Raw genomic sequence first — 56,892 nt, 5'->3', positions numbered from 1 at the left:
GAACGTTCGGCTGGAATGCTGAAAAATAGGTTACGAATGCCGATTAGGGCCAAATTGCAGGCGAAATGGCTTCAAATCCCGCTTCCGCCATGCCCGGCGAGAGCTTAGAAAGGAAAAACGGACGGAAGCACGAAGCTCCCGCCCGCAAGAAACGCGCAGTGCCAAGGGGTCAGGCGCTGCACGCAACCGTCGAATTCGAACCGGCCGCGACCGGACGCGGCGTGAGAGGCTTGGCGACAGCATTCTTCACCTGAGCCTGTCGAACGCCCTCTTCGCGCCGGAGAGAGGCGACGCCGGCCCGCGCGCTGGAGCGGGCCGCGAGAGCCGCCGAAGGGTCCTTCAGCCAGGATACGGTCAGCGCGCCGTCGATATCGGAGCGGACGAGACCGATATCCTTGAGGCCGCGCTCGTCGAGCTCGGAGAGCCTCAACACCTCTCGGCGGTGAATCAAGGCACGCGTCAGGGCTTTCACGCCAACATAGCCGCCGGCGACAACACGCGTGACGCCGGTGGCGACGAATGAGAGCGACTTCGGAACGAATGTCAGGATCAGCATGGCGACCTCCTTCAGGGGTCTGACGGCAAAACGAGCATTTTCCGCCTCGGCTGGAGCGCACCGACGACACGGACTGGAGAATGCCTGAAGGATAGCTTTGCGCTAGCCATCAGCCAAACGAATGGTTATGATGCTTCACAGCACGGATATTGATGATCCATCGTGGGGGTGCTCCATGGCGCATGTTCTCGACGCCGACCAGCTCAAGACCTTTGTCGCCATTGCCGATACGGGCTCGTTCACTCGCGCGGCGGAGATCGTCTACAAGACGCAATCCGCCGTCTCGATGCAGATGAAGCGCCTTGAGGAACGGGTCGGGCGCCCGCTCTTCGGCCGCGACGGACGCCACGCCAAGCTGACGGAAGATGGTGAGCGCCTGCTGGATTACGCGCGCCGCATCGTGCGCCTCAATCTCGAATGCGTGGCGAGCTTCGCCGATGCAGACCTCAAGGGGCGCATCCGCCTCGGCGTCCCCGACGACTATGCCGACCGCTATCTACCCGAGATCCTGGCTCGCTTTGCTCATTCCAACCCGCGCGCCGAGGTGACCGTCGTCTGCGAGCCGACTCCGATGCTGGCCGAGCGCATCGGCACAGGTGATATCGACCTTGCCATCATCACCCATGTCGAAGGCCGCGGTCAGGGCGAGATCATCCGGATCGAGCCCCTGCTCTGGGTCACCTCTGCGCGCCATACCGTCCATGAGGAGGACCCGCTCCCGCTCGCACTCGGCCGCCCGACCTGCAATTGGCGGCAGGCCGCGGTCGAAGCGCTGGAGAAGAAGGGGCGGCGCTTCCGCGTACTCTATGCCAGCTGGAACTCGACTGCGGTCGGTGCAGCCGTGGTCGCCGGCCTCGCGGTCTCGGTGCTGCCGGAGAGCGCGATCAGGCCCGGTATGCGCATTCTCGGCCCCAGCGAGGGCTACGCAACCCTGCCGTCCTGCAAGATCGGGCTGTTGCGCACGCGCTTCGACCCCTCGGTGCTCTCCAATGCCCTGGCGGAGCACATCATCCAAAGCCTCGACAACCTCGCGAGCTTCAAGACGGCGGCGGAGTAGGACCGTCCGCAGCCTGCCCTGGGCCCGGCTCCCTCGGGAGCCGTGGTTTTCAGGGATTGAGCCCGGTCTGTACCGCTTCGAATACACCGCGTACGAACCGACCTATCTCCTGCCCGCCGACGATCACGGACATCGAGATCAGGCCAGCAACGAGCCCATACTCGATCGCCGTCGCGCCGCGGTTGTCGCGGGCGAAGCCGAGAAGAAAGGTGCGCAATCGTTCCATAGCGGGATGCTCGCTCCGAAGCTTCGGAGAAAGCGTTAACGCGCGACGGCAAATGCCGCGAAACAGCGGACTTCCCTGGGAATTCCGCGGCGGATCGGCCGCTTAGATGAGCAAATCCTTAAAGACCGGCTCGACGCGCTCGTTCCATTCCCCGCGATACCGGTCGGCTAGGTCCTGAGCCAGGCTGCGGCCGCTCTCGGCAATCGCGAGAACAGGATCAAGGAAACGCGTCTCGTCCTCGCCCTTGCCGTTCAGGCGGGCGCGGCGCGCGAGACCAGCGCGCGACAATTCCAGAACCTGTTGCGCAATCTCACGCGCGCTGCGGCCGGCGACTGTGGCAGAGAGCCCCGCCGCAGGCACTGCGTCGCGCAGGCCCTGACGCTCCTCGGTGCTCCAGCCTTTGACCAGGTCCCAGGCGGCGTCGAGCGCGACCTGATCATAGAGCAATCCGACCCAGAAGGCGGGCAACGCGTTCAGCAAGGCGGGCGGCCCGGCATCGGCGCCCCGCATTTCCAGAAAGCGCTTCAGCCGGACCTCGGGGAACAATGTCGACAGGTGGTTGGCCCAATCGGACATGGTCGCGTGTTCGCCCGGAAGCTGCGGCAACCGGCCGGCGAGCAGATCGCGGAAGGAGGCGCCCGTCACGTCGTGGTAGACCGGCCCGCGTTTGACGAAATACATCGGCACGTCGAGCGCCCAGTCGACATAACCCTCGTAGGACATGCCCTCATCGAACACGAAGGGCAGCATGCCCGAACGGGCATTGTCGGTATCGAGCCAGATTTCGGAACGGACCGACTGGAAGCCGTTGAGCTTGCCCTCGGTGAAGGGCGAAGAAGCGAAGAGCGCGGTTGCGATCGGCTGCAGGGCAATCGAAACCCTGAGCTTCTTCACCATGTCCGCCTCGTCGGCGAAATCGAGGTTCACCTGCACGGTGCACGTCCGGAACATCATGTCGAGGCCGCGCGTGCCGACCTTCGGCATGTAGTTGGCCATGATCCGGTAGCGGCCCTTCGGCATGACCGGGGTCTGCTCCCGCGTCCAGAGCGGCGAGTGGCCCAGCGCCAGGAAGCCGATATCGTGAGGCTCGGCGACCGCTTTCACATCGGCAAGATGCGCGGCGAGCTCCGCCGCCGTTTCATGCAGCGTTTCGACCGGCGCGCCGGAGAGTTCGAACTGGCCACCGGGTTCAAGCGAGATCGCCCCGCCACCTTCGGGCCCGGCCAAGCCAATGATATGGCCATCGTCAATGATCGGCTCCCAGCCGAGCCGCTGCTGCATGCCCTCGAGCAGGTGCCGGATACCGCCCGCGGCCCCGCGCCCCTCGTACGGCACGGCGCCGATATCCGCGCGGTAGAACGGGAACTTCTCGTGCTCGGTGCCGATCCGGAAGGCGGAGCGAGGCTTCTCGCCTGCCGCAATCCAGCCGATCAGCTCGGACTTCGACGCGATCGGGGTGGAATCGGACACATCGCGAGCCATGGGCGCTCCGGCAGGACGAAAGGGTGGCCGACATCTCGCACGCACCGGACGGCACGGGCGAGGCAGGCCCAGGAAGCGTCAGACATATGCGACCGCCGAACGGAGGACAACGACCTCCGTCCCGCGTTCGTGGAAGGAGATTGCTTGCGCAAATGCACAACGCACATGCCGGCATCCGGCATCCGCTTGCGTTCAGGCCACACCGCGCAGGGGCTGGCTCATGTCCGGCAGCCGGCTTGCGCCATCGTTTCGCGTCTCTGACGCCAGCCAGTCGATGACGGAGGCCAGCCCTCCCGCGTCGCCCCCGGTGCGCGCGCGGGCCTCCTCGAAGATGGCGAGCTGTCGATCCGCACTGGTGCCCTGAGCCGCAATCGTCCGGCACTCGCCAAGTTCAGCGGTACAGCCGAGCGCCGCGGCATCGTCCGAAAGCTGATCGATCAGTTCGTCAACCAGGCTCGGAACCGAGCGCATCCCCTTGCTTTCCGGGCAGACCAATCCGCCATGGATCCCATAGCGCTGGGCCCGCCAGACATTCTCTGCTGCGATGGCGCGCGCGGCCGCGGTCAGATCAGCGTTGAGCCCGGGGTTCCTGCAGAGGTGGCGAACAAGGCACCGATAGAGCGCGGCGATGGCCAGCGTATCGTCCAGGCGCGTGCAGCTGTCGGCGATGCGCAATTCCAGCGTCGGATGCTTCTCTGAAGGGCGAATCGCCCACCAGATATAGCTGGCATCCTTGATCGCCCCGGCCGCGACCAGGGTATCGACATAGGCGCGGTAGTCGGCGGGTTCGAGGAAGAGCTCCGGCAGGCCGGTGCGCGGTAGTTCCGCGTAGGCGGATAATCTGTAGCCCATCAGGCCGGTGCGCCGCCCCTGCCAAAACGGCGACGACGTCGACAGCGCGAGAAACACCGGGAGGAACGGCATGATCCGCCCCATCAGCCGGATGCGCTGATCTTCGTCCGGCACCTCGACATGGATATGGAGCCCACAGAGCTGGTTCCGGCTGCCGAGCATCTGGAGTTCGCGCATCAGCCTGTCATAGCGAGCCGCCTCGGTGGCGCGCTGGCGCGACCAGGACGCGCTGGGATGCGTGCCGCAGGCGAGCAGGAGCATGTCATGCGCCAGCCCGATGCTCGCAAGGCCGGTCCGCAGCGTCGCCAGCGATTTGCGCGCCTCTCCCATCGTCTCGCAGACCGGTGTCGCCACCTCGATCTGGGACTGCAGCATCTCCCGTTGGACTTCGCTCGGAAACGCATCATGCACGGCATCGAGGAATGCCGGCGAGATCTTCCGGACGATGCCACGTGTCGTGAAATCGGACAGGAAATACTCTTCTTCGATACCGAAGCGGCAGGCTTGGCTCATCTCATCATCCTCGCGGGTCGTCGAATCACGGGAGCAGACCCTCGCGCGCAAAACCGGCCCTGAATGAGCCGGTTCGATGGCACCGCGACGAATGTGGATCTTCCTCCCCAACGACCAACGCGAAATTCGGCGCGTCGTTCCCGCGCGCTCAGCCCGATCTCGAGACCCAGTCGCCCAATGTCGCCTGGACCAGGGCAAGCGCCGCGACCGCCGCCGTATCGGCGCGCAGGATGCGCGGGCCGAGCGAGATACGGATTGTCTTGGGGCGTGACAGCACTCGCCGGCGCTCCTCGTCGTCAAAGCCACCTTCGGGACCAATCAGCAGGGCGACCGGCGCCGGCGGGGCTTCCGCCAGCGCGCTCAGGGGACTCGCCGCGGCCATGTCCTCGTCGCAGAAGATCAGCAGGCGCTCGGGCTCGAGAGCGGCCAGCGCCGCATCGAGCGGCTGCTCGGAACGAATTTCCGGCAAGGCCAGGATGCCGCATTGCTCGGCAGCCTCGATGGCATTGGCCCTGAGGCGTTCGAGGTTCAACCGCGAGACCTGCGTGCGTCGGGTGAGCACCGGCTGCAGCACGCCGGCCCCCATCTCCACGGCCTTCTGAGCCATGTAATCGAGCCGCGCATGTTTCAGCGGCGCAAAGAGATAATGCAGGTCCGGCACGGGGGTCTGGTGCCGCAGCTGCCGCAGCGGGCGCAGGCTCGCCTGCTTCCGCCCTTCCGGAACGATCTCGGCAAGCCATTCGCCGTCGCGCCCGTTGAAGACGAGAACGCCGTCGCCATCGCGCAGGCGCAGGACGTTGAGAAGGTAATTGGCCTGCTCCCGCTCGAGAGGAACGAGCGCATCCTGTGCCAACGTGGAATCGAGATAGAGCCGATGTTTCGGCAGGTCTGGCATCGGCATAGGCGCAAACAGTCTCCCTCTTGCGACAGCAGCCGATCTTGCGATGCCATTGCGGCGGGAAAGTCGCCACATTCTTCGTCTAATCGCAAGAGTCGGTGACAGAATTCAGTTCAATGTCGCCTGACGCTTGGCGAGACCGCCCCTCTGCTGATATGGAGTGCGCGGTTCCAGGAACCCTCATCGATTGGGAGCAGGACTATTATGCGGCGATACGTGGCCTCGGGGTTGATTGCGACGCTCGGCTTGGCAGCGGCGACATTCCTCCACGTCAGCCCGGCGAGCGCTCAGGCCTCGGGCTGCGAACAGCTTCAAAAGCTCCTGCAGGAGCGGCAGTCGATCGTCGCGCGGTTGAACTCCGCGTCCAAGGCCAAGCGCAAGCTGACGCCGGCGGAGGCCTGCGGAACACTCGGCAGCCTCGTCAACAACGGCAACGCCACCCTCAAATTCGCAACCGCCAATCAGGACTGGTGCCAGATTCCGCCGACCTTCGTGGACGGCATGAAGGCCGACAATGAGAAGGCAGCCGGCTTCCGCAATCAGGCCTGCAATGCGGTGAAGCAGCAGGCGGCCATGCAGCGCAAGGCGCAGCAGCAGGCCCAGCAACAGGGCAACAATCCGTTCGGCGGCGGCGATTCTCTGACCGGCGGCCCGATGCGGGTGCCGCAGGGCGCGCTCTGATCTCGCCATGGTCCTGGCCTCGAAGCCAGCCGACATGCCCCTGGTTGATGCGCCCCTTCCCGACGCCCTGAAAGGTCATTGGGTCGATACAAGGGCGCCGGTCTGGCTGCGCCCTTATCTCAAGCTTGCCCGCATCGACCGGCCAATCGGCTGGTGGCTGCTGCTGCTTCCGTGCTGGTGGGCCGCAGGGCTTGCAGCCATCGCGAGCGGCAGCGCGTTTCCCAATCTCTGGCACGGCCTGCTTTTCATGGTTGGCGCCATCGTGATGCGAGCCGCCGGCTCGACCTTCAACGATATCGTCGACCGAAAGCTCGATGCTCAGGTGGCACGAACGCGCGGACGCCCGTTGCCCTCCGGGCAGATCACAACCAGGTCCGCCGCGCTCTTCATGGTCGCGCTGTCATTGGTCGGACTGCTGATCCTCGTCCAATTCAATCGCTTCACGATCGTGCTCGGCATCGCCTCGCTGGCGATCGTCGCGATCTATCCCTTCATGAAGCGCATCACCAACATGCCGCAATTCGTGCTGGGCCTCGCCTTCTCATGGGGCGGGCTCCTGGGCTGGAGCGCCGTGTTCGGGCAGCTCGACCCACCGGCCTACCTGATCTACGCGGCCGCGATCGTCTGGACGATCGGCTACGACACCATCTACGCCATGCAGGATATCGAGGATGATGTCATTGCCGGCATCAAGTCGAGTGCCCGCTATTTCGGGGCCTGGACGCGCGAGGCGGTCGGGTTTTGCTTCACGCTCTCTGTCGCGCTCGCTGGCGTGGCGACCTGGAGCGCGGGCGGTGGCGCCATGGCCTGGATTGGACTTGCGGCCTTCGCCGCGCATCTCGCCTGGCAGGTTTCCCGGATCCAGGGCGCGACCTCTCCGGTCGCGCTGGGCCTGTTCCGCTCCAACCGCAACGCCGGCCTGCTGCTGGCCGGCGGCTACGCACTCGATGCGTTGAGCCGCTCTTTCCTGTGAAATGAAGACCCAAGGCAGCGGCCCGAAGAGCGGTTTGCGTTCTTCGGGGAAAGCCGATGCCGACATGGAAAGATTAGATCATGGACGGGATGCGATATGCGGTCCCCTGATCTAACCGCTCAATCCGTCAGCCGCTCGCCGGAGACGATGACCGGCCGCGCTGGAAGCTGCGCGGTCTTGCGCCGTGTCAGGAAGCGTGGGCGGCGGCCATTGAGAAAGGCGTGCCGACGGCGGATGCGGATCGGCCCCAGTGCCAGCCGGCCGAGCTGAGGAAAGGGCTCGGTGATCACGCCATCGACGGATTCGAGCAACAGCGGCAAACCGCTGCTGCGACCACAGTCGCGCCAGTGTGCCACGGCATCTTCGGCATCGAAGACCGCGACACTGATCGCACGGCCATCGCCGGCCGTCAGAGCGAGTTCCAGACGTTCATCTTCGCCGGACGGATTGGCCAGCCGCAGGGCAATGCCGCGCCAACCGGGGTTTCCGCGCAAGATCCTCACCGAGGCGATGCGCTCGATGCGGGGCGCCTCGACCTGCACCGGCATCGGATTGCGCGCGACTATGCTGCTATGGTTCGGGCAGCCGAGAAGGTTCGGCGCAAAGCCGACCTCCCCGGCAGCCGGCGTGACGCTGGCCATCGGTTTTACGCCTCTCATGTCCCTGCTGCGCGGAGCCCTCTGTGAAGTCCGGGGCTCTCGTGCTTGCAGGGTGGAGAGTGGACCGCAGCCCTATCCGAGCGCTTAAGAGCTTCGGTTAAAGGAATGTGTTGCGGTCATTTGGGCGTCTAAATCGGCCGCTATCCGGCGTGATGCTTGACGGAATCTTTCGCAACTGCGCTGCTTTTTCACCTTGAAACCGCAGCAGGGAGGCTCGATAGGGAGCGCATGACTTCGCAAACGCTGCCTGTCGCCCCGGATCTTCTGCCTCACGTCCGGGAAAGCTGCATCGAGGCGGGTGCGCTGGCACTCGAACTGTTCCGCCCCGGAGCCAAGACCGCGGCCCGGACATGGTCGAAGAGCGGCGGCTCGCCCGTCACCGAAGCCGACATCGCCGTCGACACCTTCCTGCGGATCAGACTCTCGGAATTGCTGCCGGATGCCGCATGGCTATCGGAAGAGACCGCCGACGACGCGCAGCGGCTGTCGCGCCGTCTCGTCTGGGTCGTCGACCCCATCGATGGAACGCGCGCGTTCATGTCGGGCTCGCCGGACTGGGCGGTTTGCGTCGCCCTCCTTGCTGATGGCGCTCCGGTGACCGGCGTCGTGCATGCGCCCGCCTGCGGCGCAACCTATACGGCCCGACGGCACGAGGGGGCCTACTGCAACGACCGGCCGATCGCGACGACCCGCCTGACCAAGCTCGGAGGCGCTCGCATTGCGGGGCCGAAGCCGATGCTCGACGCCCTGGCGCGGATCGAGACGTTCGACGCTGCCGAGAAGATCCCTTCGCTCGCACTCAGGCTGGCACGGATAGCGGACGGCACGATCGATGCCGGGCTGGTCTCCCCTGATGCGCGGGACTGGGACCTTGCCGCCGCGCATCTCGTGCTGGACGAAGCCGGCGGCCAGCTCAGCGACGGGAGCGGCAACCCCGTCGTTTACAACCGCGAGGTACCGATCCACGGCATGCTTGTTGCTAGTGGCGCAAGCCTCGCGGAGCCGCTGCTTGCTGCAATGCAGCGCCTGCGCGAGACCCCGCCGCAGAGCGCATGAAGGCCAGCAGGCTCGGACAAATTCGACCTCGCTCAATCGGCACTCGCACCGCTCGCGCGGATAGCTTATCTGGTGCCGCGGCAGAGCCTCATTCCCGCTGGAGAGACCAATGAACGCGGACACCGACCAGAAGCAGCTTCTTCATCTCGTCTTCGGCGGCGAGCTGAGCTCCCTTGACGGCATCACCTTCAAGGACCTGTCGAAGCTCGACATCGTCGGCATCTACCCGAACTATGCGAGCGCCCATGCGGCCTGGAAGGCCAAGGCACAGGCGACCGTCGACCAGGCCCAGATGCGCTACTTCGTCGTGCACCTGCATCGCCTGCTCGATCCCGAAACCGCGAAGTCCTGAGCTGCGGGACAGGCATTCAGCGGTTCGGAAGCGGAGTTCATGGGCTTTTCCATCCTCAAGACGCGTGTGGCGCAAGAGACGCTCGGCCGGCTGCTGGCCGGCTATCTCAAACTCGTCCGCCGCACCAGCCGAACCGTTGTCGAACCGGCCGACATCTATGATCATATCCGGCCGGAGCTGCCGCTGATCATCGCGATGTGGCACGGCCAGCACATCATGATCCCCTTCGCACGGCCGGATTGGATGCCCGCCTGCTCGCTGGTTTCCCGCCACGGCGATGGCGGATTCAACGCCGTGGCGCTGCGCGAACTCGGCATCGGCGCCATTCGCGGCTCAGGGGCGCTCGGCCGCAAGGTCCGCGAGAAGGGTGGTGCGAGCGCGTTCCTTGCCATGGTTCGACGCCTGGCCGCCGGCGACACCATGGTGCTCACGGCCGACATTCCCAAGCGCGCCCGCGTCGCGGGGCCCGGCATCATCGCGCTGGCCAAGGCATCGGGTCGCCCGGTCCATCCCGTTGCCGTGGTGACGAGCCGGCGCGTCGACTTCAACAGCTGGGACCGCGCCTCGATCGGCCTGCCCTTCGGCCGCTGCGCGATCGTGGTCGGCGATCCGATCCGGATCGCGCGCGATGCCGACGAGGCCACGAGCGAAGCCGCCCGTCTCGCGCTCCAGGCCGGGCTCGACGCGGTCCATGCCCGCGCCTATGAGCTGGTCGGTTCCCGCGACCCCGGCGCGGGGCTCCGCGCTGCAACAGGAGCCAAAGCGGCATGAGCGGCAAGGGCCCCTTCCTCAGAGCCTACCGCATGGCGACTGCGCTGTTCGAGCCGGCCGCTGCAGGCCTGCTGGTCTGGCGCCGTCGCCGCGGCAAGGAAGATCCGACACGCTTCGCCGAGCGCCGCGGCTATCCCGGCGTCCAACGGCCCGACCAGACGCTGATCTGGCTGCATGGCGCCAGCGTCGGCGAGACGGTGACGCTGCTCCCCCTGATCGAGCGCCTGCAGCGGCGCGGGCTGGCCGTTCTCGTGACCTCCGGCACCGTGACCTCGGCGCGCCTGCTTGCAGCGCGTTTGCCAGCCGGCGCCATCCACCAGTACCTGCCGCTTGACGTGCCGCGCTACATGCGCCGCTTCCTGGACTATTGGCAGCCGGCCATGGGCCTGATCTGCGAATCCGAAATCTGGCCCAATATGGTGATCGAGGCACGCAAGCGGGATATTCCGCTCGTGCTGGTCAATGCCCGGATGTCGGAGCGCTCCTTCAAGCGCTGGTACAGGGCGCCCAGAACCTCACGCTACCTGCTCTCCAGCTTCGATTCCTGCCTTGCCCAGTCGCAGGGCGACGGTGAGCGTCTTGCCCAGCTCGGCGCGCCACGTGTTAGCATCGCCGGCAATCTGAAATTCGATGTCGCGGCTCCCCCGGCCGACCCGAACACGCTCGCGATTCTCGATGGGCTGACGGCCGGCCGGCCGATCTGGATCGCCGCCAGCACGCATCCGGGCGAGGAGGAGCAGATCCTGTCGGCCCATCTCGGCATCAAGCCGCATGTGCCGAAGCTACTCACGATCATCGCTCCGCGGCACCCTCAGCGCGGCCAGGAGATCGAGGATCTCGCCCGGGCCAACGGTGTCGCCGTCGCGCGGCGCGCGGCTGGAGAGATGCCGGACCCCGATATCGAGCTCTACATCGCCGACACGGTCAACGAGCTCGGCCTTTTCTATCGGCTCTCGCAAGTGGCCTTCCTTGGCGGTTCGCTCGTGCCGATGATCGGCGGACATAATCCGATCGAGCCCGCCAAGCTCGGCTGCGCCCTGGTGCACGGGCCGTATGTCCACAACAACGCCGAGATCTTCGCCGCTTTCGATCAAGGCGGCGGTGCGCGTGAAGTTCCCGACGTGCAGGCGCTCGCAGGCGCGGTGCATCGCTGGCTCAGCGACCCGGCAGCCGCACGGCAGGCAGCGCGCGCGGCGGGGCAAACCAGCAAACAGCTCGGCGGCGCACTGAGCCGCACGGAACAGGCCATCGAACCGCTCTTGATGCGCGTCGCTCTGGGCCAGCGCGAGATCGACAGCTGATGCGCGCACCGGCGTTCTGGTGGCAGAATCGGCCGAGCCTTCTTGCCCGGCTGCTGCAACCGATCGGCTCTCTCTACGGCGCGCTTACCGCGCGCCGCATGCGCCAGACCGGTACCGATGCAGGCATCCCGGTGATCTGCGTCGGGAATTTCATCGCTGGCGGCGCCGGCAAGACGCCGACGGCGATCGCCCTCGCCGCGCTTGCGACCGCCCGCGGAGAAACGCCCTTCGTCCTGATGCGGGGCTATGGCGGACGGCTCGCCGGGCCTGTCGAAGTGGACAGGCGTCACCATGATGCCAACGGCGTCGGGGATGAGGCCGTGCTGATGGCCTCTGCCGCCCGCACCGTGGTAGCCCGCGATCGGCCGGCCGGAGCTGCCTTCGCGAAAGCGTTCGGCGCAAGCCTGATCATCATGGATGACGGGCTGCAGAACCCCTCGCTCACCAAACAGCTGCGGTTGGCCGTCGTCGATGGCGCGAGCGGGATCGGCAACGGTCTATGCCTGCCAGCCGGCCCGTTGCGGGCGCCGCTGGCTGAGCAGTTGGCGATGACCGATGCGATCCTGGTGATCGGCCCGGGCGAGGCGGGGGCCAGGGTCGCCGCCGCGGCCCAGGAGGCCGGCAAGCCGGTTCTGCGCGGGCGGCTTGCGCTGTCGGCCGGGATTGCCGACAGACTTCGTGGTCAGGCCGTCCTGGCCGTCTCAGGGATCGGGCGGCCGGAGAAATTCAGCGCGACCCTGCGCGAGGCCGGCGCCGAGATTCGCGCCGAACATGCCTTCGGCGATCACCACGCCTACACGGCCGAGGACGTGGCCAAGATCATCCGCGAGGCAGGGGCGCAGGATTGCCTGGTGGCGACCACCGAAAAGGACATGACAAAGCTCGCCGCACTCTGGCCGTTTGCGGAGCAGCACCGCCTGCTGGCGGTCCCGGTCTCGCTCGTCTTCGATGAACCGATCGAGATCACCCACCTGCTCGATGGCGTGAAGGCGGGCTCTCAGGCACGCCCGGCGCGGCGCAGCCGCAACAGCACCGCCTCCGGAGAGACATAGGCTTCCTGCCACTCGACCGACCAGTAACGCAGATCGTCGAGCTTGATCGGGGCGCCGGTCACGGCGCAGCGCACGAAGGCGCCGGGGCGCACCACGCGGAATTCGCCGTGACCATAGTCGACGGCAGCTTCGGGTCCCGGCACGGGAGGACGCTCGCTGATGTTCATCTGTAAGATCGAAAACCGTTGCTCAGGGAATGAATTATCCGATAACTCGGAGCTGTGATAGCGTTCCTGCCGATGATGTCCAGTCTCGTCCGACACGTCATGGCCCTTACAGGCCTCGCGCTGCTTTGGTGCGCGCCCGCGTTTGCGGGCGGCTATGAGCGCGTTCGTATCCCGGTCGAGGAAGGACAGCTGGACGGTGTGCTGTACCGCCCGAACGGTCCAGGGCCATTCCCGGCCGTGGTCGCCCTGCATGGTTGCGGCGGCCTGTGGCGCGACAATGGCAAATTGTCCGCCCGGCATTCGGACTGGGGCGAGCGGCTGGCTGCCGCTGGCTACGTCGTGCTGATGCCGGACAGCTACGGCTCGCGCAGGCTCGGTTCACAATGCGGCGTCAAGGAACTGACGGTTCGGGCGAGCCGTGAGCGCGTCGCCGACGCGGCAGCATCACGGCAATGGCTGCAGGCTCGCGATGATGTGCGCGACAAGGAAATCTCCCTGCTCGGCTGGTCCGGTGGCGGCTCCACCGTCCTGACCGCGATCCGCAAGGACAGGCGCCCGGCCGACGGCCAACCCGATTTCGCACGCGCCATCGCCTTCTATCCGGGCTGCCGCTTCCAATCGGAGTCCGCGAGCTTTTCGGCCAGGCTGCCGACCCTCATCCTGATGGGTGATGCGGACGACTGGACGCCGCCAGCGCCCTGCGACCATCTCGCCAAAGCGGCACGGGCGCGCGGCGAAGCCATCGAACTCGTGCTTTATCCCGGCGCGCTGCATGATTTCGATCACCCTCGCCTCGAGGTGAAGGAGCGCAGCGACGTGGCCTATTCCGCGACCGGAACCGGCAAGGTCACGGTGGGGACACATCCTGAAGCCCGCGATGACGCGATCAAACGCGTCAAGAGCTTCCTGATGGGGCGTTGAGCGACCCCGTACCGCGCTCAGCTAGAAGAGGTCGCCCTGCCCGCTGCGCGGAACGTCCCGGCGCGGCGCACGAGCCGGCCGTGGCGACAGCCCTTCCCCGCCCGCGGTGACGGTGACATCGAAGCTGCCGTCGCTGACCTGAACGCTGAGCGCCAGGCCGGGCTTTGCCTGCTCCACGCCGCGAATGAGCGCTCCCGAACGATCGCGCACCAGCGCATAGCCACGCGCCAGGACAGCCTGGGGGCCGAGCGAGCGGACCAGGCTCCAGGCCGATTCAAGCCTGTCGCGACGGCGCCCCAGACCTTGGACAAAGGCGCGGTTCGCCCTCAGCGACAGCTCGTCGGTGCGCTCATGTGCCCGTTGGAGGCGCAGCCGTTCCGCCCTCAGCAAGGCGTCACGCCCGGCCCGCAAGCGGCTTGAGAGCCCATCAAGCCTTGCCACATAGGTCGCGAGCCGGACCGACGGAGATTGCCGCACGAGCCTCTGCGACAAAGCTGCAAGCCGTTGCTCGTAAGCCCGCGCGTTGCGCGCCAATGCCGGTGCAAGACGCGCCGCGGCCAGATCGAGCCGCTGCCGCGGGCCGGAAAGGACAGCCTCCGGCCCCGGCAAGGCCCGCGCAAGCGCACGCAGATCGCTGCGACGGCGATCCGAGAGACGGCGCATCGCCCCCGCCTGCCGACGGGAGAGATCGGCGATCAGCGCCATCAGATCGGCGCGGACCGGCACGACCTTCTCGGCGGCGCCGGTCGGAGTCGGCGCACGCAGGTCGGCGGCGTGGTCGATCAGGGTCCAGTCGGTTTCGTGGCCGACTGCCGAGACGAGCGGGATCAGCGAGGCGGCAGCGGCGCGCACCACGACCTCCTCGTTGAAGCCCATCAGATCCTCGAGCGAACCGCCACCGCGCGCGACGATGATCACGTCGGGGCGCGGGATTCGTCCGCCTTCCGGCAATGCGTTGAAACCGGCAATGGCGGCCGCCACCTCGGCCGCACTGGTCTCGCCCTGGACGCGGACCGGCCAGACCAGGACATGGCGAGGAAAGCGGTCCTCGAGACGGTGCAGGATGTCGCGGATGACAGCACCGGTCGGCGAGGTCACCACGCCGACGACGCGCGGCAGATAGGGAATGAGCTGCTTGCGCCCCTCGTCGAACAGGCCTTCGGCAGCGAGCCTCTTGCGACGCTCCTCAAGCCACGCCATCAGCGCGCCGACACCGGCCGGCTCGAGCGAATCGATGACGATCTGGTAGCTCGATTTGCCGGGGAAGGTCGTGATCTTGCCGGTGGCGATGACCTCCAGCCCTTCCTGAGGCCGTGTCTTCAACCGCCCGAAGACGCCCTTCCAGATCACCGCGTCGATCTTGGCGTTCTGGTCCTTGAGCGAGAAATAGACATGGCCCGAGGCGACCGGGCCGCGATAGCCCGAAATCTCGCCACGCACCCTGACAAAGCCGAAGGCGTCCTCCAGCGTGCGTTTGAGCGCACCAGACAGGTCGGAAACCGACCATTCCGGCGCATTGGAGGGCTTGGTGTCGGGCGATTCGATATCCATTGCGCGACCATAACGGTCGCAGCGACGGAGCAGAAGCGTTGCCCCGCGCCGCTGCGAAGGCTATTGCGCGCGGAGCAAGCGGAGACGGCGCGATGAACATCCTTCTGATCGGTTCCGGCGGACGCGAACATGCGCTCGCCTGGGCGATATCCGGCTCGCCGCTCTGCGACCGGCTCCTTGTCGCGCCCGGCAATCCTGGCACCGCGCGATGCGGCGAGAACGTCGCGCTCGACATCGCCGATCACGCCGCAGTCGTCGCCTACTGCAAGCGGGAGAAGGTCGACTTCGTCGTGGTCGGGCCGGAAGGGCCGCTCGTCGCCGGCATCGCCGATGATCTCGTCGCGGCCGGCATCAAGACCTTCGGCCCCTCGAAGACGGCAGCCCAGCTCGAGGGCTCGAAAGGCTTCACCAAGGAACTCTGTGCCGAGTTCAACATCCCGACGGCCGCCTTCGGACGCTTCGGAGATGCAGCATCGGCCAAGGCCTATGTCAGGGCTCAGGGCGCGCCGATCGTGATCAAGGCCGACGGACTCGCCGCCGGCAAGGGCGTGGTGATGGCACAGACCCTCGACGAGGCCGATGTCGCCATCGAGATGATGTTCTCGGGCGGCTTCGGCGCAGCAGGCGCCGAGGTGGTGATCGAGGAATGGATGATCGGCGAGGAGGCGAGTTTCTTCGCACTCTGCGACGGCAGCCATGCCCTGCCGCTTGCCTCGGCCCAGGACCATAAGCGCGTCGGCGACGGCGATACCGGCCCGAATACCGGCGGCATGGGCGCCTATTCGCCCGCCCCGGTGATGACCAAGGCCCTGGAAGACCGGGTCATGGCGGAGATCATCGCACCAACGCTCGCCGGAATGCAGAAGCGCGGCGCGCCATTCAAGGGCGTGCTTTTCGCCGGATTGATGATCACGGCGCAGGGGCCGAAGCTGATCGAGTACAATGTCCGCTTCGGCGACCCGGAATGCGAGGTGCTGATGCCGCGCCTGAAGAGCGATATCGTGCCGGCCTTCCTCGCCGCCTGCGACGGTGTGCTCAGCTCGTTCGACCTGCGCTGGCTGGACGAAGCCGCGCTGACCGTCGTTCTGGCGGCGCGGGGTTATCCCGCCACGCCCGAGAAGGGCAGCATCATTCGCGGCATCGAGAAGACCGAGGCTATGGACAATGTCCTCGTCTTCCATGCCGGGACGAAGCAGTCCGGGACCGACATCGTTGCCGATGGTGGTCGCGTGCTCAATGTCGTCGGCCTCGGCAAGACTGTCAGCGAGGCCCAGCAACGCGCCTATGCCGCCGTCGACGCGATCGACTGGCCGGAGGGGTTCTGCCGCCGCGACATCGGATGGCAGGCGGTCAAACGGGAGCAGGAAGGCTGAACATCCGCGCTCGTCGAGGGTTAGGATTTCAGCCAGACTGATATCAGGCCAGCGGTTACGCCAGGAGCGCTCCTCCATGAGCAATCTCGATTCACTCTTTCCCGGCTTCACGGCCCATTGGGTCGACGGGCCTGTCGGCAAGATCTTTGCGCGCTCCGGCGGTGAAGGGCCGCCGCTCGTGCTCATCCACGGTTTCCCGCAGACCCACGCCGAATGGCACAAGATCGCGCCCGAACTGGCGAAGACCCATCGCGTCGTCTGCTTGGACCTGCGCGGCTATGGCTGGTCGGCGGCTCCCCATGGCGATGGCGGCAAGGAGACCTACACCAAGCGCGCCATGGGCGAGGACGTCGTCGCCGTCATGGAAGCGCTCGGCCATATCCGCTTTGCCGTGATCGGCCATGACCGCGGCGCGCGTGTCGCCTATCGCCTCGCCCTCGACCATCCCGGCAGGGTCGAGCGGCTCGCCGTGCTCGACATCCTGCCGACGCTCTCGATGTGGGACGGCATGGACGCCGCCCGCGCCATGCAGGTTTATCACTGGACCTTCCTGGCCCAGCCCGAACCCGTGCCGGAAAACCTGATCAAGGCCAATCCCCAGGCCTGGCTCGATCATACGATCGCGAGCTGGACACGGGCCAAGGCGCTCGACGTATTCAACCCGCTCGCGCTCCGATCCTATGGGGAATCATTCGACGACCCGCATCGCATCCATGCGGCCTGCGAGGACTATCGCGCCGGCGCCACCACGGATCTCGCCCAGGACAGGGCCGATCTCGCGGCGGGAAAGACCATCCTCTGCCCGGTGCTGGCACTCTGGGGCGAAGCCGGAATACCGGCCAAGGGCGAAAGCCCGCTCGCGATCTGGCGCTCGACCTTCGCGCCCAAGGCCGAGGGGAAAGCGATCGTCAGCGGCCATTTCCTGCCGGAGGAAAACCCTGCAGCAACGCTGGAGGCCTTGAAGCCGTTCCTTGCTGGCTCGGTTGCCTGAGCAGGGTTCAGGCCGCAGCATCGCACCATGCCAAGCTCCACGACGCCTGCCGAGCAACGATCCGACAGCGCCGAGCCCAGGCTCGCGCTCGTGCTTGGGGCCGGAGGGGCACGGGGCCTGAGCCATATCGCGGTACTGGAGGCGCTGGACGAACTCGGCGTGAGGCCCGGCCTCATCGTCGGTTGCTCGGTCGGGGCGATCATCGGCGCGGCCTATGCGGCCGGCCTCTCTGGCAGCGAGCTGCGGGAGCATGTGTCACTGACATTCCGTGACCGGGCCAAGGTGATCGCGCGGCTGCTCGACGCCCGCGTCGGCAAATTCACCGATCTCATGCGCGGGCTCGGCAATCCCGTGCTGATCGACGGCGAGCGGCTGCTCGACCTGTTCTGGCCGCAAGCCGTGCCCGACCGGTTCGAGGAGCTCAGATTTCCCTTCGCCGCGATTGCGACCGACTACCATCTCCATGCAGAGGTCTCGTTGACGAGCGGGCCGCTGACGCCGGCCGTCGCCGCCTCGCTGGCTATTCCGGGTCTCGTACGCCCGGTGGTGCTCGGCGGCCGTGTGCTGATCGATGGCGGAGCGATCAACCCCCTGCCCTATGACAGGTTGCTGGCGCCGGGGCGCATCGTCATGGCGGTCGACACCAGCGCACCGGCAACGATCAGCGACACGCGCGTGCCTGAGCCGCTCGAAGCGATGGTCGGCGTATCGCAGATCCTGACGCGCACCATCGTGCAGCGCATGATCGAGCGCCACCCGCCAGATATCCTGATCAGGGCCGGCATCGACGGCTATGGCGGGCTCGACTTCTTCCGAGCGCAAGCCATCCTCGACGCCTCCGAGCCGCTCAAGGACGAGGTCAAGCGAAGGCTGTCTCAGGCACTCCGGCAGGGCTGAGCGCGTCCGGTTCGTCGCAGCGAAAACCCGGCAATACCGAGATCAACGCGTCACGCCCCTCATCGGTCAGGATCACGGCACGACTGTCCTTCTTGCGCAGGACCCAGCCCGTCTCGAAGCAGCGGCATGCGAGGGCTGCGGCTAGGCTTCCCGCCAAATGCGGACGGCGCTCGCTCCAGTCGAGGCATGGGCGCAACGACGCGCGCCGGCTCCTGGCCGCCTGAGCGATGTCGATGCCGAGCGCCGCGAAAACGCCTTCCCCCGACGTCGCCAGGCCGTAGCCGCCATCGGCAACCGTCAGGTGCCCGCCCGCGACCAGCGCATCATGCAGGCCGATGCCGAGGCGCCCGGCGAAATGATCGTAGCAGGTGCGGGCCCGGCTGAGGTCGGCGCCGACCCGGGACGGCAAGCGGCGACTGGAGGGCTGGCTTCCGGCGAGGACCATCAGCCCTTCGAGCGCCGTCGCGACCTCAGGCCCGGCGAGCCTGTAATAGCGGTGGCGCCCCTGGACGGCGACCGCGAGCAGGCCGCCCGCCATCAGGCGGGCGAGATGGCCGCTCGCCGTCTGCGGCGCGACGCCGGCAATATAGGCGAGTTCCTTGGCGGTCAGCGCGCGCCCGTCCATCAGGGCGTGCAGCATGTTGGCGCGGGCTGGATCCCCCATCAGATAGGCGATCTCGGCGAGATAGGGGCCATGCGTGCTCATGCAGCCATCTTGCTCCCTTGCTCAGCCGAGGCAACCTGGAACAGTACGGTCCCCACCGTAGCGTTCGGGCGCGACAGTCCGCATCGACACTGCCACAAACAGCCTCATGGAAAACGCAGATCTCATCCTCTTCATCGCCGCCACCTTTCTTCTGGCCGGCTTCGTCAAGGGCGTCATAGGGCTCGGCCTCCCGACCATCGCAGTCGGCATCCTCGGCGTGGTGATGGCACCGGCGCAGGCCGCGGCGTTGCTCGTCGTGCCCAATATCGTCACCAACAGCTGGCAGGTCGCAACCGGCCCGGGGCTGAAGGCGATCATGATCAGGCTCTGGCCGATGCTTGCCGGCATCTGCGCGGGGACATGGGCGGGCGCCGGGTTGCTGCAACAGAGCAAGGGCGGCTCGGCCACCTTCTGGCTCGGCTGTGCGCTGGTGCTCTATGCACTGGTCGGGCTGAAGGCGGCGAAGCTGCGCGTCCCTTCCAGTGCTGAGGGTTGGCTCGGCCCCGTCATCGGCATCACGACGGGCATCGCCACCGCTGCGACCGGTGTCTTCGTATTGCCGGCCGTGCCCTATCTGCAGGCGCTCGGCCTGGACAAGGACGAGCTGGTGCAGGCGCTGGGCGTCTCCTTCATCATTTCGACGCTGGCCTTGTCGGTCGGCCTGATCGGAGCAGGCGCCCTGGATGTCGGCGTGGCGCAATCCTCGCTGCTGGCGCTGCTGCCTGCGCTTGCCGGCATGTCGGTCGGCCAGGCGATCCGCACGCGCATCTCCGCGGCCACCTTCAAGCTCAGCTTCTTCGCGGGGCTGCTGATGCTGGGATGCTATCTGGTGATCAGGACGCTCGCCTGAACGTCCTGCCAGCACCTTGGGGGTACGGCGCCAATTCGTTTGGGCGCGCCCTCAGCTTGCAATGTCGAGCAGCGCTGAACGGCGCCGTTCGGCGTTCGCCAGATCCGCGATCGGCGACAGGATGCATTTGTCGAACGGCTCCAGCGCCCGCCCCTCGCGGAAACGCGTCGGCCAGTCGGCATGGGTCAGCGCGCCACGCCCGAGCGACACGAAGTCCGCCTCGTCGCCCTCGATCATGGCCGCAGCGCGTTGCGGATCGTGCAGCGACCCATTCGCCAGAACCGGAAGCCGGGCATGCATCCGCGCCAAGGCCGCCAGACTTGGCCCGGTATCGCCGAAGGCCGGGCGCCACCCCTCGAATTCGGTCGTATGGATGTAGTCGAGGGGAAGCGTGCCCAATGCGCTGAACACCACCTCCGCTTCGCGGACACCTCCGACCCATTTGTGGAGGAAGTCATTCACCTTGGCCTGCGAGATTCGCATGCCGACGACATGATCCATTCCCACGGCCGAGCGAACGGCTTCGGCAACTTCGACGAGGAGCTGAAGGCGGCCCGCAATGCTCCCTCCATAGCGATCCTCGCGCCGATTGATGCCCTCGGTCAGGAACTGGTCGAGGAGGTAGCCGTTGGCTCCGTGGATCTCGACACCGTCGAAGCCAGCCTCCCTCGCGAGCGCGGCCGCGCTGGCAAAGCCTGCCACCGCTTCACCGAGATCCGCCTCCGACATCGCACGAGGAATACGGTAGGGGCCATTGCCGCGATAGAACGCCATTTGCTCGCCCTTGGGACGCAGGGCGGAAGGGCCGATGCTATGGTCCCGATGGATGTTGCCTTGCGCCAGGGCCCCAGCGTGCATCAACTGCGCAACGATCCGCCCGCCTGCTTCGTGAACAGTGCTGACGACCTGTCGCCACGCCTCGACCTGTTCGGCATCAGCGAGGCCGGGCTGGTACTGGTAGCCCTGTGAGAATGCCTTGTCGGTGTAGATGCCCTCCGTCACGATCAGGCCGAAGCCGCCTTCCGCGAATGAACGGTAATAGGCGGCCATACCTTCGGTGGCACGGCCATCGACGGTTGCGCTCACGCGCGTCATGGGCGCAACGACAAGCCGGTTGGATAGAGCGAGCCTGCCGATCCGGACGGGGGAGAAGAGACTCTCCTCCGCCCTCTGGCGAGGCAGGCCGGAAGCGGGGTTGCCAGTCATCTTACCGGCCCTCCCCTGGCACTGCCGCAATCGCCTCGATCTCGATCATCACCCTGGAATCGTAGAGGCCCTTGACCTCAGCGATCGTGTCGGCGGGATAAGGCGCGCTCCAGAACCTGCGGCGAAGCTCGACCACGTCCTTGAACTGAGCCTGCATGTCGGTGACGAAAATCGTCACCTTGACGACATCCTTCAGGCTGGCACCGCCCGCTTCGAGGGCACGCCGCAAATTGGAGAAGGCCTGCTCGCCCTGGGCTAGGAATCCGCCCTCCACGACCTTGCCCTCGTCATCATAGCCGGCCTGGCCCGATACGAAGAGAAGGTTGCCGACCTTGATGGCCTGCGACAACAGATACGGCTCGTAGGGGTCGGGCCGCGTGACAACTTGCTCGAACATCTTTTCATCTCATCTGTGAATGGACTGGCCGCGTCGCGAGATGAATTTCATTCATCCAATCGGTGTGCCCGTCCGGCGATGAGATGAATGTGTGCGTTCACGCCAAGGACAACAAACGCGAAATCCTCACTCGATAACTGAATCAAACTCACTCATAATCAGGCAAGTTGTGAGCTCAATCATTGGACCTCCGTGATGCGACGCCTGCCGCCCTTATCCTCGCTGCGGGCATTCGAAGCTGCGGCGCGTCATGGCAGCTTCAAACGAGCCGCCTCCGAGCTGCTGGTCACGGCCACTGCGGTCAGCCACCAGATCCGGACGCTCGAGGAGCACCTCGATGTGCGCCTGTTCGACCGCCAGACGCGGCGTGTCAGTCTGACCGAACAAGGCCGGGCGCTCTATCTCGTGCTGCGCGATGGCTTCGACGCCTTCGCCGCAGCGATCGAGCGCATTCGGTCAGAGCGGAAACGGCCGGTCATCACGATCTCGGCGACCGTAGCCTTCTCTGCGAAATGGCTGGTGCCGCGCGTCGCCGGCTTCCAGAAAGCCCACCCCGGCATCGATCTGCGGCTGCACGCATCAGACGATGTTGTCGATCTGCACTCGGGCCAGGTCGACCTGGCGATCCGATATGGCCATGGCAGCTATCCCAATCTCGACGCGCGCCAACTCATCGCAGACCGGTTCGCCCCGGTGGTCAATCCGGTGCTGGACGTCCACCAGCCCGCCGATCTCGCGAAGGTGCCGCTCATCCATTTCGAATGGCGCAGCGCAGATCCCGATCATCCGACCTGGCCGATCTGGTTCGAGCGGACAGATATGCGGCCCGATGCGAAATCGGCCTTGCGCTTCACCGATGAAAGCCAGGCGATCCAGGCTGCAGTCGCCGGCCAAGGAGCGGCGCTGCTCAGCCTGGCGCTCGTGAGGGAGGAACTCGATGCAGGCCGGCTCATCCAGCCATTCGGCCCAACGCTACAGGGACTGACGTATTCCGTGGTGACCCTGCCGAGCCGCTCCAAGGAGGCGCTTGTGCACGCGGTTCGCGACTGGCTGATTGCGGAAGCAGCGCGTTAGCTCAATCACCCGGCTTCTTCTTGCCCGTGAGCAGGGCATAGATCGCCATGGCGTGGCCATGGCCGAGATCGAAATCCGATTTCAGCCAATCCACGACCTGCCCTGCCTTGACGCCCGGCCTGAGCCTGCCCGCTTCCGAGAGGCCCTTCGCGTCGGCAAGCGCCTGCAGCTCCTCAGGCCCCTTGCCGGTTTTCTGCTTGATGGTGTCGAGATAGGCCTGAAAGGACATTGCGCCTCGCGATGTTCATCTGTCGGGAGCGGAACCGTAGCGACGCTGGATGCATCCGCAATCCCCAGGGCGGGACGGGCGCATAATCCCCCCTAACGCCGCGCCTTGAAGAACCCGCGCAACAGATCCGCCGCCTCGCTTTCAGCGATGCCGCCATAGACATCCGGCGCATGGTGGCATGTCGGGCTGGCATAAAGCCTGACACCGTTCTCGACCGCGCCTCCCTTGGGATCGGAGGCGCCGAAATAGAGTCGCCTGATCCGGGCGAAGGAGATCGCGGCAGCGCACATCGGGCAGGGTTCGAGCGTGACGTAGAGATCGCAGCCGATCAGCCGTTCGCTGCCGATTTCTTCGCAGGCGCGCCGCAAGGCCAGCATCTCGGCGTGTGCGGTCGGATCCTTCAGCTCGAGCGTGCGGTTGCCGGCACTGGCCAGGATGGTTCCGTCCCTGACGACCACGGCTCCGACCGGCACCTCGCCCCTGGCACCTGCCGCCCGGGCCTCCGCGAGGGCGAGATCCATCCCCTCCAGCTCGGCACGCTTCGATTGCAGCATGAAACCTCTGCTTTGGCGCTCGCGAGGCATGATACGCTCTGCTACAAGCGCCGGCTGTGCAGGAGCGATGATGAGCGACGACAACAACCAGAAAAGCCGTGGTCCACGCAAGGGCGGTGGAGCTGGCGGCAAAGGCGGCGGGTTTGGCGGAGGCGACGGCAAAGGCCGTGGCCCGTCACGCGGCCGCCCACCTTCGGGCGGAGATCGCCCGCCATTCCGTGGCCGTTCGGGCGATGACAGGCCGCGCCGCGATGCCGGGAGCGAGGGCGAACGCCCCGCCCGTCGCTTCGACAGGCCCGCAGGCCAGCGTGACGGCGCACCGCGCCCGCCGCGCGAGGGCGGCGAACGGCCGTTCCGCAGCAGGACCGAGGGCGAACGCGCTCCGTTTCGTGCGCGTTCGGGAGATGATCGCCCTTCGCACAGGACATCCGAAGGCGGCGAACGCCCCGCCCGGCGCTTCGACAAGCCGGCCGGCCGACGCGACGACGCCCCGCGCCCGCCGCGCGAGGGCGGCGAAAGACCGTTCCGCAGCAGGACCGAAGGCGAACGCGCCCCGTTTCGTGGTCGCTCGGGAGATGATCGCCCTTCACACAGGACATCCGAAGGCGGCGAACGCCCCGCCCGGCGCTTCGACAAGCCGGCTGGCCGACGCGACGACGCGCCGCGCCCACCGCGCGAGGGTGGTGAAAGGCCGTTCCGAGCCCGCTCCGAGGGCGAGCGCAGCACGAGCCGTCCGCCCCGCGAAGGTGCGGCCCCCCGCGGCAGGAGCTTCGGCGACCGGGATGCTGGCGCACCGCGCTTCGACAGGCCACGCGCCGAGCGGCACGACCGTCCGCGCGGCGACGACCGGGCTCATCGTCCGCGCCGCGAGGATGCCGAGCCCCAGGCACCGGGCGCAGTCCTCCTGCCCTCGATCGAGCCGGAGCGCATCGCCAAGGTGATGGCGCGCGCCGGCGTCGCCTCGCGCCGCGATTGCGAGGCGATGATCGCCGAAGGCCGCGTCAGCGTGAACGGCAAGGTGATCGAAAGCCCGGCACTCGATGTCGGACCGAGCGACGTGATCCTCGTCGATGGCGAGCCATTGCCGGCGCGCGAGCGCACTCGGCTCTGGCTCTATCACAAGCCGCGCGGGCTGGTGACGACGAACCATGATCCCGAAGGCCGCCCGACCGTATTCGAGGCCCTGCCCGAGGACCTGCCGCGCGTTCTCTCGATCGGCCGCCTCGACATCAACACCGAGGGGTTGCTGCTGCTGACCAATGACGGCGGACTGGCACGCGTGCTCGAGCTGCCGGAAACCGGCTGGCTCCGGCGCTATCGTGTGCGCGCCTTCGGCAGCATCACGCAGGACAAGCTCGACACACTGCGCGATGGCGTCACCATCGACGGCATCAGCTACGGGCCCGTCCTGGCACGTTTCGAACGCGAGCAGGGCTCGAACACCTGGCTCGTGGTCGACCTGAGAGAGGGCAAGAACCGCGAGGTCAAGACCGTCCTCGAGCATCTCGGCCTTGCCGTGAACCGGCTGATCCGGGTCTCCTTCGGGCCGTTCCAGCTCGGCGATCTGCCGGAGGGTGAGATCGACGAGATCCGCTCCCGCGTGATCAAGGACCAGCTCGGCGAAGAGCTAATGGCCAAGGCCGGCGTCGATTTCGAGGCACCGCGCCGCGATGAGCTGCCGGCGGCGCCCAAGCGCGCGCCTGCGGGCGAGGATCGCCCGCGCCGCCGCGAGGGTGGCGAGGAGCGTGGGGCGCGCGGCAGTGGACGTCCGGTTTCGCAGGACACCCGCAGCGAGAAGCCTTGGAAGCGCACCGTCTGGCGCGATGAGGAGGCCGAGCCGCAACGTGAGCGCCGCTCGGCCCCAAGGCGTGGCGCCGATCCGAAGGAGGCGCGGCAGGCCCGCGAGGCGACCGGCCAGATCGAACGCAAACGCGACAAGGCGATTGCCGATCCGAAGGGACGCCGCGTGCTGGTCGAGCGCGTCAGCGCGCCGGCACGAGAAGAAGCGCCCGCCCGCCCGGCTCGTGCCGAGCGTACCGGGCCGGGAGCCCGCGGAGCGCGCCCGCAGGAGCGCGGCGCGTCACCCCGCGGCCTTGGTGACCGGCCTCAGCGCCGTCCACGCGATGAGGGGGCCGGCGGACAGGATCGCAGCGACGAGCGTCCATGGCAGGAGCGCGCGCCACGCGGCGAACGCCCTGAGCGCGCCCTTCGTGAGGGACGCGAGCGACCCGCCCGACCTTTTGCCGAGCGTCAGGGCGATGACCGTCCGCGCGGTCGCAGCTTCGGCGACAGGCCAAGCGGCGGCAGACCGTCCGGCGACCGCCCGCACGGGCGCGGCGCTGGCGGCAAGCCCGGCGGCGGACGTCCCTTTGGCGGTAAGCCCGGCGGCAAGGGACCGCGGCCCGGTGGCGGCGGCCGCGGCAAGCGTGACTGAGAGTAGCGCCTGATGAGAATCGTCGGCGGCCGCTTCGGCGGCCGGCCCCTGGCCGGCCCCAAGCCGGGTATCGGCACGATCCGCCCGACCTCCGACCGGTTGCGCGAATCGCTCTTCAACGTGCTCGCCCATGCCTATGACGACGTGGTCGAGGGCGCGCGCGTGCTCGATCTCTTCGCCGGAACCGGCGCGATGGCGTTCGAAGCGCTCTCGCGCGGTGCCGGCTTTGCACTGCTGGTCGATGACGGCACCGAGGCACGCGGCCTGATCCGCGAGAACCAGATGACGCTCGGGCTCGCCGGCCTGAGCCGTATCTTCCGCCGCGATGCGACCAAGCTCGGCCCGATCGGGCCGATGGCGCCTTTCCAGCTCGTCTTTTGCGATCCGCCCTATCGCAAGAATCTTGGCGAGAAGGCGCTCATCTCGGCACGCGATGGCGGCTGGCTGGCCGCTGGTGCGCTGATCGTGCTTGAGGAAGCGGCGGGGGTCGAGATCGCCCTGCCCGGCGACTTCGAGGAGCTGGAGCGACGCGACTATGGTGAAACCCAGGTCTGGATCCTGCGGGCGCCCTGAGGGCTTCACCGCCGCCCGAACAGCTTCTCGATATCGTTCAGCTTGAGCTCGACATAGGTCGGGCGGCCATGGTTGCACTGGCCGGAATTGGGCGTGACTTCCATCTCGCGCAGGAGCGCATCCATCTCCTCGGGCCGCAGGCGCCGGCCGGCACGCACCGAGTTGTGGCAGGCCATCGTCGCCAGCACATGGTCGAGGCGCCGTTCGAGCGATCCTGAATCGCCATGCTCGGCGAGCGTATCGGCGACGTCGCGAACCAGCTTCTGCAGATTGCCGCCAGCCAACGCGCTCGGCGCCTCGCGCACCAGCACGGCACCGGATCCAAAGGATTCGATGGTCAGGCCGAGCGAAGCAAGGTCACCGGCGACAGCGATCAGGCGGTCGGCGTCGACCGGATCGAGCTCGACCACTTCCGGCAGCAACAGAGCCTGGCGGGCAATACCCGTCCTGGCCCTCTCGGCCTTCAGCCGTTCATAGACCAACCGCTCATGCGCCGCGTGCTGGTCGACGATGACCATGCCGTCACGTGTCTGGGCGAGGATATAGGTTTCATGGACCTGCGCCCGCGCGGCGCCAAGCGGGCGGTCGAGGGCATCCTGCGCCGGCTCGGCGACATGGGCTCGCGCATCGGCCGATGGCGTCACGAAACCCGTGAAATCGGCCTGCCGCGCCTCTCCGAACCCGGCCGATGGCGACGCCCAGGCAGGTGCGGACGGCAGCATTGGACGCTGCACTGACGGCTGCTGCCCGGCCCCAGAGAAGACCGCGCGGAAGGCTTCCAGCGTCCGGGCGCCACCTGTCGTCGTGGCGCGGTGCCCGGCCTCGGCCAAGGCGGCCTTCAGGCCGGATACCACGAGGCCGCGGACCAGGGCCGGATCGCGGAAGCGGACTTCGCTCTTGGCCGGATGGACGTTGACGTCGACGAAGCGCGGATCGCAGATCACATCGAGAAACAGCATCGGGTGCCGGTCGGAGGGCACCACATCGGCATAGGCGCCGCGCACCGCCGACAGCAGCAGCTTGTCTCGCACCGGCCGGCCATTGACCGCCAGATGCACGCCGGCCGAGGTCCCTCGATGGAAGGTGGGCAGCCCGGCGAAACCGGTGACCCGAATGCCCTCGCGCGCCACGTCGAGCCGCAGCGCATTCTCGGGAAAATCACGGCCGAGCGCCCGCGACAGCCGGCGCAGCAGCCCTTCCTCGCCGATCGCCTCAGCTGGCCAGTCGAAGCCGGTGACATGGTCACCTTCGAGGGAGAAGCGGATGGTCGGATGGGCGATGGCATGTCGCCGCAACATCTCGGAGACGGCCTGCGCCTCCGCCCGATCGCTCTTCAGGAACTTGAGGCGGGCCGGGGTGAAGATGAAGAGATCGCTGACCTCGATGCGCGTGCCGGGCGCAGCAGCGGCCGGACGAACCACGCCCTTCTCGCCAGCCTCGACGACGAGGCCGTGGCCCTGCGAAGCCTCGCGCCGGCGCGTGGTGATCGCAAGCCGCGCCACCGAGCCGATCGACGGCAGCGCCTCGCCGCGGAAACCGAGAGACTGGATCGCGAAGAGATCGCCATCCGGCAGCTTCGAGGTGGCGTGGCGCTCGACCGACAGCGCCAGATCCTCGGGCGACATGCCGGAGCCGTCATCGACGACGCGGATCAGCTCGCGGCCGCCGGCCGCAATGGTCACGGCGATCGCGCGCGCACCGGCATCGATGGCGTTCTCGACCAACTCCTTCACGGCAGCAGCCGGCCGTTCGATCACCTCGCCGGCGGCGATGCGATCGACCAGGATGGGATCGAGACGGCGAACGGTCATGCTGAGCCCGGCAAAAAGGGAGCGAGCGCGGAAACCCGAATCGTCAGCCGCGCCCTTCGGCAAGATAGCGCTTGGCGAGAAGTTTCGCCTCTTCGACCGCCGGCTGATCGAACGGATCGACGCCCATGGCGTAGCCCGTCAGGATCGTTTCCAGCATGAAGTGCATCAGGATCTCGCCATGCACCGTCTCGTCGACATGATCGACATGGAGGCGGCGCACCGCGCGGCCGTTCTTGGCGAAGGTATCGATCATGGCGACGCCCTGCGCCGCGACGAGATCGCCAATCGTCTTGCCGGCGAAACCGTCCTCGCCGATCTTCTTCGCCAGAGCAGCATCGATCCCCGGGCCCCTGCCCTTGGTGCTGAGGGTCAGAACGGTGAAGAACTTGTCCTTCGGCCCGGCGAGATAGAGCTGCTGCTGCGAATGCTGGTCGACGGGCCCGAGCGCCGCGACCGGCTGGGTGCCCTGTCCGTCCTTGCCGAGGCTCTCGGCCCAGAGCTGGACCCACCAGCGCGTCAACAGGGCGAGCTTGTCGGCATAGGGCATCAGCACTGCGATGCCCTTGCCAGAGCGCATGGCGGCGAGGTGCAGGGCCGCACCCAGCGCAGCCGGGACCTCGCGGACGCCCTTACCCGCCAGCAGGGGAGCAAGTGCCTTGGCCGCACCGTTGCGCAGGGCTTCGATATCGAGGCCGAGGATCGCGGCCGGCAGCAGACCGCAATTGGTCAGAACCGAGTAGCGCCCACCCACGCCGGTATGATGGTCGAGGAAGGGCGTACCGAACGGCTCCAGCAGGGCACGCAGCGGGTGCAGCTTGCCGGGCTTGGCCGGCTCGGAGAGCCCCTGGAAGTGCCGGCCAATCTCACCATCGGGGATACCGGCGGCGCGCAGCGCGGTGATCGCCGCGATGCTCTGCAGCAGGGTTTCTCCGGTGCCGCCTGATTTGGAGATGGCCACGAACCGGGTCGACTTGAGCGGCAGTTTCGTGAGCAGGGAGGCAAATGTCTCAGGATCGAGATTGTCGATGAAATGCACGCGCGGCGTGGGCGCGAAGCTCGACAGGCCGGCAATGCCGTAGCCGGCGAGCTGGGCCAGCGTCTGGCCACCGAGGCTGGAGCCGCCCGTGCCGAGGATCAGGATATCGGTCGCGCCTTCGCGCAGGCGCTTCGCGGCAGCATGGACCGGTGCCAGATCGGCCGTATCGGCCGGCAATCCCAGCAGGGGCAGCGACTTCGCGTCCGCCTCGCCCTTCAGCCGCGCCAGCGCGGGCGCGAGAGCGGCCTGTGCCTTCTCGAAGGCAGCATCGGGGATGCCCCCGGCGCCGACACCGGATTCGAGCGCGAGGTCGAAGCTTTGCTGCAGCATGGCCTGGTATCCGTATGGGGTCGGTGGAAATGCGGGTGGGCGGCGCGCCGTCAGACGAGGCCGACGGGCCGACCAACGGCCTGCACAAGCAGGCGCGGGTCGCCGAAGAGCCGTTGCGCAACGCGCTTGATGTCGGCGAGCGTCACGGCGGCGAAGAGCTGGTTGCGCTCGGCGAGGAATTCCGGGCCGAACCCGTTCACCGCCAGGCCCAGCAGCTCGGCAGCGATCTTCGGCGAGGTATCGAAGCGCAGGGGATATGAGCCGATGATGTAGCGCTTGGCCTCTTCGACCTCGTGCTCGGTCGGCCCCTCGGAGGCAAGCTTCATCATCTCCTCGCGAATGACGGCAAGCGACTCGGCCGCGCGGTCGTTGCGCGTCGCAGTGCCGCCGACCAGCATGGCGCTCTCGCGCAGCGGCAGCAGGCTCGACGACACGCCATAGGCAAGGCCGCGCTTCTCGCGCACTTCAAGGAACAGGCGCGAGGTGAAAGCGGAGCCACCCAGGATATGGTTCAACACGCTGGCGGTGATGAAATCCGGATCGCGGCGCATCAGGCCCGGGCCGACGAAGCGCAGCACGGTCTGCGGCACATCGAGATCGATGACATGCGTCTCGCCGAGGCCCTGTACGGGAACGGGTTCGGTCGGGACCGGTCGAGCCGTGCCGATCGGGAGCGCGGCAAAGAGCTGATCGAGCCGCTGCGCCAGTTCTTCCGCCGTGATGTCACCGACCACGACGATCTTGAGGCCGGCGCGGGTCAGCAACTCGCGCGAGAGCGACTTCAATCCGGCGGGCTCCGTGCGCGAGACGCTGTCGATATCGCCCTTCTCCGGACGGCCATAGGCGTGGCCAGGATAGGCCGCCGCATAGAGAGCATTGCGGCAGAGCGTCTCCGGATTCTGCGCCTGACGCTGCAGGCCAGCGACGACCTGCGACTTCACGCGCTCCACCGCATCAGCATCGAAGCGCGGCGCGTTCAGCGCCAAAGCCAGCAGCGAGAACGCCTCGTCGCGATGGCGCGACAGGGTCTGCAAATGGCCGTGGAAATCGTCGCGACGGGCGTCGAAGCCCAGGCTGATGGCGTGGTCGGCTAGCCGGCCGTGGAACGCTTCCGCGTCGAGATCGCCAGCCCCCTCATCGAGCAGGCCCGAGACGAGATAGGCGCTGCCCGCGGCATTGGCGGGGTCGCGTGTCGCACCACCGTCGAAGGCGAAATCGATCGCGATCAGCGGCAGGCTGTGCTCCTCGACAAGCCAGGCTTCGATACCGGAGGTCGAGCGGACCTGCTGGACCGCCACCGAGGGACCGGCAAGCGTGGAACCCGGGGTGGGGATGGGCGCGTTCATGTCGCTTCCTAACGGTGGGACGGTGTCACCCCACCCGCATGAGAAAGGGGGCGCGGACTCAAGCTGCCGGCAAGAGCAGCCCGGTGACCGAACGGTCGGGCCGCAGATAGCGGCGCGCGGCCTCGATGACGGCCTCGCGCGTCACGGCTTCGATCCGTTCCGGCCAGGCCAGGACGTCCTCGACGGTTTCGCCGACGGCCAGCGAGGCACCGAAGATACGAGCGAGCGAAGATTGGCTGTCCCGGGCGAAGATGGTCTCCGCCACCAGCCGCGTGCGGGCGCGGCTCAACTCGATCTCGCTCGGCCCATCGGCAAGGAAGGTCGCGAGCGCCGCATCCAGGCCAGCTTCCAGCGCAGCCATGTCGATGCCCGGGCGTGGGCTGGTCGACATCTGAAAGGCAGCGCGATCGACCATCGAGCCCATGAAATAGGCGCTGGCACCGGCCGCGAGCTCCTGCTCGACGCAAAGCTGGCGATAGAGCCGCGACGTGGTGCCGCCGCCGAGGATATCGGCCACCAGTTCGAGCGCGAATGCCTCGCTGCGATCGCCGCTGAGATAGGTCGGCGTGAGCCAGCCCCGCCGCAGGGACGGCTGGCGCACACGCGGGTCGCTGAGCGAGACCCGGCGCGCTGCGCGCGGAGCGGGCTCGGCCGGGCGCTTGCGCACCGGGGCCTGTCCACGCGGCGCGATCTGGCCATAGGTCGCCTCGGCAAGCGTGCGCACCTCGTCGAGATCGGTGTCGCCGGCGACGACCAGGATCGCGTTCTCCGGCGTGTAGAAGCGCTGATAGTAGGTGAAGGCGTCGTCGCGCGTCAGGCCCTCTATCTCGTGCTCCCAGCCGATGATCGGCGTGCCATAGGGATGATGCACGAAGAGCGCGGAGGAGAACTCCTCCCCCAGTTGTGCAGCCGGGTCGGCATCGACGCGCATGCGTCGCTCTTCGAGCACGACATCGCGCTCGGGCGCGACCACGCTCTCATCGAAGGCGAGCCCGGTCATCCGGTCCGCCTCGTAGTCCATCATGGCGCGCAGATGTTCCTTCGGCACGCGCTGGAAATAGGCGGTGTAATCGAAGGAGGTGAAGGCGTTCTCCTGGCCGCCATAGCCCGCGACGATCTTGGAGAACTCGCCGGCCGGCCAGCGCGCCGTGCCCTTGAACATCAGGTGCTCGAGGAAATGCGCGATGCCGGACTTGCCGGCCGGATCATCGGCCGAGCCGTTTCGGTACCAGACCATATGGGTGACGACCGGCGCGCGCCTGTCCGGCACGACCACGACGTCAAGCCCGTTGGCGAGCCTGAAGGCTTCGACTGGAACCGACAAGCGTGCAGTCGGAGTATGAACCGTCATTTCAGGGTGGCACCTTCGCGGCAGGAGTGACCTTCGATATAGGCGCGATTACGCGCCGCGCCAGCGCGCGGCGCTCGCCATCACGGTTTTTCAGCGAAGGGTCAGGGCGTGCTCGGCGACGGCAGACCCTGCACGAATTCCTTCTGGCCCGTGCTGTTGGTGTCTTCACGCGGCCCGCCCCGACCGGGTCCGAGCGGCGCCGTACCAGCCGGCTTGCGGTAGCCGGTCGGCGGATCGCTCAGCAAGCGGCGCTGCGGCTCCTGGCCATGAACCAGGTTCGAGGTATCGGTGGCAGCCTGGCGCGCCGCCAATTCACGACCGGCACGGATCGGACCGATATTCTCCTCGAAGGTCTTGCTCTGGGTCTCCGGTGGTGCCTGAACCTGTCCGCCGGTCACGCGACCGCGACGCAGTTCCTGCTGGCTGAGCAGCGGGGTCTGGTTCAGCTTGTATTTCTCGCGCTCGGTCGCCGGAATCAGCGCGTCCTTGGCGTCCGCACGGCGGGCTGCAACATCGGGATCATTCGGCCATGCAGCCGTACGCTGCGAGGCCGGATCTTGCGGACGCGGCAAGGCGGAAGACGGCGGCACCACCAGCGGCGGGCGCTGGCGATACTCGATATCGGGCCCCTCCCCCGGCATCAGTCCAAAGGTCCGCATGGCGTTCTGGAAAAACATGCCTTCCTGAGCCGAGGCGGGAAGCGCGGCCGCGATCATGCTCCCAGCGAGCAGGATGCGGATTGCGCGAGCGCGATTGGCCATCTCAAAACCTCCGTGAAGGAACCTGCGTTCCTGTCCGTGTTTCGCCGTGTTGCACCAAGGGAAGGGCAAAAGCATGGCGACGCGCCTCAAGCCTGTGCAGACTTTGAGGCGTCAGGGCGGAAGGACTCATACAGGAGACCGAGCACACCGACAACGATAGCCGCATCGGCAATGTTGAAGATGTACCAACTGAAGCTGCCATAATGCAGGTGAACGAAGTCGACGACGGCACCGTACACAGCCCGGTCGACGCCGTTACCAAGCGCGCCGCCGACGATGAGTGCGAGACTTGCGACCGTCAGCCGGTCCGTTGCCCGCCACATCCAGCGGCTAAGCCAGATCGCCGCGACGACGGAAAGCAGCACCAGCAGCCAGGGCCCGAGGTTCCCCTCCTGCTGGAACAGCCCATAGGAAATGCCGCGGTTCCAGGCCAGCACGATGGTCATGAAGGACGTTAGGTCATAGGGACCGGTTTCACCCAGGTGCAAACCGAAGACCAGCCAGAGCTTCAACGCCTGGTCCAGCACGAAGACCAGCGCGACGATCCAGATCCCGAAGCGGCGCAGCGACGTCATCGCCCGGCCGCCTTGCCGAGCTCCCGCAAGGCCCTGGCGTCGCGCGGAGTGACATCGGGATGGTCGCGCTCGGCGGTCGCTGGATCGAAATACTTCCAGGAGCGAGCGCATTTCACGCCGCTGGCCCGGACCGGGACGACCGCGACGCCGGGCACCTCCGGAAGCCGGAAGCCATCCTCGGGCCCTTCGCCCGCAACAATCTTGACACCCGACGTGATGCAGATCTCGGCGAGATCGACCCCCGACAGCGCCGCCAGCAGGTCGGGATCGGCGATGTGAACCTCCGGCGCGGCTTCGAGCGACGAGCCGATGCGCTTGGCCGCTCGTTCCAGTTCGAGTGCCCCGGTGACGACACGCCGAACGCGGCGGATCTTGCTCCAGCGCTCGGCCAGCTCCGGATCGAGCCAGCTCTGCGGAGCCTCGGCAAAGGCTTCGAGATGCACGGAGCCACCCAGCGTCTTCTGCTCCGGATAGCGCTCGAGCCAGGCTTCCTCGGTGGTGAAGACCAGGATCGGCGCCAGCCAGGTTGCGAGACAGCGCAGGAGATGGTCGACCACTGTCAGCGCACTCTTGCGGACATGGCTCGAGAGCGGGTCGCAATAGAGCGCGTCCTTGCGGACGTCGAAATAGAAGGCGGACAGCTCCGTGTTCATGAACTGCGAGAGCAGCGTCACGACCCGCTTGTAATCATAGGTCCGATAGGCCTCCTCGACCTGCGGCCCGAGCTCGGCAAGGCGGTGCAGCATCAAGCGCTCGAGCTCGGGCATCGACGCAGGCGAGGCGACGCGGATGTCCTCGCTGAAATGCGCGAGCGTGCCGAGCATCCAGCGCATGGTGTTGCGCAGCTTGCGGTAGGTCTCGACGAAGGTCTTGAGGATTTCCTTGCCGATGCGCAAATCGTCGGAATAGTCCGCCGCCGCGACCCAGAGGCGCAGGATGTCGGCGCCGGATTCCTTGATGACGTCCTGCGGCGCCGTGACATTGCCCTTCGACTTCGACATCTTCTCGCCCTTCTCGTCGAGACAGAAGCCGTGGGTCAGCACGATGTCATAGGGCGCCCGGCCGCGCGTGCCGCAGCTTTCGAGCAGGCTAGAGTGGAACCAGCCGCGGTGCTGGTCAGACCCTTCCAGATACATCACCCGGTCATTGCCGCCCTCGCCGCGCCGGCGGGCCCGCAGGTCCGGCCGCTTCTCCAGGGTGAAGGCGTGGGTCGAGCCTGAATCAAACCAGACATCGAGCACGTCGGTGACGCGCTCATACATCTGCGGATCGTAGCCGAAGGGCTTCAGGAAGCGCGCTCCGTCGACATCGGTGAACCAGGCATCGGCCCCCTCGCTCTCGAAGGCATCGGCGATGGCAGCGTTGACCCTCGGATCGACGAGGATCGTGCCGCTGTCCTTCTCGACGAAGACGGTGATCGGCACGCCCCAGGCGCGCTGGCGCGAGACAACCCAGTCAGGGCGGTTGGCGATCATGCCGGTGATGCGGTTCTCGCCGGCCGCGGGAACCCATTCGGTTTCCTTGATCGCCCTGAGCGCGCGGTTGCGCAGCGTATCGACATTGCCACCCGGCGTGGACGGAACATCGGGACCGCCGAGCGCTTCGCCGAGCGGCTTGTCCATGGCGATGAACCATTGCGGCGTGTTGCGGAAGATGACCGGCTTCTTCGAGCGCCAGCTATGCGGGTACTGATGCTTCAACCGGCCGCGCGCGATGATGGTGCCGCTCGCCGCCAGCGCCTTGATCACGGCGTCGTTGGCGTCGCCCTTCTCGCCCTTGTCGGTGATGACCTGCCGGCCCTCGAAGCCCGGCGCATCCTTGGTGAAGCGACCATCGGCATCCACGGTGTAGGGGATATGCGTATCGATTCCGCGCTCGGCGAGCTTGCGGCCGCTCGCCATCCAGATATCGAAATCCTCGCGACCATGGCCGGGAGCGGTGTGGACGAAGCCCGTACCGGCATCGTCGGTGACATGGTCACCGTCGAGCAACGGCACATCGAAGTCGTAGCCGTGGCCGCGCAGCGGATGGGCGGCGGTCAGGCCATTCAGCTCGGCGGCATCGACATCGCGCACCAGTTCGAAGGCGTCGACCTTGGCCGCCTTGAACACGCTCTCGGCCAGGGCCTTCGCCAGCACATAGGTCGCGCCGACCTTCGCCCAGTTGCCCTCGGCCGCCGCGGTCACCCGATAGAGCCCATAGGCGATCTTGTGGTGGAAGGAGATCGCCCTGTTGCCGGGGATCGTCCAGGGGGTCGTCGTCCAGATCACGACCGAGGCGCCGGCCAGAGCATCCGCTCCCGACGCGACGGGAAAGGCCACGAACACCGTATCGCTCGTATGCTCCTCGTACTCGACCTCCGCCTCGGCCAGCGCGGTCTTCTCGACCACCGACCACATCACCGGCTTGGAGCCGCGATAGAGCTGGCCCGTTTCGGCGAACTTCATGATCTCGCGGGCGATCTGCGCCTCGGCCGGGAACGCCATGGTCAGGTAGGGATCGGCCCAGTCGCCCTCGACACCGAGGCGCTTGAACTCCTCGCGCTGAACATTGACCCAGTGCTCGGCAAAGGCACGGCATTCCTTGCGGAATTCAACGACCGGCACATCGTCCTTGTTTAGGCCCTTGGCCCGGTATTGCTCCTCGATCTTCCACTCGATCGGCAGGCCGTGACAATCCCAGCCCGGGACATAGTTGGCATCATGGCCGAGCATCTGCTGCGAGCGGACGACGAGGTCCTTCAGCACCTTGTTGAGCGCATGGCCGATATGGAGATGGCCGTTCGCATAGGGCGGGCCATCATGCAGGATGAACCGGTCGCGGCCCTTCGCGCTCTCGCGCAGCTTGCGATAGAGCTCGATCGTCTGCCAGCGGGCGAGCAGTTCCGGCTCGCGTTGCGGCAAGCCGGCGCGCATCGGGAATTCGGTCTGAGGCAGGAACAGCGTCTGCGAATAATCAACGCTTTTCGATGGGGCGGAATTGGATTGGTCGTTCATGATCCGGCTCGGGCAGCTGGACTGGCGGGCCATGCATGGCTGGCGCGTCACCGGTCCTTAAGGACAAGGGAAAGCGGCGGTCATCCCGGCTTGCGCGGACGCCTGCGATCAGCGCAGGGCAGCGTCAGCCGGGCCCGTAATTCGCCGGAGCAATTCTATGATCTGGGCGCAATGAGCGAGCATGAACGGCTTCTAACAGGGGCAGGTTAAGGAAGGAAGGGCGGTGTTTGCGCCAGAATGGCGCGGGCCCGGGCACTGTCCTTGTCCATCTGCATGATGAGGGCTTCGAGCGAGTCGAATTTTTCCTCGCCCCGCAGCCAGGCGATCAGTGCGACATCGACGATCTTGCCATAGAGATCGCCTGCGAAATCGAAGAGGAAGGTCTCGAGCCGCGGCGCACCGTCATCGAAGGTCGGGCGACTGCCGAAGCTCGCCACGCCGTCGCGCCAGATGCCGTCGACCTTCATCCTGACGGCATAGATGCCGAATTTCAGGCGGCAATCACGGGCGAGATGCATGTTGGCGGTGGGGTAACCGAGGTCACGCCCACGCTTGTCGCCATGGGCGATCTCGCCGCGCACGAACCAGGGCCGCCCAAGGAACGCCGCTGCGCGGCCGACATCTCCGGCTTCCAGCGCGGTGCGGATCAAGGTCGAGGAGACCGGCTCCCCCGCCCAGGAATAGGGCGGGACCACCGTGACCGGGACACCGCGCGCGCCCGCCCTCGCCTGCAGCATCTCGGGCGAGCCGGCGCGGCCCTTGCCGAAATGGAAGTCGTAGCCGCAGACGAGCCCCCCGACGCCGAGCCGCTCGAGCAGCAGGTCATCGACGAAACTCTCGGCGCTCACGGCCGCAATGGCGCGATCGAAGGGCAACACGAAGCTTCGCTTCAGCCCGGCCTGGGCGAGCAGCTCCCCCTTGACGTCGGGCGGCGTCAGCCGAAAGACCGGCTGCTCGGGGCTGAAGACCGATCGGGGATGCGGCTCGAAGGTGAAAGCGGCAGCCTCGCGGCCCTGCTTGGCCGCCATGGCGACCGCGACATGAGCGAGTTCGGCATGGCCGCGATGGACACCGTCGAAATTGCCCAGCGCCAGCACCGCTCCGCGCAAGCTGTCCGGAACCGGGCTGTCGCCATCGAGGACGAAAACATGAGGCCGGCCTGAAGAAGGCGCGGCGGCAGGACGGGTCATGGCACGAAGGGTTCCGCCTCGGCGGGGCACGCCCGCGCGCGGCAGTCAATGGCGGTTCAGGCCAGCAGCGTCAAGGACACCGGACGCAAGCCCCCCTGCTTCAGGCCTTTGGCTTTGCCGGCGGCAAGGCGACCCAGGCCTCTCCCTCGAGCACGGCCTTGCCGTCGACGACACAGTCGCAGAACAGGCGCGCGCGCCGACGCTCGGCAACGAGTTCGACCACTTCGACCCGCGCCGTGACGACATCGCCGATCTTGACTGGAGCGAGGAACGTAAGCGTCTGCGACAGGTAGACGGCGCCCGGCCCTGGCAATTTCGTGCCGAGCAGCGCGGACACGAGACTCGCGGTCAGCATCCCGTGCGCAATGCGCTGGCCGAACTTCGTGCCCGCCGCGTAGCGCTCGCAAAGATGGATCGGATTGGCGTCCCCCGAGAGATCGGCGAAGAGCGAGACATCCCGCTCCATCACCGTGCGCATCAGGCTTTCGCTTTGGCCGATCGCGAGGTCTTCGAAAGCATGAACCTGATAGGAGACTGCGTTCATTGGTCCGGCTGCCGATGCAATTTCGATGTGCCGCCCTTGTTGCGGCGCAACATAGAATGCCACAGCCCCGGCGCCTCGGCCATGCGACTTTGGTGCCGCCGCCGGAGCGATGCTTCCCCTACGTCAGTTTTCGTTCAAATTAACCGCTTCGAAACGCCAGTGCCCTATCACTCCCGGCATGGTCGCCACTCACTGAAGGCGGTCCGCGCGCGGGTATTGCCCCGCGCTGCAGTCGTTACGCTTGGAGCACCAGAATGGCTCTCGATCCGTCCATGCCCATCCTCGTGGTCGACGACTACCAGACGATGGTCCGGATCATTCGGAACCTGCTCAAGCAGCTCGGATTCGAGAATGTCGACGATGCGTCGGACGGCTCGACCGCCATCGCCAAGATGCGCGACAAGAAATACGGCCTCGTCATCTCCGACTGGAACATGGAGCCGATGACCGGCTTCGAGCTGCTCCAGCGCGTGCGCGAGGAAGATGCCCTCGCGACGACGCCGTTCATCATGGTCACGGCCGAATCCAAGACCGAGAACGTCATCGCCGCCAAGAAGGCCGGCGTGAACAACTATATCGTCAAACCGTTCAACGCCCAGACCCTGAAGGTCAAGATGGAAGCGGTCTGTCACGCCTGAGCGTGGCCGATCGTCACCAGACGAGTTGCGGAATCGCGTAATCCGGGCGGGCATGCTGCCCTGCGAACCAGCCGTGGCGCTCTTCCCACGATTTCTCGACAAGATCCTGGGCGTGAATGCCCGCCAGCACCATCACGCTCGCCGCGCCGAAGGCGTTCGCCCCGGCGATGTCGGTTCGAATGGCATCACCAATTGCGCAAATCCGGTCTGGCGGAACGGGCTTGCCACGCCGCGCTTCGGCGATATGCAGCGCCATTTCATAGATCGGGCGATGCGGCTTGCCGGCATAGATCACCCTGCCGCCGATCTGCTCGTACGCCAGCGCGAGCGAGCCGGCGCAGGGCACGATCTTGCCACCGCGATCGACCACCAGATCGGGATTGGCGCAGATCATCACGAGATCCCGTGCGACGAGATCGGCAAAGAGGCCGGCATAGGTCTCGGCCGTCTCGGTCTCGTCGTCGAACAATCCCGTGCAGAGCACGTAGCGCGCGTCCGCGGGTGAGACGCGCGGCGCATCCAGCCCGGCGATCAGGGGCAGGTCGCGGTCAGGGCCGAGCATGAACACTGGCTCGCCGGACCGTTCCTCGATCAGCGCCCGGCAGACATCGCCGGAGGTCACGATCGCATCATAGGCAGCCTCCGGCACGGCAAAGCGCGCGAGCTGGACCTCGATTTCACGGCGGGGACGGGGAGCGTTGGTCACCAGCACGACGGAAACACCGCGTTCCCGCATCGCAACCAGCGCATCGCAGGCGTCCTGATGAGCTGCCACGCCGTTGTGAACGACACCCCAGATATCGCACAGGCAGAGATCGAACCGGTCGGTGATTTCGGAGAAACCGCTCAATGCGACGGTGGGCGCGGTCTTGGCAGGCTGCAAAGCGGTCAACTCCCCTGAAACCAATTGGGCTATGCGGCGCGACGGCAGCGCGGCACGGTGCCGGTTTAGGCCGTAGCAACGGGCAGCGATAGGGTTTTGTCAGGCGCTGGCGCGGCGTAGCACGGCGCGGAACGGCAGGCGCTCCGGCGCCGGGCCTTTCTGCGCAGGCCCGCTCGGCGGGGCTGGCAGCGCTGCCACAGGCGATGTGCCGGCGGTGGGATAGCCCAGAATCTCGGCCGAGATCCGCGCGGCGGGCTGCTCGGGCTCGGGCACCTGAGCGGCGGATTTCGCCGGCTCGGGATCGGCAAAGACCTCCGGCTTGACCGGTCGCGGCGGTGAAATCACCAGCCCCTGGGCATAGGTCACGCCAAGCTCGATCATGTCCGCGACAGTCGGATCATCCTCGATCTTCTCGGCGACGAGGATGATCGAGGCCCGCGCGAGCTGAGCCGCGAGATCGGCGGCGGCGATATCGATCGAGGAACGTTCGGCTTCAGCCTGCAGCAGGGCGGCCGGCACTTTCACGAAGCGTATGCCGCGATCATGCAGCGATGCCGGGTCGAACCGAAGATCGCCGACATGGTCGAGCGCGAAGCGCACGCCATTGGCGGACATCGCCCCGAGCAGGCCAAGGCTGGTCGGCTCCAGGGCGCGGAAGACGCGCTGCGGCATCTCGAGCACCAGATGGCCGGCGTGCTCGCGATATTTCTCGAGGATACGGGAGAGGGTCACCAGAGCCTGCGACGAGGCCCAGGTTGCGGCGCTGAAATTACAGGCCACGAACAGGCCGCCGTCCTTGGATCCCAGATGGCGCGCGATCGCCAGCGTACGTGTCAGCACCAGTGCATCGAGCGTCGGACCGAAACCCCGCTCCTCGACGATCGCCAGGAATTCGGCGGGGAGCAGCAAGGTGCTCTCGTCGAGACGCAGACGGACCAGCGCCTCGTAGCCACGTGTCCGGCGCTGCGGCAACTGCACGATCGGCTGGAGATGGACCTCGACCTTGCCCTCGGCCAGCGCGGTGCTGATGATCGCGGCCCGTTCATCGGCAGCGCGCAGCTGCTCGGCCTGAATGGCCTCCGCACGCGCGGCCGCAAGCGCCTCGCGATGCGCAATACGGGCAAGCTCGGGAGCAGGCGCGAGCGGCGGCGGGGGAGCGGTTTCGGCATTGCGCCGGGCCTGCGCAGCCGAGAGTTGCGTGTCGTGATCTGCCAGCGTCGTTGCGACTTGCTGCAACAGGTCGCCGAGCAATCCGACCTCGGCCGTCAGTTCATTGATCGCAGCGCGTGCGGGCGCGGCATCGGCCTCGCTCATCGGCAGTTGCTCGACACGCTGCGCCAAACTGTCAAGCCTGATGGCGTTGGTAGCCAGGCGAACCTTGACCTCGCCGATCGCCGCGAAGATCTGCTCGCGCTGCGCAAGGACACGTCGCTCGTAGAAGATCGCGGATGCCGCCAACCCTGCCCCCGCCAGCAGGAGGCCGGTGGCGTTGGCCAGCGCTCCCGGCAAGGCGAGAACCGCGAATGCGCCAGCCGCCACGCCGGTCACGGCACTGGCGAGAGGATGCAAGGCGGTAAGGCGGACAGGGGCCAAGGCGACGACCGCGCGAAAGAGGTTGCTGGGGAATGGAAGCGACGAATCACTCTGCTACCCGACATTAACCGTCTGTTCACGCGCATGCGAGGGCCATGGACGAAAAGCGGCGACGGTCGGGAATTCGCTTAGTGAACGCCGCTGGCTTCAAGCCGACGCGGCCCGAGATCCGACATGATCCGGTCGATGACGGCTTCGCTGAACCCCATCCGCGACAGGTAAAGCCTGGCGTCGATCGCGAAGAGCGGAGCCGCCTGCGCCAGCCGTCGCAGGGCCGCTGAAACGCCCGGCTCATCATGCTTTCCCGCAAAGTGGAGGGCTCGGCCAAGCAAGCTGAGCGGACTGTCATCGGCGACGAAAATGGCGGCATGCGCATCCGCGAGCTTGTCATTGCCCATCAGATGCTCGGCCAGGAAGGCGTAGAAATCGTACCAGGCAGGACGGCCGCTGCTGGATGCCACAGCCCGCTGCAGCAGCGGCAGGCCTTCCGCAGGCTGACCGATCTGAACATAGCGCGCGCCGAGATCGGCCATGATGTCGGGATCGTAGGGATTGCGGACGAGCGCGGCCCGGCCCGCCCTGAAGGCATCTTCATAGGCGCCACGTGCGAAGTACACGTCCATCATGGCCTGCTGCGCGCGTGCGCTGGACGGCGCCAGCCTGACCGCCGTCAACGCGGCGCTCAAGGCGCGATCGAGCGGCGAACCAGGCAGTGGATTGAGTCCGGCGGTGTATTCGTCGACCGTCAGCAGGGCGAGCTGCGACCAGGCGGGATGGAAGGCAGGGTCGCGCTCCAGAACTGCCTCCAGGCAGTTGCGGGCGGCCAGGTGATCTTCGGCGCGCATGGTGCGGCGGATATTCAGCGCCTGGAAGACACAGCGCATCGGCGACGCCGTCATCGTCTGGCGATAGTCGGCGTGAATGATGCCGAAGGGCTCGGCAAGCCTGACTGCGAGCCGTCGGGCGATCTCGCGCAATTCCGGAGCGTCCTCGCCCTTCGGCAATGTCCGGATGGCAGACGTCGTCCAGACCACACGACCGTCCTTGACGGAGCGCAACCGGCCGAAGCCTTCCGTCGCCCCGCCTTGCCGCGTCGCATTCATCTCGAAGACATAGTCGGCGCCGCTATAGAGGTCCGCGCCGGCGGCCGGCGTACGAACGGTAACGAGATCGTCGAACCGAGCCAGGGCATCGACCAGGAGCCGGGTGAAGGCCTGTACCAGCCCCGCCAGCTCCGGATCGTCGGCCGCGCCGCTCAGCGATACGACGACCATCGGCAAATGAGCCGACGCGCTCGATCCCGCGCGACGCGCCGCCTCCTCGATCAGCTGAGCCTGGCGCACCAGCGGGTCGGGCTGCGGTGTCGTCTCCAGCGGAGGGAGGTAGTGCCAGGTGGCAAGAGGCACGATCACGAGGACCAGCGCTAACACGGCGAGCCAATGCCCGAGCCTGAAACCGGGCCTGCTCGGCCGCTCAGGGACCGGCAGCTGGGCCGCCCTGGCGTCGCCGGGCGCCATGCGCTCCTGCGCCGGCTCGGCGAGCATCCCGGCAGCCCCAAGATGCTCAAAGACAGGGACGTAAGCGCCGACCGGCATGGAAATGCGGATCGTGTCGTCGGCGCCATCGCCCTGATAATACTGGCCTAGCGCTCTGCGCAGACGACCGGCCTCGACCCTGACGATGGGGTCGGACTGCGGGTCGAAATCTGCCGGTCGGCCGAAGGCCTCAACCGCAATGGTGTAACCCTTGAGTTCCGAGCTGCGCCCTTCGATGCGGCGCTCCACGATGAAGTTCAGAAATGCGGAGAGCTGCGGTGCACTGCGAAACGCATCCGATGTCAGGATGCGTTCAAGGGCCTCACGGACAGCGAGAGCCTCCGGGTCTGCGAGCCGGTCGGTATCCTGACTGCTCTCGACCATTGGGGTTTGGTCCAGTTTGTTCCCCCCTTCATCCAAACTACGCCAAAACCGACGTTACGTCATTCGCAACGTCGAAGCGACCGGGCGACCGCGGCGCGCAGTGGTGCCCCGCCTCGCCCGCAATTTACAGCCCGCTTTGCGCTGTTAGGTTGAGAGAAGCTTAATTGTACAGGATGCGGCCGACAGCCTTCGTCTCGCAGCCGGGCGAAAACCCTCGTGATTTCGAAGCATTCTGCATGCCATTCGGCGTGTGCCGGCTGGTCAAGCAGACCCGGGGCATGGTCGCGTGCCGAAGCGTGTTTTACTAGGGCCGCGTAGGTAATCCGGTAATGGGTGGCCCGGCCAGATGGCGGCGCTCAATGCGAAGCCTGCAGGCACGCCGATCATCCCGGCGTTCAAGCCCCCTGCCGACCAGCCGGACTACACCCCTTCCGTTCCGTTCGATCGCCTCAAGGTCTTTGCCGCGGAGCCCTGCTCGCTGCGCTGCCCCAGGAGTTCTCGACCAGGTCTTCTTCGCAGCCCAGGCTACCGAAGGGGTAGACACCCCGATGAAGAGCGCCCGGACCCGCCGGAACGTCTCCCGGGAGGGAGCTGGGACGCACCTGAGCGGCTGCAGGCTCGGCCATCGCGGCGTCGGATCTGGCGGGATTTCGGTCGGCGGCATCGTCCGCAAGCACCCATTTTTCGGTGGATTGCTCTCAGATTCCGGCCATCCCCGTCGCAGCCGCGCTCGCGAAAAGCAGGCACTTGCGAAGGGCGAATCGGAATGTCGCGCGCGTTTCGCGCACTTGAGCGAATCGTCACGTTTCGGTCGTCGTGTCCGGTTCCGGGCCGGTCAGGGGGTCGGCCGACCCATCACCGCCCGAAGGCTGCCGCAGGCGCCTGCGAGAGGCTGCGCCAGGCTCCGGTCCTGCCAAGGGCCGGCGAGCGGCAAGGTCACGCACGCCGCAGCTTGTTGTAGCGGGCGATCAGCCTGTCGCGCTTCAGGCGTGACAGGCGATCGACCCAGAAAATGCCGTCGAGCTGGTCGATCTCGTGCTGGTGGCAAACCGCGAGCAGGCCATCTGCCTCTTCGAACTGTTCCGCACCGTCCAGGTCCTTATAGGTGACATGGACGCGGGCATGACGCTCGATCTCGTCTGCAACCCCCGCCATCGAAACGCTGCCCTCGTGGTGGCGGATCATGTCAGGTGAAGCCCAGGCGATCGCCGGGTTCACATAGGTCCGAACCTCACCCGGCGACAGCTCCAACACGACCAGCCGCTGGAGAAGACCGATATGCGGCGCCGTTATGCCGATGCCGGGAGCCGCCCGCATCGTTTCCAGCAAATCGGCCGCGAGCGAGCGAAGCACCGCATCGAAACGCGTCACCGGCTCGGCTGCCATGCGCAGCCGAGAATCGGGAAAGCCAATGATCGGCCGGATCGTCACGCGGTGGCCTCAGGGGATTATGCGGCAGCCTTCTTCTCCGCATTGCCATAGTAGCTCTCGCCCGTCTTCGCCATGCGCTTGAGCTGCCGGTTCGGCCTGAAGCGCTCGCCATGGGTCCTGGCGAGCTTCTCGCAGAGCTTCACGAAGACGGCCGCGCCCATGTTGTCGATGTAGGAGAGCGTGCCGCCCGAATAGGGCGCGAAACCGAATCCGATGATCGAGCCGACATCCGCCTCGCGAGGATCGGTCACGACACCTTCCTCATAGGTGCGGGCAGCTTCCAGGGCCTGGGTGACGAGCAGGCGTTCCTTGAGCTCCTGCATGTCGATGAGCTCCGGGTCGAGCCGATTCTTCGTCAGCTCGGCAAGCCCCGGCCAGAGCCGCTTCGGGCCGGCTTCCGGATAGTCGTAGAAGCCCTTCCTGTTCTTGCGGCCGAGGCGGCCATGCGTCTCGACCATCTCGGTGAGCAGTCTTTCCTGCGCGGGGTCGACCGCATGTTCGCCGAGCTGGGCCTTGGTTGCCTTCAGCACCTTGTAGGCAAGATCGACCGCGACCTCGTCATTGAGGGACAGCGGACCGACCGGCATGCCGGCCTGCTTGCCGGCGGCCTCGATCATCGCCGGGGGCACGCCCTCCATCAGCATCAGATGGCCTTCGCGGATGTAGTTGCCGACACAGCGGTTGGCATAGAAGCCGCGCGTGTCGTTGACGACGATCGGCGTCTTTCTGATGGCGCGGACGAAATCGAGCGCCATGGCGAGCGCCTTCTTGCCGGTCTTCTTGGCCATGATGATCTCGACCAGGAGCATCTTCTCGACCGGCGAGAAGAAATGCACGCCGATGAAATTCTTCGGGCGCTGCGAGTGCTCGGCGAGTCCGGTGATCGGAAGCGTCGATGTATTGGAACCGAAGATCGTCCTTGGTCCGACTACGGCCTCGACCTTGGCGATGACCTCGGCCTTGACCTTCGGATCCTCGAACACGGCCTCGATGACGAGATCGCAGCCCTTGAGATCGGCATAGTCCGCCGAGGCGATGATCCGGCCGAGCAGCGCGTCGCGGTCGGCCGTCTTGGCGCGCCCCTTCATGATCTGGTCGGAAACCAGCTTATGCGAATAGGCCTTGCCCTTCTCGGCCGCCTCGATGTCGCGGTCGATCAGGATGACGTCCAGGCCTGCCTGGGCGGTGACATAGGCGATGCCCGCGCCCATGAAGCCTGCGCCGACAACCCCGACCTTCTTCAGCCTGCTCGCCGGGACATCGGCCGGGCGGCGAGCCCCCTTGTTCAGCTCCTGCATCGAGACGAAGAGCGTGCGGATCATCGAGGCCGCCTCCTTCGTCCGCAGAATTTTTGCGAAATAGCGGCTCTCGACCCTGAGGCCGAGATCGATCGGCAACTGCAGGCCCTCATAGACTGCGCTCAGGATGGCGCGTGCGGCCGGGTAGTTGTCATTCGTCTCGCGGCGATAGATCGCGTTGGCCGGTGGCCAGATCTGCATGCCGGCGGGCGAATAGACCTTGTTGGAAGGCAGCTTGAACTTGGGATCGTCCCAGGGCGCCTTGGCCTGCGGATTGGCCTTCAGCCACTCCCGGGCGTTCTGAAGCATCTGATCCCGCGGCACGGCCGCATGGACGAGGCCGCTGTTTCGGGCCGGCAGCGCCTTGATCTGCTCGCCCTTGAACATCATCTGCAGCGCGTCGCCGGTCTGCATCAGGCGCGAGACACGCTGCGTACCGCCGGCGCCGGGGAAGAGCCCGACCTTGATCTCGGGCAGGCCGACGCGGGTTGAGGCATCGTCCGAGGCGACACGATACTGGCAGGCGAGCGCAAGTTCGAAGGCACCACCGAGGCAGACGCCATGGATGGCGGCTGCGAACGGCTTCCCGCAGGTTTCGAGCTTGCGATAGAGCAGCGAGAGCTTGCGGCTTTCGTCGAAGAAGGTCTGCATCGCAGCCGCTTCGCCCTTCTCCCTGGCAAGCCCGACATAGAGGTCGCGCAGCCCCTGGAGCATGGTCAGGTCGGCACCGCCCGAGAAGGCTTCCTTGCCGGAGGTAATGACGCAGCCCTTGATCGCCTCGCTCGAGACGACATGGTCGATGACCTGGTTCAACTCGGCCATGACCTCGGGGGTGATGACGTTCATCGAACGGCCGGGCATGTCCCAGATCAGGGTCGCAATGCCGTCGGCGTCGGTCTCGAAGCGGAAATTGGTGAGGTTCATCGGTTCTCTCCCCTTCGTCCCGATCAGACGCGTTCGATGATGGTCGCGACGCCCATGCCAGCGGCGACGCAAAGCGTGACGAGTGCGGTCTGCTTGTTCGTGCGCTCGAGTTCGTCGAGCACCGTGCCGAGGATCATCGCGCCCGTGGCGCCGAGCGGATGGCCCATCGCAATGGCACCGCCATTGACGTTGAGGATGGCGTCGTCGATGTCGAAGGCCTGCTGATAGCGCAGCACCACCGAGGAGAAGGCCTCGTTCAGCTCGAACAGATCGATATCCCTGGTGGTCATGCCGGCCTTTTTCAGAACCAGCTCCGTGACGTCGACCGGCCCGGTCAGCATCAGCGCCAGGTCGGAACCGACAGTGGCGAAGGCCCGAATGCGGGCGCGCGGCTTCAGGCCAGCCGCCTTGCCGCCCTTCTTCGAGCCGACGAGCACGGCAGCCGCACCATCGACGATGCCGGAGGAATTGCCGGCGTGATGCACGTGATTGACGAACTCCACATCGGGGTGAGCCGCCGTCGCGACGGCATCGAAACCACCCATCTCGCCCATCTGGACGAAGGAGGCCTTGAGCGCTGCCAGGGCCTGCATGTCCGTATTCGGACGAATGGTCTCGTCGCGGTCGAGGAGAATCAACCCGTTGACGTCGGTGACCGGGATGACCGAATTCCTGAAGCGACCTTCGGCCCAGGCGGCGGCGGCCTTCTTGTGCGAGCGCACGGCAAAGGCGTCGACATCGTCACGCGAGAAGCCGTATTTCGTGGCGATCAGATCGGCCGAGACGCCTTGCGGCATGAAATAGGTGTCGATTGCGACGGACGGATCGACCGCAATGCCGAAGCCCGAGGCGCCCATGCCGACGCGGCTCATGCTCTCGACGCCGCCACCGATCGCCATCTCCTTCTGGCCGGCCATGACCTGCGCCGCGGCAAGGTTCACCGCGTCGAGGCCCGAGGCGCAGAAGCGGTTGATCTGCACGCCCGGCACTTCCTTGCCGTACCCCGCCTTGAGCGCGACGGTCCGCGCGATATCGGCGCCGGCCTCGCCGACCGGATCGACGCAGCCAAAGACGACATCCTCGACCAGCTTGGGCTCGAGCTTGTTGCGGTCTTTGATCGCACGCAGCACCTGCGTGCCGAGTTCGATCGCCGTGACCTCGTGCAGGGAGCCGTCGGCCTTGCCCTTGCCGCGCGGCGTCCGAACGTGATCGTAGATGAATGCGTCAGCCATCAAGGCCTCCCGGGGCTCGCCGCAATGGCGGCTCGTTGTTGGGACTTCGCCAACATGGCCGGGCATGTCCCGGCCGTCTGGAAGCGAAGGCAATCTGCAAGCGATGCCCGGGTCAAGCCCGGGCATGACCTTTGGTCTGCTCAGAACTGCTCTGCCGAGAGCGCCATGGTGGAATCGGCGCCGGCCGTGATCCGTGCCAGATGCGTGGCCGTCTCCGGCAGGGTGCGCTCCATGAAGAAGCGCGCGGTGACGAGCTTGGTGTTCATCCGCTCGGTCGCGCCATTGGCGCCGGCCTCGAGCTTGTCCTGCGCAGCCTTGGCGATCTTCATCCACATATAGCCGAGGGAGACGAGGCCGAGCAGGTGCATGTAGTCGGTCGCCCCGGCGCCGGCATTGTCAGGCTTGGCGAGGGCGTTGTTCATGAACCACATCGTCGCCTGCTGGAGATGACCGAGCGAGGCCAGCAGGGGAGCGAGCAGCGGCTTCAGCCCCTCGTCCTCGCCATGTTCCTTGATGAAGCCGCCGACCTCGTTGAAGAAGGCCATGATGGCGCGGCCGCCGTCTCGGCCGAGCTTGCGGCCGATCAGGTCCATGGCCTGCACGCCATTGGCGCCCTCGTAGATCATGGCGATGCGCGCGTCGCGCACGAACTGCTCCATGCCCCATTCGGCGATGTAGCCATGGCCGCCATACATCTGCTGGGCCTTCACCGCGTTGTCGAAACCGACATCGGTCAGGACACCCTTGAGCACGGGGGTCATCAGTCCGAGCTGATCGTCGGCGGCCTGGCGTTCGGCGGCATCAGCCGAACGATGGGCGACATCGGATTTCAGCGCGTTCCACAGCACGAAGGCACGCGCAGCCTCGTTGAAGGCCTTGATCGACATCAGCGTGCGGCGGACATCGGGATGGACGATGATCGGATCGGCAGCCTTGTCCGGCTCCTTGGCGCCGGTCAGCGCCCGCCCCTGGAGGCGGTCCCTGGCATAGGCAACAGCGTTCTGATAGGCGACCTCGGACTGGGCGAGCCCCTGGATCGCGACGCCGAGGCGGGCCTCGTTCATCATCACGAACATGGCGTTGAGGCCCTTGTTCTCGGTGCCGATGAGCCAGCCCCTGGCGCCGTCATAGTTCATGACGCAGGTCGAATTGCCGTGGATGCCCATCTTGTGCTCGATCGAGCCGCAGGAGACGCCGTTGCGCTCGCCGACTGCGCCGTCGGCGCCGACCACGTTGCGCGGCACCACGAAGAGCGAGATGCCCTTGACGCCGGCGGGAGCCCCCTCGATGCGGGCGAGCACGAGATGGATGATGTTCTCGGTGATGTCCTGCTCGCCGGCCGAGATGAAGATCTTGGTGCCGGAGATCGCATAGGAACCATCGCCATTCGGCACGGCCTTGGTCTTGATCAGGCCGAGATCGGTGCCGCAATGCGGCTCCGTCAGGTTCATCGTGCCCGACCAGACACCCTCGACCATCTTCGGGATATAGGTGCGCTTCTGCTCCTCAGTGCCGTGCACATAGAGTGCGGCGATCGCGCCCATGGTCAGGCCGGGATACATCGAGAACGCCATGTTCGCCGCCGAGGCATATTCGTTCATCACGGCGCCGAGCGTATAGGGCAGGCCCTGGCCGCCATATTCGGGATCCATGGCAAGTCCGATCCAGCCGCCCTCGGCATAGGCCTTGTGCGCCTCCTTGAAGCCCTTTGGCGTCGTCACGGATCCGTCAGGGTCGCGCTTGCAGCCCTCCTGGTCGCCGGAATGGTTCAACGGCTGGAGCACTTCCTCGCAGAGCTTGGCACCCTCGCCCAGCACCGCCGCGACCACATCGGGCGTCGCATCCGCGAAACCCGGCAGGTTGTTGTAGCGTTCGATGTTGAAGACGTCGTTGAGCAGGAACAGGGTGTCTTCGACGGGCGCCTTGTAGACCGGCATGGTGTCCTCCCTCTCGGCGCGGCCGCCTGCCGAATGCGATCCGGCGCAGCCACTGATCAGATAGTTTATATATAAACAATCTATGGGCGACTTGTGAAGAGGGCGGGGTCATTTTGTTGCCGCACCCTGTCGCGTTTCCCATCCGCAGCGCATGACAAAACGGCCCCGGACACAAGTCCGGAGCCGTCAATCCCGATCAAATGATCGATAATCCGTGCTGTGAGGCGCTCAGGCCTTGTCGAGGCCCGCCAGCGTCGCTTCGAGCTCGGCGATCGCGCCTTCGATCTCGACCTGCTGCGAGCGCAGCAATTCGAGCTGCTCGGCAATCTGCCCGCGGGTGAGCTGCAGCCCGCCGACCGAAGCCGACTTCTCTGCGCCGGCCTCGCCCTTCTTTTCCTCATTGGCGAGCATGGCGCGGATTTCAACCAGCGTGAAACCGAGCTGCTTGCCCTTGAGGATCAGCGCAAGCCGCGAGCGATCGCGGCCGGAATAGATGCGCGTCATGCCCGAGCGGGCCGGAGCCAGGAGACCGCGCGATTCATAGAAGCGAAGCGTGCGCAGGGTCACCGCGAAATCGCGGGCAAGGTCGCTGATGGTGAAACCACCAGCCGAGTCGGCTTCACTGGAAGTAGGCGTCGACGATGTGCGGCCGGTATCTGAAGAGCCGGCCGCCATAGCATTGCTGTGGCGCGACATGGAGTTCCTTAAAAAGTTTGGACGCAGGGAACCGCCGGCATCGGTGGCGACGAAGTTCCGTTGGGTAGGGGGAATAGCTCGCCCCATCTCCTAGCGTCAGGTAATATCGGCCAATTGGGGGTAAATTACGGTTACGAGCCCGGCATTCGTGCTGCCCCTGTCCGGGCGTTTGCAAAAAATTAACGGCCGGCTCCCGGATATTAACCGTCCGTTTACCGTGACGGCCAAAAGTCGGGTCTGCGAGCCAGGCCGTCGTCAGCGGCAACTGAATCTTCACGATCGCCTGTTTCGCGCGGGGAAGCTGCGGCGCCAGGGGGCTGCGCATCCCGACTGAAGACCGGTCCCCTTAGGCGAGCGAGATCATGGCCAATAGCTTGCCCTGGAGCGTCAAGGGCGTTGATCCGCGCACCCGCGATGCCGCAAAGGCCGCGGCGCGGCGCGCCGGAATGACCCTGGGTGAATGGCTGGACCACAAGATTCGCGTCGAGGCGGAAGAGAGCGAGCCGACAGCCGCCCCTCTGGAGCAGCTCGACATCGCAGCGCTGTCCGAGCGCCTCGCCAAGCTCTCCCAAGGGCAGATGGAAACCTCCTCGCAGGCCGCAGCAAGCGCTGCGGCGCCGCAGTTTGCTCCCGAGATGTCGCGGGGCCAGATCGAGGCCGCGCTGTCGCAGGCCGCCCTCGCCGAGCGCATGACCCGGGAATCGAGCGCCAAGACGGCCGGCGCCCTGGATTCGATCGCGCGCTGGATCGAGAAGACCGAGAACCGTCTCGTCAGCGGCGAGCGCAGTAACGCCGAGCGTCAGGAACGCGCCACCAACGTCATCGCCGACGCGATCAAGACCATGGGCGAGCGCATTGCCGAGATCGAGCGCAAGGCGGTTGATGCCCAGAGCAAGGCTGCCGCCGTCCGCCCGGCCCTGAATCGCGATGGCCTGGCCGCAGCGGTGACGGATATCCGCACGCGCCAGCGCATGCTGGATACCGATCCCGAAGCCGCCGCCTCGGGCCGGACAGGCCTGAGCGAGAGCCGGGTCGCGGCCTTGCGGCAGGATCTCCGATCGTTGGGCGAGAGGGTCGGCGCCAGGGGCGACCATCCCTCTCTCATGTCCGAGCGCCTCTCCCCGGCTGCGGCGTCACGGCAGGTCGAAACGCCCGCACTGGAAAGGCTGATTGCCGATCTCGGTTCGAAGCTGGAGCGGCTGGACCGGAACGACCGTATCGAGCCGATCCTGAAGCCTCTGGCGCGGATCGAAACCGAAGTCGCCCGCCTCGCCCGCGAGAATTCCGGCGAGAGCTATGCCCGTTTCGAGCTGGAGATCGCGCATCTCGCCGCCAAGGTCGACGCACTCGCGGCGCGCGGCAGCGACCGCGCTGCACTGACCCCGGTGCTTCGCGACATCGCAGAATTGCGTGAACTGCTCGCCACGAGCACCGGCGATAACCGCCTCGGCGATCTTTCGCATCAGGTTTCGGCTCTGGCGGGCGAAGTCGCCCGGCTGCGCGACGGGCAGCCTGATGCACTCTCGATGCGTGGCCTGTCCCAGGCGATCGAGGACGTGCGCGACGCCCTGCTCACCGACCGTTTCGGCGATCCCGCCCCGCTGCTTTCGCTGTCGCGGCAGGTCGAGGCGCTGGCTGACAAGGTCGATTCGCTGCCCGTGATGCGCCCCGAGGTGATCACGTCTCAGACCGAGCAACTCTTCGCGCGGCTCAACGAGATCGGCGCCTCCGGCTCTCCGGCATCGAACGAGCTGTCGCGCCGGATTGAGGCCCTCATCATCAAGCTCGAGGATGTCTCCGATCGGCAGCCGAACCAGCTCGCGGACCGGATCGACAGCCTGCAGCACCAGATCGAAACGCTGGCGGATCACGGCCCGGCAGCAGTCACGAAGCAGATCGAAGGGTTGGCTGCCCGGATCGAGAGTCTCGCAGCCTCCAGCAACCTGACCCAGATGGTCCATGACGGCGGCAACGTACAGGTCGCGCGCGTCGACATGCGCCCGGTTGAGGACATGTTGCGCAGCCTCGCCGAGAAGATCGACGAGGCGGGACGCCCTGGCGCCGAATCCGATTCCTTCGATGCACTCGAACAGCAGATCGCCGGCCTCGCCAGCCGGCTCGACGAGGCCGTCGCGACGCGTTCGGCCGAGACCGGGATCGAGCGCACGCTGCAGGACCTCGTGCGACACCTCCAGACCGTGCGCGAGGACACCGCAGCCGCGGCCGAACGTGCCGCACGCACCGCCATGGCCGATATGGCGAGCAAGACCCCCGCTCAGGCGGGAGGCTTTGCTGAGCTGAGCACCCTGGTTTCCGGACTGCGCGAGAGCAACGCCGCCTCCGGCCGGGAGACGCAGGACGCCATCGGCGCCGTCCATCAGACCCTCGAGACGATCATCTCGCGCCTCGCCAGCCTCGAAGCCGAGCTCGGCCTCGAGCGGAAGGAGGTCGCGCTCGCACCGGCCCCGGCGGCCCCGGCGCGCCCCTCGACCATGCCGTCGACGCGTGGCCTTGCACTTCCTGCCAGCATGAGCGCCGCGATCGAGGATCGCTTTGGCGCCCGGCTGGAGACGACCCGGCCGGCGGAACGCGCGGCAGAAGCGCCTGCCGCCAGGTCCCATGACCTGCCGCTCGAACCGGGCTCGGGCCGGCCGCGCCAGGACACACCGGCCGCTTCAGCCGTGGCAGCCCAGGATCCGCAATCGGTCCGCCAGAACCTGATCGCCGCGGCACGGCGTTCGGCAAAGGCGGCCTCCGAAGCCGCAGCCTCTGTGCCCGCGGCGGAAGCCGAGCGCAGCGGCACCAGCACCTCCAAGGGCGGCAAGCTCAAGGAGATCATGGAGAAGCGTCGCCGCCCGCTCCTGCTCGGGCTGGCCGCTGTCGTTCTTGCCATGGGCACCGCCCATGTCGTCACCGGCGCACTGCAAAGCCCGAAGACGAAGGCCGCCGGCAACGAAACCGTTCAGACTCCTGCCTCCGCTCCCGCCGTCGCTGCCCCGGAACCCGCCGCCCCGGAGGCTCCAGCCAAGCCCACGAAGGATCAGAGCTCGGTGCTTTCGCCGGTCGAACTCGGCCCGGCCGCCGCCTTCGCGGGACCGGCAGCCCCGATTCTCGGCTCTCCCGAAACCACCAGCTCGACCACCCAGCCGACGGCAACCGCCGCGCTGCCGCCAGCGACCGCGCCCGACCCGGTTCAGGCCGTCACCGGGCTCGGCGACCTGCCTGCCGGATTTGGAACGCCGGGCCTGCGCAAGGCCGCCCAGGCAGGTGATGCCCGTGCCGTCTACGAGCTCGCCAGCCGCGCGGCCGATGGCAGCAACGCGACACGCGATCCGAAACTGGCCTTGCGTCTGTTCGAACGCGCCGCGGTCGCCGGGCTGGCGCCAGCGCAGTTCCGACTGGCCAACATGTTCGAGAAGGGCGTGGGCACCCAGCGCGACATCGCACTGGCGCGGGTCTGGTACTCCCGTGCCGCAGAGCGCGGGAATGCCAAGGCCATGCACAATCTCGCCGTGCTTTATGCCGAGGGCGTCGACGGCAAGGCGGACTATGCGACGGCGACGGAATGGTTCCGCCGCGCCGCGGACGCAGGCGTGCGCGACAGCCAGTACAATCTCGCCGTTCTGCTGGGCCGCGGCCTCGGCGTGCCAGCCGATCTCGGCCAGTCCTATCTCTGGTTCGCCATCGCCGCCAAGCAGGGCGACGACGATGCGGCCCGCAAGCGTGACGAAGTCGCCGGACGCCTCAACCCCAACGACCTGGCAGCGGCGAAGCTCGCTGCCGATTCCTGGAAGGCAAAGGTGCTCGAGCCTGGCGCCAACGAGGTTGCGGCACCGGCACAGGGTTGGGAAGACAACACAAGCGCAGCCGTCAGGAAGCCCGCAAAGCCAGCTCGCAGCTAATGCATGACAGGCAGGCCCTTGGCCTGCCTGTCATGGTTTCGACGCGTTACGCAGCCATCAGAGGTCGATCGCGACTTCAGCCGATCCGGCCGCAACACCTTCTTCGTCTACGATAAGGATTTGCCTAACCGGATTGGTGCAATCTGGGACGAGCCGGCGCCGAATCTCATGCCGCGCCGGCACACGAGGGCAAAGGTGCAGATTTATCTCCCGATCGCGGAACTGCCGATCAGCATCCTCATGGTGCTGGGCCTGAGCGGTGCCGTCGGCTTCATCTCCGGCCTGTTCGGGGTCGGCGGCGGCTTCCTGCTGACCCCTCTTCTGATCTTCCTCGATATCCCTCCGGCAGTTGCCGTGGCGACCGTGGCCGCCCAGGTCGCCGGCTCATCGATGACCGGCGTCCTGACCTACTGGCGCCGCAAGGCGCTCGACCTCAAGCTCGGCAGCGTCCTGGTCGGCGGGGGCATCATCGGCACCGTTTTCGGCGTTCTGTTCTTCAACTCGATGCGCCGGCTCGGCCAACTCGATCTGGTCATCACCCTGTCCTATGTGACGCTGTTCACCATCATCGGCGGATTGATGCTCTATGACGCGCTGCGCTCGGCGCTGCGCGCCAAGGCGGGCAAGCCGGCACGCCGGCGCCGTCAGGCCGGCACACATCCGCAATGGATGAAGCTGCCCTGGCGCATGCGCTTTCACAGTTCGCAGCTTTATGCCAGCGTCATCCCGATCGCCGCGCTCGCCATCGTCATCGGCTTCATCGGCGCCGTGCTCGGCGTGGGCGGCGGTTTCATCCTGGTGCCGGCGCTGATTTATTTCTTCCGCATCCCGCCGGCGGTCGTCGTCGGCACCTCCTTGTTCCAGATCCTGGTGACGATGACGGGCGCAACCATGCTGCACGCCCTCACAAACCAGTCGGTCGACCTGATCCTGGCGGCACTGCTCCTGGTCGGCGGCGTGATCGGGGCCCAGTTCGGCGGCCGCGCGGCGCGCAACCTGAATGTCGACTCCTTCCGTCTGCTGCTTGCGCTGTTGATTCTGTCGGTGGGCCTGCGCTTCGCGATCGAGCTGTTCATCCCGCCAAGCGACCCCTTCTCGGTCGTCCTGCCGGAGAGCGCGCGATGAAGGGCTTCAGGTCCCTGGCCGCTGCGTTGCTGCTGACCTCCATCGCGGCCACTGCCCCGCGTGCCGAAACGCTGATCGCATCCGTGTCGAGCCATCAGATCCAGATCTCCTCGAACTATACCGGCGATCAACTGACGGTCTTCGGCCTGGTCGAACGCGGCGGGCGGACGGTGGCGCGCGGCGACCCTTACGACATCGTGGTGACGGTGCGTGGGCCACAGCGCATGCTGATCGTCCGCGAGAAGGAACGGCTCGGGCCGATCTGGATCAACCGGACACAGCGGCGCTTCGTCGATCGCCCGATATTCCTGATGGTGTCGAGCAACCGGCCCCTGAACGAGATCGTCAACGAGGATGCGGCGCGGCGCGACAGGATCGGGCTGGCCAACACCCAGCGCAACTTGCCGCCGGAGCTCTATTATGAGGAGAGCACTGTGCGCTTTCGCCAGGCGCTGATCCGAATCCTCGAAGACAAGGGTCTCTATGCGCAGGACGAGCGTGGCGTCACCTTCCTGTCGGAAACATTGTTCAGCGCGCCGATCGATGTGCCCGCCACGGCACCGACCGGCTCCTACGAGATCGAGATCGCGCTCTATTCAGGCGGCGCCATGCTGGCGCGCCAGACCACCAATTTCGAGGTGATCAAGACCGGCATCGAGCAACGGCTGGCGACCGGCGCACATGACCATCCGCTCCTCTACGGACTGGCCACGGCGGCCATGGCGCTGCTTCTGGGCTGGCTCTCCAGCGTCATTTTCCGGCGCGACTGAACATCGGCCCGAAAAGTGGATGGCGGCTCTCGGGAAAGCCGGTGCAATCACAAGGGGTTAGATCATCGGACCTGCTACGATTTCCGGTCGGAAGATCTAACAGGCTGTTGAAAAAGTCTGTAGCGGGGCGGCGTTTGGCGTGATTCACTCGGCTTGAGGAGTTGGCTGGGGGCATTTGATGCGCGGGTCGGATGAGCGCTCTGGATCGCTGTTTTCCTATGTGGATCTGGAGGCTCGGGTCGGAGGTCGGAG

The 56,892-nt window shown here is 66.4% G+C and carries 50 protein-coding genes; 20 read left to right on the top strand and 30 right to left on the bottom strand.

Going from position 1 to position 56,892, the window contains the following annotated elements; all coding sequences use genetic code 11:
- Positions 1–169 precede the first annotated feature (169 nt).
- Complete coding sequence (locus AB4118_RS05980; RefSeq protein WP_441488893.1) at positions 170–556, bottom strand: DUF1127 domain-containing protein; 387 nt, start codon at positions 554–556, stop codon at positions 170–172.
- A 175-nt stretch (positions 557–731) separates the two neighbouring features.
- Here AB4118_RS05980 and AB4118_RS05975 point away from each other — a divergent pair, with 175 nt between their 5' ends.
- A complete protein-coding gene (locus tag AB4118_RS05975) occupies positions 732–1,613 on the top strand; it encodes a LysR substrate-binding domain-containing protein (RefSeq protein WP_069877505.1) in 882 nt (293 codons plus the stop codon).
- Positions 1,614–1,662: 49 nt separating this feature from the next.
- On the opposite strand, the gene AB4118_RS05970 is transcribed toward AB4118_RS05975, so the two are convergent.
- The 4 genes from AB4118_RS05970 to AB4118_RS05955 form a co-directional block, all read right to left on the bottom strand.
- Positions 1,663–1,839, bottom strand: a complete 177-nt coding sequence (locus AB4118_RS05970) for a Flp family type IVb pilin (protein WP_441488892.1) — start codon at positions 1,837–1,839, stop codon at positions 1,663–1,665.
- Positions 1,840–1,941: 102 nt separating this feature from the next.
- On the bottom strand, positions 1,942–3,321 hold the full coding sequence (locus AB4118_RS05965) for a glutamate--cysteine ligase (protein WP_441488891.1): 1,380 nt from the start codon (positions 3,319–3,321) through the stop codon (positions 1,942–1,944).
- A 192-nt stretch (positions 3,322–3,513) separates the two neighbouring features.
- The gene (locus tag AB4118_RS05960) at positions 3,514–4,686 is read right to left on the bottom strand and encodes a carboxylate-amine ligase (protein ID WP_441488890.1); all 1,173 of its coding nucleotides are present in this window, start codon (positions 4,684–4,686) and stop codon (positions 3,514–3,516) included.
- Between the two features lie 148 nt (positions 4,687–4,834).
- Positions 4,835–5,587, bottom strand: a complete 753-nt coding sequence (locus tag AB4118_RS05955; protein WP_441488889.1) for a 16S rRNA (uracil(1498)-N(3))-methyltransferase — start codon at positions 5,585–5,587, stop codon at positions 4,835–4,837.
- Positions 5,588–5,788: 201 nt separating this feature from the next.
- On the opposite strand from AB4118_RS05955, the gene AB4118_RS05950 reads away from it, so the two are divergent.
- Positions 5,789–6,265, top strand: a complete 477-nt coding sequence (locus AB4118_RS05950) for a hypothetical protein (RefSeq protein WP_113518927.1) — start codon at positions 5,789–5,791, stop codon at positions 6,263–6,265.
- 7 nt (positions 6,266–6,272) lie between these two features.
- Positions 6,273–7,238: a 4-hydroxybenzoate octaprenyltransferase gene (gene ubiA / locus AB4118_RS05945; RefSeq protein WP_441488888.1), complete on the top strand. Its 966-nt coding sequence runs from the start codon at positions 6,273–6,275 to the stop codon at positions 7,236–7,238.
- 119 nt (positions 7,239–7,357) lie between these two features.
- Here the strand turns inward: ubiA and AB4118_RS05940 are convergent, their stop codons facing one another.
- Positions 7,358–7,879: a DUF6101 family protein gene (locus AB4118_RS05940; RefSeq protein ID WP_441488887.1), complete on the bottom strand. Its 522-nt coding sequence runs from the start codon at positions 7,877–7,879 to the stop codon at positions 7,358–7,360.
- A 246-nt stretch (positions 7,880–8,125) separates the two neighbouring features.
- On the opposite strand from AB4118_RS05940, the gene AB4118_RS05935 reads away from it, so the two are divergent.
- From AB4118_RS05935 to lpxK, 5 genes are all read left to right on the top strand, one after another.
- Entirely contained in the window at positions 8,126–8,953 is an 828-nt protein-coding gene (locus tag AB4118_RS05935; protein ID WP_441488886.1) for a 3'(2'),5'-bisphosphate nucleotidase CysQ, read from the top strand.
- A 109-nt stretch (positions 8,954–9,062) separates the two neighbouring features.
- Entirely contained in the window at positions 9,063–9,305 is a 243-nt protein-coding gene (locus AB4118_RS05930) for a DUF4170 domain-containing protein (protein WP_441488885.1), read from the top strand.
- A gap of 39 nt (positions 9,306–9,344) precedes the next feature.
- Positions 9,345–10,076, top strand: coding sequence for a lysophospholipid acyltransferase family protein (locus AB4118_RS05925; protein WP_441488884.1), 732 nt, complete (start codon positions 9,345–9,347; stop codon positions 10,074–10,076).
- The gene (locus AB4118_RS05920; RefSeq protein ID WP_441488883.1) at positions 10,073–11,377 is read left to right on the top strand and encodes a 3-deoxy-D-manno-octulosonic acid transferase; all 1,305 of its coding nucleotides are present in this window, start codon (positions 10,073–10,075) and stop codon (positions 11,375–11,377) included. The genes AB4118_RS05925 and AB4118_RS05920 overlap by 4 nt, the downstream gene beginning before the upstream one ends.
- A complete protein-coding gene (gene lpxK / locus AB4118_RS05915; RefSeq protein ID WP_441488882.1) occupies positions 11,377–12,429 on the top strand; it encodes a tetraacyldisaccharide 4'-kinase in 1,053 nt (350 codons plus the stop codon). Before AB4118_RS05920 ends, lpxK begins: the two co-directional genes overlap by 1 nt.
- On the opposite strand, the gene AB4118_RS05910 is transcribed toward lpxK, so the two are convergent.
- Entirely contained in the window at positions 12,375–12,596 is a 222-nt protein-coding gene (locus AB4118_RS05910) for a DUF2093 domain-containing protein (RefSeq protein WP_113518934.1), read from the bottom strand. The two genes, lpxK and AB4118_RS05910, sit on opposite strands and share 55 nt — an antisense overlap.
- 99 nt (positions 12,597–12,695) lie before the next feature.
- Here AB4118_RS05910 and AB4118_RS05905 point away from each other — a divergent pair, with 99 nt between their 5' ends.
- Positions 12,696–13,517: a dienelactone hydrolase family protein gene (locus AB4118_RS05905; protein ID WP_441488881.1), complete on the top strand. Its 822-nt coding sequence runs from the start codon at positions 12,696–12,698 to the stop codon at positions 13,515–13,517.
- A 21-nt stretch (positions 13,518–13,538) separates the two neighbouring features.
- Here AB4118_RS05905 and xseA read toward each other — a convergent pair whose 3' ends face one another.
- Positions 13,539–15,068: an exodeoxyribonuclease VII large subunit gene (xseA, locus tag AB4118_RS05900; RefSeq protein ID WP_441488880.1), complete on the bottom strand. Its 1,530-nt coding sequence runs from the start codon at positions 15,066–15,068 to the stop codon at positions 13,539–13,541.
- Between the two features lie 92 nt (positions 15,069–15,160).
- Between xseA and purD the strand changes: the two genes are divergently transcribed.
- From purD to AB4118_RS05885, 3 genes are all read left to right on the top strand, one after another.
- On the top strand, positions 15,161–16,441 hold the full coding sequence (purD, locus tag AB4118_RS05895; RefSeq protein WP_441488879.1) for a phosphoribosylamine--glycine ligase: 1,281 nt from the start codon (positions 15,161–15,163) through the stop codon (positions 16,439–16,441).
- A gap of 76 nt (positions 16,442–16,517) precedes the next feature.
- A complete protein-coding gene (locus AB4118_RS05890; protein ID WP_441488878.1) occupies positions 16,518–17,432 on the top strand; it encodes an alpha/beta fold hydrolase in 915 nt (304 codons plus the stop codon).
- Between the two features lie 27 nt (positions 17,433–17,459).
- Positions 17,460–18,329 carry a patatin-like phospholipase family protein gene (locus tag AB4118_RS05885; RefSeq protein WP_441488877.1) on the top strand — a complete coding sequence of 290 codons (870 nt, stop codon included), beginning with the start codon at positions 17,460–17,462 and terminating at the stop codon, positions 18,327–18,329.
- Here AB4118_RS05885 and AB4118_RS05880 read toward each other — a convergent pair.
- Entirely contained in the window at positions 18,292–19,035 is a 744-nt protein-coding gene (locus AB4118_RS05880; protein WP_441488876.1) for an ArsR/SmtB family transcription factor, read from the bottom strand. The two genes, AB4118_RS05885 and AB4118_RS05880, sit on opposite strands and share 38 nt — an antisense overlap.
- 106 nt (positions 19,036–19,141) lie before the next feature.
- Here AB4118_RS05880 and AB4118_RS05875 point away from each other — a divergent pair, with 106 nt between their 5' ends.
- Positions 19,142–19,885, top strand: a complete 744-nt coding sequence (locus tag AB4118_RS05875; protein WP_441488875.1) for a sulfite exporter TauE/SafE family protein — start codon at positions 19,142–19,144, stop codon at positions 19,883–19,885.
- A 51-nt stretch (positions 19,886–19,936) separates the two neighbouring features.
- Here AB4118_RS05875 and AB4118_RS05870 read toward each other — a convergent pair whose 3' ends face one another.
- Together AB4118_RS05870 and AB4118_RS05865 are read right to left on the bottom strand one after the other, a co-directional pair.
- The gene (locus tag AB4118_RS05870) at positions 19,937–21,091 is read right to left on the bottom strand and encodes an oxidoreductase (RefSeq protein WP_441488874.1); all 1,155 of its coding nucleotides are present in this window, start codon (positions 21,089–21,091) and stop codon (positions 19,937–19,939) included.
- Position 21,092: 1 nt separating this feature from the next.
- Positions 21,093–21,488 (bottom strand): RidA family protein, encoded by a 396-nt coding sequence (locus AB4118_RS05865; RefSeq protein WP_441488873.1) that lies wholly within the window; start codon positions 21,486–21,488, stop codon positions 21,093–21,095.
- Between the two features lie 195 nt (positions 21,489–21,683).
- Here AB4118_RS05865 and gcvA point away from each other — a divergent pair, with 195 nt between their 5' ends.
- On the top strand, positions 21,684–22,562 hold the full coding sequence (gcvA, locus tag AB4118_RS05860) for a transcriptional regulator GcvA (protein WP_441488872.1): 879 nt from the start codon (positions 21,684–21,686) through the stop codon (positions 22,560–22,562).
- Position 22,563: 1 nt separating this feature from the next.
- Here the strand turns inward: gcvA and AB4118_RS05855 are convergent, their stop codons facing one another.
- Together AB4118_RS05855 and AB4118_RS05850 are read right to left on the bottom strand one after the other, a co-directional pair.
- Positions 22,564–22,791: a DUF4287 domain-containing protein gene (locus AB4118_RS05855; RefSeq protein ID WP_441488871.1), complete on the bottom strand. Its 228-nt coding sequence runs from the start codon at positions 22,789–22,791 to the stop codon at positions 22,564–22,566.
- Between the two features lie 92 nt (positions 22,792–22,883).
- Positions 22,884–23,312 (bottom strand): nucleoside deaminase, encoded by a 429-nt coding sequence (locus AB4118_RS05850; protein ID WP_441489224.1) that lies wholly within the window; start codon positions 23,310–23,312, stop codon positions 22,884–22,886.
- A 103-nt stretch (positions 23,313–23,415) separates the two neighbouring features.
- Here AB4118_RS05850 and AB4118_RS05845 point away from each other — a divergent pair, with 103 nt between their 5' ends.
- Positions 23,416–25,779 carry a pseudouridine synthase gene (locus AB4118_RS05845; RefSeq protein ID WP_441488870.1) on the top strand — a complete coding sequence of 788 codons (2,364 nt, stop codon included), beginning with the start codon at positions 23,416–23,418 and terminating at the stop codon, positions 25,777–25,779.
- A gap of 12 nt (positions 25,780–25,791) precedes the next feature.
- Positions 25,792–26,352 carry an RsmD family RNA methyltransferase gene (locus AB4118_RS05840; protein WP_441488869.1) on the top strand — a complete coding sequence of 187 codons (561 nt, stop codon included), beginning with the start codon at positions 25,792–25,794 and terminating at the stop codon, positions 26,350–26,352.
- A gap of 5 nt (positions 26,353–26,357) precedes the next feature.
- Here AB4118_RS05840 and mutL read toward each other — a convergent pair whose 3' ends face one another.
- The 9 genes from mutL to AB4118_RS05795 all read right to left on the bottom strand — a co-directional run bounded on the left by mutL (position 26,358) and on the right by AB4118_RS05795 (position 38,292).
- On the bottom strand, positions 26,358–28,163 hold the full coding sequence (gene mutL / locus AB4118_RS05835) for a DNA mismatch repair endonuclease MutL (protein ID WP_441488868.1): 1,806 nt from the start codon (positions 28,161–28,163) through the stop codon (positions 26,358–26,360).
- A 43-nt stretch (positions 28,164–28,206) separates the two neighbouring features.
- Entirely contained in the window at positions 28,207–29,529 is a 1,323-nt protein-coding gene (locus AB4118_RS05830; protein WP_441488867.1) for a glucose-6-phosphate isomerase, read from the bottom strand.
- Between the two features lie 50 nt (positions 29,530–29,579).
- Positions 29,580–30,875, bottom strand: a complete 1,296-nt coding sequence (locus AB4118_RS05825) for a M16 family metallopeptidase (RefSeq protein ID WP_441488866.1) — start codon at positions 30,873–30,875, stop codon at positions 29,580–29,582.
- Between the two features lie 58 nt (positions 30,876–30,933).
- On the bottom strand, positions 30,934–32,226 hold the full coding sequence (locus tag AB4118_RS05820) for a M16 family metallopeptidase (RefSeq protein ID WP_441488865.1): 1,293 nt from the start codon (positions 32,224–32,226) through the stop codon (positions 30,934–30,936).
- A gap of 101 nt (positions 32,227–32,327) precedes the next feature.
- Complete coding sequence (locus AB4118_RS05815) at positions 32,328–32,987, bottom strand: hypothetical protein (protein WP_441488864.1); 660 nt, start codon at positions 32,985–32,987, stop codon at positions 32,328–32,330.
- A gap of 86 nt (positions 32,988–33,073) precedes the next feature.
- On the bottom strand, positions 33,074–33,562 hold the full coding sequence (lspA, locus tag AB4118_RS05810) for a signal peptidase II (RefSeq protein ID WP_441488863.1): 489 nt from the start codon (positions 33,560–33,562) through the stop codon (positions 33,074–33,076).
- Positions 33,559–36,558 carry an isoleucine--tRNA ligase gene (gene ileS, locus AB4118_RS05805; RefSeq protein ID WP_441488862.1) on the bottom strand — a complete coding sequence of 1,000 codons (3,000 nt, stop codon included), beginning with the start codon at positions 36,556–36,558 and terminating at the stop codon, positions 33,559–33,561. Before ileS ends, lspA begins: the two co-directional genes overlap by 4 nt.
- A 206-nt stretch (positions 36,559–36,764) precedes the next feature.
- Positions 36,765–37,748, bottom strand: coding sequence for a bifunctional riboflavin kinase/FAD synthetase (locus tag AB4118_RS05800; RefSeq protein WP_441488861.1), 984 nt, complete (start codon positions 37,746–37,748; stop codon positions 36,765–36,767).
- Between the two features lie 100 nt (positions 37,749–37,848).
- Positions 37,849–38,292 carry a MaoC family dehydratase gene (locus AB4118_RS05795; protein WP_113515314.1) on the bottom strand — a complete coding sequence of 148 codons (444 nt, stop codon included), beginning with the start codon at positions 38,290–38,292 and terminating at the stop codon, positions 37,849–37,851.
- Between the two features lie 254 nt (positions 38,293–38,546).
- Here AB4118_RS05795 and AB4118_RS05790 point away from each other — a divergent pair, with 254 nt between their 5' ends.
- Positions 38,547–38,930, top strand: a complete 384-nt coding sequence (locus AB4118_RS05790) for a response regulator (RefSeq protein ID WP_043231142.1) — start codon at positions 38,547–38,549, stop codon at positions 38,928–38,930.
- Positions 38,931–38,943: 13 nt separating this feature from the next.
- Here the strand turns inward: AB4118_RS05790 and AB4118_RS05785 are convergent, their stop codons facing one another.
- The 8 genes from AB4118_RS05785 to AB4118_RS05750 all read right to left on the bottom strand — a co-directional run bounded on the left by AB4118_RS05785 (position 38,944) and on the right by AB4118_RS05750 (position 50,843).
- The gene (locus tag AB4118_RS05785; RefSeq protein WP_441488860.1) at positions 38,944–39,813 is read right to left on the bottom strand and encodes a TIGR01459 family HAD-type hydrolase; all 870 of its coding nucleotides are present in this window, start codon (positions 39,811–39,813) and stop codon (positions 38,944–38,946) included.
- Between the two features lie 99 nt (positions 39,814–39,912).
- Entirely contained in the window at positions 39,913–41,382 is a 1,470-nt protein-coding gene (locus AB4118_RS05780; RefSeq protein WP_441488859.1) for an EAL domain-containing protein, read from the bottom strand.
- Between the two features lie 152 nt (positions 41,383–41,534).
- Positions 41,535–43,325, bottom strand: a complete 1,791-nt coding sequence (locus AB4118_RS05775) for a hypothetical protein (protein WP_441488858.1) — start codon at positions 43,323–43,325, stop codon at positions 41,535–41,537.
- A gap of 936 nt (positions 43,326–44,261) precedes the next feature.
- Positions 44,262–44,756, bottom strand: coding sequence for a peptide deformylase (locus tag AB4118_RS05770; RefSeq protein ID WP_441488857.1), 495 nt, complete (start codon positions 44,754–44,756; stop codon positions 44,262–44,264).
- Between the two features lie 17 nt (positions 44,757–44,773).
- Positions 44,774–46,978: a 3-hydroxyacyl-CoA dehydrogenase NAD-binding domain-containing protein gene (locus AB4118_RS05765; RefSeq protein WP_441488856.1), complete on the bottom strand. Its 2,205-nt coding sequence runs from the start codon at positions 46,976–46,978 to the stop codon at positions 44,774–44,776.
- A gap of 23 nt (positions 46,979–47,001) precedes the next feature.
- Positions 47,002–48,210 (bottom strand): acetyl-CoA C-acetyltransferase, encoded by a 1,209-nt coding sequence (locus AB4118_RS05760; protein WP_441488855.1) that lies wholly within the window; start codon positions 48,208–48,210, stop codon positions 47,002–47,004.
- 140 nt (positions 48,211–48,350) lie between these two features.
- A complete protein-coding gene (locus tag AB4118_RS05755; RefSeq protein ID WP_441488854.1) occupies positions 48,351–50,147 on the bottom strand; it encodes an acyl-CoA dehydrogenase C-terminal domain-containing protein in 1,797 nt (598 codons plus the stop codon).
- Between the two features lie 228 nt (positions 50,148–50,375).
- The gene (locus tag AB4118_RS05750) at positions 50,376–50,843 is read right to left on the bottom strand and encodes a MerR family transcriptional regulator (RefSeq protein ID WP_441488853.1); all 468 of its coding nucleotides are present in this window, start codon (positions 50,841–50,843) and stop codon (positions 50,376–50,378) included.
- Between the two features lie 362 nt (positions 50,844–51,205).
- Between AB4118_RS05750 and AB4118_RS05745 the strand changes: the two genes are divergently transcribed.
- The 3 genes from AB4118_RS05745 (at position 51,206) to AB4118_RS05735 (ending at position 56,640) form a co-directional block, all read left to right on the top strand.
- Positions 51,206–54,745, top strand: a complete 3,540-nt coding sequence (locus AB4118_RS05745) for a hypothetical protein (protein ID WP_441488852.1) — start codon at positions 51,206–51,208, stop codon at positions 54,743–54,745.
- Positions 54,746–54,940: 195 nt separating this feature from the next.
- Positions 54,941–55,870 carry a sulfite exporter TauE/SafE family protein gene (locus AB4118_RS05740; RefSeq protein WP_441488851.1) on the top strand — a complete coding sequence of 310 codons (930 nt, stop codon included), beginning with the start codon at positions 54,941–54,943 and terminating at the stop codon, positions 55,868–55,870.
- Positions 55,867–56,640: a TIGR02186 family protein gene (locus tag AB4118_RS05735; RefSeq protein WP_441488850.1), complete on the top strand. Its 774-nt coding sequence runs from the start codon at positions 55,867–55,869 to the stop codon at positions 56,638–56,640. Before AB4118_RS05740 ends, AB4118_RS05735 begins: the two co-directional genes overlap by 4 nt.
- The last annotated feature ends 252 nt before the right edge of the window (positions 56,641–56,892 follow it).

The sequence above is a fragment of the Allobosea sp. 2RAB26 genome, from assembly GCF_052115465.1.
Taxonomy (GTDB): Bacteria; Pseudomonadota; Alphaproteobacteria; order Rhizobiales; family Beijerinckiaceae; genus Allobosea.
The sequence above is the reverse complement of the archived record's forward strand: the minus strand, read 5'-3'. Positions and strand labels throughout refer to the sequence as shown.

Coding starts and splice junctions, on each gene's coding strand:
- AB4118_RS05935 (WP_441488886.1), top strand. CDS start 8,126: ATGACTTCGCAAACGCTGCCTGTCGCCCCGGATCTTCTGCCTCACGTC.
- AB4118_RS05750 (WP_441488853.1), bottom strand. CDS start 50,843: ATGTCGCGCCACAGCAATGCTATGGCGGCCGGCTCTTCAGATACCGGC.
- AB4118_RS05955 (WP_441488889.1), bottom strand. CDS start 5,587: ATGCCGATGCCAGACCTGCCGAAACATCGGCTCTATCTCGATTCCACG.
- xseA (WP_441488880.1), bottom strand. CDS start 15,068: ATGGATATCGAATCGCCCGACACCAAGCCCTCCAATGCGCCGGAATGG.
- AB4118_RS05940 (WP_441488887.1), bottom strand. CDS start 7,879: ATGGCCAGCGTCACGCCGGCTGCCGGGGAGGTCGGCTTTGCGCCGAAC.
- AB4118_RS05850 (WP_441489224.1), bottom strand. CDS start 23,312: ATGGATCTCGCCCTCGCGGAGGCCCGGGCGGCAGGTGCCAGGGGCGAG.
- AB4118_RS05960 (WP_441488890.1), bottom strand. CDS start 4,686: ATGAGCCAAGCCTGCCGCTTCGGTATCGAAGAAGAGTATTTCCTGTCC.
- AB4118_RS05795 (WP_113515314.1), bottom strand. CDS start 38,292: ATGAACGCAGTCTCCTATCAGGTTCATGCTTTCGAAGACCTCGCGATC.
- AB4118_RS05910 (WP_113518934.1), bottom strand. CDS start 12,596: ATGAACATCAGCGAGCGTCCTCCCGTGCCGGGACCCGAAGCTGCCGTC.
- AB4118_RS05890 (WP_441488878.1), top strand. CDS start 16,518: ATGAGCAATCTCGATTCACTCTTTCCCGGCTTCACGGCCCATTGGGTC.
- AB4118_RS05975 (WP_069877505.1), top strand. CDS start 732: ATGGCGCATGTTCTCGACGCCGACCAGCTCAAGACCTTTGTCGCCATT.
- AB4118_RS05965 (WP_441488891.1), bottom strand. CDS start 3,321: ATGGCTCGCGATGTGTCCGATTCCACCCCGATCGCGTCGAAGTCCGAG.
- AB4118_RS05745 (WP_441488852.1), top strand. CDS start 51,206: ATGGCCAATAGCTTGCCCTGGAGCGTCAAGGGCGTTGATCCGCGCACC.
- AB4118_RS05775 (WP_441488858.1), bottom strand. CDS start 43,325: ATGGTCGAGAGCAGTCAGGATACCGACCGGCTCGCAGACCCGGAGGCT.
- AB4118_RS05755 (WP_441488854.1), bottom strand. CDS start 50,147: ATGCCGGTCTACAAGGCGCCCGTCGAAGACACCCTGTTCCTGCTCAAC.
- purD (WP_441488879.1), top strand. CDS start 15,161: ATGAACATCCTTCTGATCGGTTCCGGCGGACGCGAACATGCGCTCGCC.
- AB4118_RS05950 (WP_113518927.1), top strand. CDS start 5,789: ATGCGGCGATACGTGGCCTCGGGGTTGATTGCGACGCTCGGCTTGGCA.
- AB4118_RS05825 (WP_441488866.1), bottom strand. CDS start 30,875: ATGAACGCGCCCATCCCCACCCCGGGTTCCACGCTTGCCGGTCCCTCG.
- ileS (WP_441488862.1), bottom strand. CDS start 36,558: ATGAACGACCAATCCAATTCCGCCCCATCGAAAAGCGTTGATTATTCG.
- lpxK (WP_441488882.1), top strand. CDS start 11,377: ATGCGCGCACCGGCGTTCTGGTGGCAGAATCGGCCGAGCCTTCTTGCC.
- AB4118_RS05830 (WP_441488867.1), bottom strand. CDS start 29,529: ATGCTGCAGCAAAGCTTCGACCTCGCGCTCGAATCCGGTGTCGGCGCC.
- AB4118_RS05790 (WP_043231142.1), top strand. CDS start 38,547: ATGGCTCTCGATCCGTCCATGCCCATCCTCGTGGTCGACGACTACCAG.
- AB4118_RS05815 (WP_441488864.1), bottom strand. CDS start 32,987: ATGGCCAATCGCGCTCGCGCAATCCGCATCCTGCTCGCTGGGAGCATG.
- AB4118_RS05855 (WP_441488871.1), bottom strand. CDS start 22,791: ATGTCCTTTCAGGCCTATCTCGACACCATCAAGCAGAAAACCGGCAAG.
- AB4118_RS05920 (WP_441488883.1), top strand. CDS start 10,073: ATGAGCGGCAAGGGCCCCTTCCTCAGAGCCTACCGCATGGCGACTGCG.
- AB4118_RS05765 (WP_441488856.1), bottom strand. CDS start 46,978: ATGAACCTCACCAATTTCCGCTTCGAGACCGACGCCGACGGCATTGCG.
- AB4118_RS05885 (WP_441488877.1), top strand. CDS start 17,460: ATGCCAAGCTCCACGACGCCTGCCGAGCAACGATCCGACAGCGCCGAG.
- AB4118_RS05925 (WP_441488884.1), top strand. CDS start 9,345: ATGGGCTTTTCCATCCTCAAGACGCGTGTGGCGCAAGAGACGCTCGGC.
- lspA (WP_441488863.1), bottom strand. CDS start 33,562: ATGACGTCGCTGCGCCGCTTCGGGATCTGGATCGTCGCGCTGGTCTTC.
- AB4118_RS05845 (WP_441488870.1), top strand. CDS start 23,416: ATGAGCGACGACAACAACCAGAAAAGCCGTGGTCCACGCAAGGGCGGT.
- AB4118_RS05870 (WP_441488874.1), bottom strand. CDS start 21,091: ATGACTGGCAACCCCGCTTCCGGCCTGCCTCGCCAGAGGGCGGAGGAG.
- AB4118_RS05735 (WP_441488850.1), top strand. CDS start 55,867: ATGAAGGGCTTCAGGTCCCTGGCCGCTGCGTTGCTGCTGACCTCCATC.
- AB4118_RS05760 (WP_441488855.1), bottom strand. CDS start 48,210: ATGGCTGACGCATTCATCTACGATCACGTTCGGACGCCGCGCGGCAAG.
- AB4118_RS05980 (WP_441488893.1), bottom strand. CDS start 556: ATGCTGATCCTGACATTCGTTCCGAAGTCGCTCTCATTCGTCGCCACC.
- ubiA (WP_441488888.1), top strand. CDS start 6,273: ATGGTCCTGGCCTCGAAGCCAGCCGACATGCCCCTGGTTGATGCGCCC.
- gcvA (WP_441488872.1), top strand. CDS start 21,684: ATGCGACGCCTGCCGCCCTTATCCTCGCTGCGGGCATTCGAAGCTGCG.
- AB4118_RS05865 (WP_441488873.1), bottom strand. CDS start 21,488: ATGTTCGAGCAAGTTGTCACGCGGCCCGACCCCTACGAGCCGTATCTG.
- AB4118_RS05970 (WP_441488892.1), bottom strand. CDS start 1,839: ATGGAACGATTGCGCACCTTTCTTCTCGGCTTCGCCCGCGACAACCGC.
- AB4118_RS05875 (WP_441488875.1), top strand. CDS start 19,142: ATGGAAAACGCAGATCTCATCCTCTTCATCGCCGCCACCTTTCTTCTG.
- AB4118_RS05930 (WP_441488885.1), top strand. CDS start 9,063: ATGAACGCGGACACCGACCAGAAGCAGCTTCTTCATCTCGTCTTCGGC.
- AB4118_RS05840 (WP_441488869.1), top strand. CDS start 25,792: ATGAGAATCGTCGGCGGCCGCTTCGGCGGCCGGCCCCTGGCCGGCCCC.
- AB4118_RS05880 (WP_441488876.1), bottom strand. CDS start 19,035: ATGAGCACGCATGGCCCCTATCTCGCCGAGATCGCCTATCTGATGGGG.
- AB4118_RS05905 (WP_441488881.1), top strand. CDS start 12,696: ATGGCCCTTACAGGCCTCGCGCTGCTTTGGTGCGCGCCCGCGTTTGCG.
- mutL (WP_441488868.1), bottom strand. CDS start 28,163: ATGACCGTTCGCCGTCTCGATCCCATCCTGGTCGATCGCATCGCCGCC.
- AB4118_RS05800 (WP_441488861.1), bottom strand. CDS start 37,748: ATGACCCGTCCTGCCGCCGCGCCTTCTTCAGGCCGGCCTCATGTTTTC.
- AB4118_RS05820 (WP_441488865.1), bottom strand. CDS start 32,226: ATGACGGTTCATACTCCGACTGCACGCTTGTCGGTTCCAGTCGAAGCC.